48 protein-coding genes, 1 tRNA gene and 1 pseudogene (1 of these 50 cut by a window edge) are annotated in these 56815 nt (G+C 67.9%); 18 read left to right on the forward strand and 32 right to left on the reverse strand.

Annotation, left to right across the window (positions count from 1 at the left end):
- Positions 1 to 80: 80 nt before the first annotated feature.
- The 3 genes from AVJ23_RS22915 to AVJ23_RS19570 all read right to left on the reverse strand — a co-directional run bounded on the left by AVJ23_RS22915 (position 81) and on the right by AVJ23_RS19570 (position 987).
- Positions 81 to 275, reverse strand: a complete 195-nt coding sequence (locus AVJ23_RS22915) for a hypothetical protein (RefSeq protein ID WP_157772723.1) — start codon at positions 273 to 275, stop codon at positions 81 to 83.
- Between the two features lie 21 nt (positions 276 to 296).
- Positions 297 to 545 carry a hypothetical protein gene (locus AVJ23_RS22920; protein ID WP_157772725.1) on the reverse strand — a complete coding sequence of 83 codons (249 nt, stop codon included), beginning with the start codon at positions 543 to 545 and terminating at the stop codon, positions 297 to 299.
- A gap of 357 nt (positions 546 to 902) precedes the next feature.
- Positions 903 to 987: transfer RNA gene (locus tag AVJ23_RS19570), tRNA-Leu, on the reverse strand.
- A 267-nt stretch (positions 988 to 1254) separates the two neighbouring features.
- On the opposite strand from AVJ23_RS19570, the gene AVJ23_RS19575 reads away from it, so the two are divergent.
- On the forward strand, positions 1255 to 1656 hold the full coding sequence (locus AVJ23_RS19575) for a Hint domain-containing protein (protein WP_240484735.1): 402 nt from the start codon (positions 1255 to 1257) through the stop codon (positions 1654 to 1656).
- 3 nt (positions 1657 to 1659) lie between these two features.
- Here AVJ23_RS19575 and AVJ23_RS19580 read toward each other — a convergent pair whose 3' ends face one another.
- Complete coding sequence (locus tag AVJ23_RS19580; RefSeq protein ID WP_058863978.1) at positions 1660 to 3192, reverse strand: bifunctional ADP-dependent NAD(P)H-hydrate dehydratase/NAD(P)H-hydrate epimerase; 1533 nt, start codon at positions 3190 to 3192, stop codon at positions 1660 to 1662.
- A 278-nt stretch (positions 3193 to 3470) separates the two neighbouring features.
- On the opposite strand from AVJ23_RS19580, the gene AVJ23_RS19585 reads away from it, so the two are divergent.
- The 3 genes from AVJ23_RS19585 (at position 3471) to AVJ23_RS19595 (ending at position 6050) form a co-directional block, all read left to right on the forward strand.
- The gene (locus tag AVJ23_RS19585; protein ID WP_058863925.1) at positions 3471 to 3809 is read left to right on the forward strand and encodes a P-II family nitrogen regulator; all 339 of its coding nucleotides are present in this window, start codon (positions 3471 to 3473) and stop codon (positions 3807 to 3809) included.
- Positions 3810 to 3870: 61 nt separating this feature from the next.
- Positions 3871 to 5277 (forward strand): type I glutamate--ammonia ligase, encoded by a 1407-nt coding sequence (gene glnA, locus AVJ23_RS19590; protein WP_058863926.1) that lies wholly within the window; start codon positions 3871 to 3873, stop codon positions 5275 to 5277.
- A gap of 170 nt (positions 5278 to 5447) precedes the next feature.
- Positions 5448 to 6050, forward strand: coding sequence for a hypothetical protein (locus tag AVJ23_RS19595; RefSeq protein ID WP_157772727.1), 603 nt, complete (start codon positions 5448 to 5450; stop codon positions 6048 to 6050).
- A 211-nt stretch (positions 6051 to 6261) separates the two neighbouring features.
- Here AVJ23_RS19595 and AVJ23_RS19600 read toward each other — a convergent pair whose 3' ends face one another.
- The gene (locus tag AVJ23_RS19600) at positions 6262 to 7128 is read right to left on the reverse strand and encodes a hypothetical protein (RefSeq protein WP_157772728.1); all 867 of its coding nucleotides are present in this window, start codon (positions 7126 to 7128) and stop codon (positions 6262 to 6264) included.
- 196 nt (positions 7129 to 7324) lie between these two features.
- Here AVJ23_RS19600 and AVJ23_RS19605 point away from each other — a divergent pair, with 196 nt between their 5' ends.
- The gene (locus AVJ23_RS19605) at positions 7325 to 8125 is read left to right on the forward strand and encodes a lytic murein transglycosylase (RefSeq protein ID WP_058863929.1); all 801 of its coding nucleotides are present in this window, start codon (positions 7325 to 7327) and stop codon (positions 8123 to 8125) included.
- Positions 8126 to 8334: 209 nt separating this feature from the next.
- Positions 8335 to 9108, forward strand: a complete 774-nt coding sequence (locus tag AVJ23_RS19610) for a hypothetical protein (protein WP_058863930.1) — start codon at positions 8335 to 8337, stop codon at positions 9106 to 9108.
- Here the strand turns inward: AVJ23_RS19610 and AVJ23_RS19615 are convergent.
- Complete coding sequence (locus tag AVJ23_RS19615) at positions 9062 to 9832, reverse strand: heme-dependent oxidative N-demethylase family protein (RefSeq protein WP_058863931.1); 771 nt, start codon at positions 9830 to 9832, stop codon at positions 9062 to 9064. The genes AVJ23_RS19610 and AVJ23_RS19615 overlap by 47 nt on opposite strands.
- Before the next feature lie 220 nt (positions 9833 to 10052).
- Between AVJ23_RS19615 and dddP the strand changes: the two genes are divergently transcribed.
- Together dddP and AVJ23_RS19625 are read left to right on the forward strand one after the other, a co-directional pair.
- Positions 10053 to 11393, forward strand: coding sequence for a dimethylsulfonioproprionate lyase DddP (gene dddP / locus AVJ23_RS19620; protein WP_058863979.1), 1341 nt, complete (start codon positions 10053 to 10055; stop codon positions 11391 to 11393).
- A gap of 120 nt (positions 11394 to 11513) precedes the next feature.
- Complete coding sequence (locus tag AVJ23_RS19625; protein WP_058863932.1) at positions 11514 to 12725, forward strand: bifunctional alpha/beta hydrolase/OsmC family protein; 1212 nt, start codon at positions 11514 to 11516, stop codon at positions 12723 to 12725.
- 81 nt (positions 12726 to 12806) lie between these two features.
- Here the strand turns inward: AVJ23_RS19625 and AVJ23_RS19630 are convergent, their stop codons facing one another.
- The 5 genes from AVJ23_RS19630 to AVJ23_RS19650 form a co-directional block, all read right to left on the reverse strand.
- Entirely contained in the window at positions 12807 to 13406 is a 600-nt protein-coding gene (locus AVJ23_RS19630; RefSeq protein WP_058863933.1) for a biotin transporter BioY, read from the reverse strand.
- A gap of 305 nt (positions 13407 to 13711) precedes the next feature.
- Positions 13712 to 15193: an NAD(P)(+) transhydrogenase (Re/Si-specific) subunit beta gene (locus AVJ23_RS19635; protein WP_058863934.1), complete on the reverse strand. Its 1482-nt coding sequence runs from the start codon at positions 15191 to 15193 to the stop codon at positions 13712 to 13714.
- Positions 15194 to 15206: 13 nt separating this feature from the next.
- Entirely contained in the window at positions 15207 to 16778 is a 1572-nt protein-coding gene (locus AVJ23_RS19640; protein WP_058863935.1) for a Re/Si-specific NAD(P)(+) transhydrogenase subunit alpha, read from the reverse strand.
- Between the two features lie 116 nt (positions 16779 to 16894).
- Positions 16895 to 17347, reverse strand: coding sequence for a methyltransferase family protein (locus AVJ23_RS19645; protein ID WP_058863936.1), 453 nt, complete (start codon positions 17345 to 17347; stop codon positions 16895 to 16897).
- A gap of 163 nt (positions 17348 to 17510) precedes the next feature.
- Positions 17511 to 18455, reverse strand: coding sequence for an MBL fold metallo-hydrolase (locus tag AVJ23_RS19650; protein WP_058863937.1), 945 nt, complete (start codon positions 18453 to 18455; stop codon positions 17511 to 17513).
- A gap of 125 nt (positions 18456 to 18580) precedes the next feature.
- Between AVJ23_RS19650 and AVJ23_RS19655 the strand changes: the two genes are divergently transcribed.
- From AVJ23_RS19655 to AVJ23_RS19670, 4 genes are all read left to right on the forward strand, one after another.
- Positions 18581 to 19330, forward strand: a complete 750-nt coding sequence (locus tag AVJ23_RS19655; protein ID WP_367576940.1) for an SDR family NAD(P)-dependent oxidoreductase — start codon at positions 18581 to 18583, stop codon at positions 19328 to 19330.
- Positions 19331 to 19683: 353 nt separating this feature from the next.
- Positions 19684 to 20139, forward strand: a complete 456-nt coding sequence (locus tag AVJ23_RS19660; protein ID WP_058863939.1) for a (2Fe-2S)-binding protein — start codon at positions 19684 to 19686, stop codon at positions 20137 to 20139.
- A 3-nt stretch (positions 20140 to 20142) separates the two neighbouring features.
- On the forward strand, positions 20143 to 22410 hold the full coding sequence (locus AVJ23_RS19665) for a xanthine dehydrogenase family protein molybdopterin-binding subunit (RefSeq protein WP_058863940.1): 2268 nt from the start codon (positions 20143 to 20145) through the stop codon (positions 22408 to 22410).
- Between the two features lie 274 nt (positions 22411 to 22684).
- Positions 22685 to 25633, forward strand: coding sequence for a Hint domain-containing protein (locus AVJ23_RS19670; protein ID WP_058863941.1), 2949 nt, complete (start codon positions 22685 to 22687; stop codon positions 25631 to 25633).
- On the opposite strand, the gene AVJ23_RS19675 is transcribed toward AVJ23_RS19670, so the two are convergent.
- The 5 genes from AVJ23_RS19675 to AVJ23_RS19695 form a co-directional block, all read right to left on the reverse strand.
- Entirely contained in the window at positions 25630 to 26166 is a 537-nt protein-coding gene (locus tag AVJ23_RS19675; RefSeq protein WP_058863942.1) for a flavodoxin domain-containing protein, read from the reverse strand. The genes AVJ23_RS19670 and AVJ23_RS19675 overlap by 4 nt on opposite strands.
- Positions 26167 to 26251: 85 nt before the next feature.
- Positions 26252 to 27028 carry a gamma-glutamyl-gamma-aminobutyrate hydrolase family protein gene (locus AVJ23_RS19680; RefSeq protein ID WP_058863943.1) on the reverse strand — a complete coding sequence of 259 codons (777 nt, stop codon included), beginning with the start codon at positions 27026 to 27028 and terminating at the stop codon, positions 26252 to 26254.
- Between the two features lie 121 nt (positions 27029 to 27149).
- Complete coding sequence (locus AVJ23_RS19685) at positions 27150 to 29303, reverse strand: malate synthase G (RefSeq protein ID WP_058863944.1); 2154 nt, start codon at positions 29301 to 29303, stop codon at positions 27150 to 27152.
- A 116-nt stretch (positions 29304 to 29419) separates the two neighbouring features.
- Entirely contained in the window at positions 29420 to 31237 is a 1818-nt protein-coding gene (locus AVJ23_RS19690) for an ABCB family ABC transporter ATP-binding protein/permease (RefSeq protein WP_058863945.1), read from the reverse strand.
- Positions 31238 to 31331: 94 nt separating this feature from the next.
- Positions 31332 to 33857, reverse strand: a complete 2526-nt coding sequence (locus AVJ23_RS19695) for a LysM peptidoglycan-binding domain-containing protein (protein WP_058863946.1) — start codon at positions 33855 to 33857, stop codon at positions 31332 to 31334.
- 127 nt (positions 33858 to 33984) lie between these two features.
- Between AVJ23_RS19695 and AVJ23_RS19700 the strand changes: the two genes are divergently transcribed.
- Positions 33985 to 34557, forward strand: a complete 573-nt coding sequence (locus AVJ23_RS19700) for an LOG family protein (protein WP_058863947.1) — start codon at positions 33985 to 33987, stop codon at positions 34555 to 34557.
- Here the strand turns inward: AVJ23_RS19700 and rarD are convergent.
- The 6 genes from rarD to AVJ23_RS19730 all read right to left on the reverse strand — a co-directional run bounded on the left by rarD (position 34497) and on the right by AVJ23_RS19730 (position 40723).
- The gene (gene rarD / locus AVJ23_RS19705; protein WP_058863948.1) at positions 34497 to 35393 is read right to left on the reverse strand and encodes an EamA family transporter RarD; all 897 of its coding nucleotides are present in this window, start codon (positions 35391 to 35393) and stop codon (positions 34497 to 34499) included. The two genes, AVJ23_RS19700 and rarD, sit on opposite strands and share 61 nt — an antisense overlap.
- A 153-nt stretch (positions 35394 to 35546) precedes the next feature.
- On the reverse strand, positions 35547 to 36146 hold the full coding sequence (locus AVJ23_RS19710; RefSeq protein WP_058863949.1) for a superoxide dismutase: 600 nt from the start codon (positions 36144 to 36146) through the stop codon (positions 35547 to 35549).
- A gap of 97 nt (positions 36147 to 36243) precedes the next feature.
- On the reverse strand, positions 36244 to 36669 hold the full coding sequence (locus tag AVJ23_RS19715; RefSeq protein ID WP_058863950.1) for a hypothetical protein: 426 nt from the start codon (positions 36667 to 36669) through the stop codon (positions 36244 to 36246).
- A 65-nt stretch (positions 36670 to 36734) separates the two neighbouring features.
- Complete coding sequence (locus tag AVJ23_RS19720) at positions 36735 to 37307, reverse strand: sarcosine oxidase subunit gamma (RefSeq protein ID WP_058863951.1); 573 nt, start codon at positions 37305 to 37307, stop codon at positions 36735 to 36737.
- Positions 37300 to 40320 (reverse strand): sarcosine oxidase subunit alpha family protein, encoded by a 3021-nt coding sequence (locus AVJ23_RS19725; protein ID WP_058863952.1) that lies wholly within the window; start codon positions 40318 to 40320, stop codon positions 37300 to 37302. The genes AVJ23_RS19720 and AVJ23_RS19725 overlap by 8 nt, the downstream gene beginning before the upstream one ends.
- Before the next feature lie 73 nt (positions 40321 to 40393).
- The gene (locus AVJ23_RS19730; RefSeq protein ID WP_058863953.1) at positions 40394 to 40723 is read right to left on the reverse strand and encodes a sarcosine oxidase subunit delta; all 330 of its coding nucleotides are present in this window, start codon (positions 40721 to 40723) and stop codon (positions 40394 to 40396) included.
- Positions 40724 to 40785: 62 nt separating this feature from the next.
- Here AVJ23_RS19730 and AVJ23_RS19735 point away from each other — a divergent pair, with 62 nt between their 5' ends.
- A complete protein-coding gene (locus AVJ23_RS19735; protein ID WP_058863954.1) occupies positions 40786 to 41028 on the forward strand; it encodes a hypothetical protein in 243 nt (80 codons plus the stop codon).
- A gap of 41 nt (positions 41029 to 41069) precedes the next feature.
- Here AVJ23_RS19735 and AVJ23_RS19740 read toward each other — a convergent pair whose 3' ends face one another.
- On the reverse strand, positions 41070 to 41522 hold the full coding sequence (locus AVJ23_RS19740; RefSeq protein WP_058863955.1) for a hypothetical protein: 453 nt from the start codon (positions 41520 to 41522) through the stop codon (positions 41070 to 41072).
- Positions 41519 to 42763, reverse strand: a complete 1245-nt coding sequence (locus tag AVJ23_RS19745; protein ID WP_058863956.1) for a sarcosine oxidase subunit beta family protein — start codon at positions 42761 to 42763, stop codon at positions 41519 to 41521. The genes AVJ23_RS19740 and AVJ23_RS19745 overlap by 4 nt, the downstream gene beginning before the upstream one ends.
- A gap of 179 nt (positions 42764 to 42942) precedes the next feature.
- Here AVJ23_RS19745 and ccmI point away from each other — a divergent pair, with 179 nt between their 5' ends.
- From ccmI to AVJ23_RS19760, 3 genes are read left to right on the forward strand one after another with little or no spacing between them, the layout of a single operon-like run.
- Positions 42943 to 44169 (forward strand): c-type cytochrome biogenesis protein CcmI, encoded by a 1227-nt coding sequence (gene ccmI / locus AVJ23_RS19750; RefSeq protein WP_058863957.1) that lies wholly within the window; start codon positions 42943 to 42945, stop codon positions 44167 to 44169.
- Between the two features lie 5 nt (positions 44170 to 44174).
- Positions 44175 to 44654 carry a Holliday junction resolvase RuvX gene (gene ruvX / locus AVJ23_RS19755; protein ID WP_058863958.1) on the forward strand — a complete coding sequence of 160 codons (480 nt, stop codon included), beginning with the start codon at positions 44175 to 44177 and terminating at the stop codon, positions 44652 to 44654.
- Between the two features lie 6 nt (positions 44655 to 44660).
- Positions 44661 to 44900, forward strand: coding sequence for a DUF1289 domain-containing protein (locus AVJ23_RS19760; RefSeq protein ID WP_058863959.1), 240 nt, complete (start codon positions 44661 to 44663; stop codon positions 44898 to 44900).
- 18 nt (positions 44901 to 44918) lie between these two features.
- On the opposite strand, the gene AVJ23_RS23510 is transcribed toward AVJ23_RS19760, so the two are convergent.
- The 4 genes from AVJ23_RS23510 to dusA all read right to left on the reverse strand — a co-directional run bounded on the left by AVJ23_RS23510 (position 44919) and on the right by dusA (position 49483).
- Positions 44919 to 46754, reverse strand: coding sequence for a calcium-binding protein (locus tag AVJ23_RS23510; RefSeq protein ID WP_058863960.1), 1836 nt, complete (start codon positions 46752 to 46754; stop codon positions 44919 to 44921).
- 110 nt (positions 46755 to 46864) lie between these two features.
- Positions 46865 to 47647: a hypothetical protein gene (locus AVJ23_RS19770; RefSeq protein ID WP_437176759.1), complete on the reverse strand. Its 783-nt coding sequence runs from the start codon at positions 47645 to 47647 to the stop codon at positions 46865 to 46867.
- A complete protein-coding gene (locus tag AVJ23_RS19775; RefSeq protein ID WP_058863961.1) occupies positions 47638 to 48453 on the reverse strand; it encodes a sulfite exporter TauE/SafE family protein in 816 nt (271 codons plus the stop codon). Before AVJ23_RS19775 ends, AVJ23_RS19770 begins: the two co-directional genes overlap by 10 nt.
- A gap of 1 nt (position 48454) precedes the next feature.
- Positions 48455 to 49483: a tRNA dihydrouridine(20/20a) synthase DusA gene (gene dusA, locus AVJ23_RS19780; protein WP_084794790.1), complete on the reverse strand. Its 1029-nt coding sequence runs from the start codon at positions 49481 to 49483 to the stop codon at positions 48455 to 48457.
- A gap of 256 nt (positions 49484 to 49739) precedes the next feature.
- On the opposite strand from dusA, the gene AVJ23_RS19785 reads away from it, so the two are divergent.
- Positions 49740 to 50894, forward strand: coding sequence for a tyrosine-type recombinase/integrase (locus AVJ23_RS19785; protein WP_058863963.1), 1155 nt, complete (start codon positions 49740 to 49742; stop codon positions 50892 to 50894).
- Positions 50895 to 50976: 82 nt separating this feature from the next.
- Here AVJ23_RS19785 and AVJ23_RS19790 read toward each other — a convergent pair whose 3' ends face one another.
- The 4 genes and pseudogenes from AVJ23_RS19790 to AVJ23_RS19805 form a co-directional block, all read right to left on the reverse strand.
- Entirely contained in the window at positions 50977 to 51756 is a 780-nt protein-coding gene (locus AVJ23_RS19790) for a hypothetical protein (protein WP_058863964.1), read from the reverse strand.
- Positions 51757 to 52113: 357 nt separating this feature from the next.
- Positions 52114 to 55206, reverse strand: a pseudogene (locus AVJ23_RS19795) (type I restriction endonuclease subunit R).
- Complete coding sequence (locus AVJ23_RS19800) at positions 55206 to 56357, reverse strand: DUF4268 domain-containing protein (protein WP_058863965.1); 1152 nt, start codon at positions 56355 to 56357, stop codon at positions 55206 to 55208. Before AVJ23_RS19800 ends, AVJ23_RS19795 begins: the two are co-directional and overlap by 1 nt.
- A gap of 24 nt (positions 56358 to 56381) precedes the next feature.
- Positions 56382 to 56815 carry the 3' portion of a DUF3800 domain-containing protein gene (locus AVJ23_RS19805; protein WP_058863966.1) on the reverse strand. It continues 406 nt past the right edge of the window, so the window shows 434 of its 840 coding nt (coding positions 407–840); its start codon lies beyond the right edge, outside the window — the gene reads right to left on this strand; it ends in the stop codon at positions 56382 to 56384.

Genomic DNA, 56815 nt, shown 5'->3' on the forward strand with positions numbered 1-56815 from the left:
CGCCACGAAACTGCAAACGCGTAACATCAACCAGCGGTGAGCCAGAGCCTCCAGTCTGGAAAGCGCTCAAGCGTCCCAAATTATCTGACGACGGACACGTCGATGCTCGGCTCCGAAGCACCATTCAGGTAGGTGCGAATAAGCTCGGTCCCTGCCAGTTCAGCAAGGAAGTAGTCTCGGGCATCTTCTGGAACGCCTTGCTCGGCGAGATGGCGATCCAGACGCACCCGTTGACGTGCCTCTGCAAGGCGCTGTTGGTGATTCAGTTGGGTCATTTTCCTGATCCTTGTTGTTTTTTAGAAGTCGACGTGTGCGGCAGGCCTGGCCGCTTGGAGGATGCGTTGCTCTTGCTCAGGGGACAGGCGTGGCATCACATGCGCCAGCCACTCCACTATCATCTCGACGTCGAAATGAAGCTTCTTGCTGCCGCTGACGCGGCGTTCAGGCACAGGGCAATTCAGCACGCGCCGAATGGCCCGAAAATCCGCAGGGTGCATCCCGGCACCGACTGCGGCGTCGTCGTGCGTCACATATAGTTTTTCCATTTTTTTGCTCGACAGGTTTGTTTTGTTGGAAGATTTGGCAATCCGGCCCCGCCTTCTTACCCTGCTTCAACTTGTACCAAACTATCACGGAAAAGTCAATGTTCGCGGGGCATTTTTCGCTTGCAAATCCAGATACACCATTTTCACCGATGATTCGCGAAGGGCGGGCAGCAGCATCAGCGCGGCCGAAGTAGAGGCTCAACCTTGAACTTGAACCACCCACGGGAATCGATGCCGCTCAAAGGCAACGCCACGGTGCTACAGATCCAACCACACGCGTAGCACAAAAGTAGCAGAAGCACGCACAGAGAAACCGCGCAAGCTTTTGGAGTGGAGGTTTTCTGATTGTTTTCAGACTGGTGCGGGTGGAGGGACTTGAACCCCCACGCCTTGCGGCGCCAGAACCTAAATCTGGTGCGTCTACCAATTTCGCCACACCCGCGGGGACGGGCCAGGTGGCCCGTCGGTCCGGCGAGAGATAGCAAAGGCCCTGCCGCGGTGCGAGCGGAAATTTCACGGAGACGCTCGCCGCAAGAAAAGACAGGACATTAACCTGCTCTTGCCGTAGGCTGTGCAAAAAACCGAGGCAGTACAACATACAGGAAGAACGCCCATGGAACCGAACACGGTCCGGCGTGCAGGACAGCTCCGTTCAGCGGAGCCTGTCACGGCCGAGCTTTGCGGCAACGCCCTGCCAACCGGCACGGCAGTGCTGACGCTTGACGGGGCGCTGCCCGTCGAATTCCTCGAACCCGGCGACCGCGTGATCACGCGCGACCAGGGCGCGTCGACGCTGCGGGCGGTGGCGCGTCGGCAGATCGCCTGTCGCATGATCGAGATCCGCGGCGGCTCGCTGGGGCATACGCGGCCCGGGCGCGACATTCGCGTGCCGGCCGAGCAGAGGGTGCTGATCCGCGACTGGCGGGCCCGGGCGCTGTTTGGCAGACCGCAGGCTCTGGTGCCGGCGGCGCGGCTGGTCGATGGCAGCTTCGTCCGGGACCTGGGCATGCGGCAGGTCGACCTTGTCGCGCTGCGTTTCGATGCGCCGCATATCCTTTACGCGGACGGGCTGGAACTGGCCTCGGCGCCCGGGCTGACGGCCCCGGCCTGAGGCTCAGCGCAGCCCGCGCAAGACCCTGGGCAGCGCCTCGGGCAGGTCCTCGGCGATCAGGCCGGGGCCGAAACTGCGGGCGGCCTCGACATGCAGCCAGCTGGCCGTCCGGGCCGCCTGCATCGGGGCCAGCCCGCGCGCCAATAGGCCAGCGATGAACCCCGCCAGCACGTCCCCCGCGCCGGCCGTGGCCAGCCAGGGGGCCGCGCGGTCATAGGTGGCCGAGTGCACCGCGCAGGCGCCCGAAGGATCGGCGATCACCGTGTCGGCGCCCTTGAAGAGCACGACGCAGCCCGCCCGCCGGGCGGCGGCGCGCGTGGCCGCGACCTTTGAGAGGGCTGGACCCTCGTCCGGGGTCTCTTTCAGCGGTGCGGCGAGATCGGGGAAGAGCCGCGCGAATTCGCCGGCATGCGGGGTCAGCACGCAGCGCGGATGCAGCTGGCCGAACAACGCGGCGGGGTCTTCGGCGAAGGCGGTCAGCGCATCGGCATCGAGCACCACGCCGCGCCCCGGGCCTGCGGCCAAGGCGGCGGGGACAAGCGCCTGCGCGCGCTCCAGCCCCAGACCGGGGCCGAGGCAGAGCGCGTTCAGCCGGTCATCCTCCAGCGCGGCGGACAGCGCCGGGGCATCGTCGATCCGACTCAGCATGAGCGCGGTGATCTGCGCGGCCACCTCCATCTGCGCCGCACCCGGCACGCCCAGCGTCACCAGCCCGGCGCCGATGCGCAACGCACCGCGCGCGGCGAGCCGCGCCGCACCGGTCCGCCCGGCCCCGCCGGTCAGGATCAGCGCGTGACCATGACCGTATTTGTGGGCCGCCCCCTGCTTTGACAGCCCGGCCCACCCCTGCGCACCGGTCACCAGCGACACCTGCGCGGGATCGGGCGCATGGGCCAGACCGATATCCTGCACCGCCACGCTGCCGCAATGCGCCGGCCCATCGGCCAGCCGATGGCCCAGTTTCTCGGCATGGAAGCTGACCGTCAGGTCGGCCCGGCAGGCGATGCCATCGGTGCCCAGCACGCGGCCGCTGTCCATGCAGAGACCCGAGGGCGCATCCACCGCGAGCACGCGATCGGCCCGGGTCATGCCCCGCTGCAGCGGGGCCGCGAGGTCGGGGCCCAGCGGCCGGGTCAGGCCGGTGCCGAAGAGCGCGTCGACCAGCAGGGTGACGGGCGGCCCGTCGGAGGCCACGGCATCCAGCGGCTGCACCGCACCGATCTCACGCCAGCGGTCGCAATTGGTCTGCGCATCGGGCGGCAGGCGCGTCGCGTCGCCAAAAAGATACAGCGTCACCGACCAGCCCCGCTGCCGCAGCAGCCGCGCGATGACGAAGCCGTCGCCACCATTGTTGCCCGGACCGCAGAGCACCAGCGCGCTGTGCCTGCTTTGCGCCAGGTCCGGCCAGGCGCGAAACATGGCCTCGACCGCGCCATGGCCGGCACGCTCCATCAGGGTCAGCCCCGAGACCGCGCCCCGCGCCATGGCCGCCTGTTCGATCTCGCGCATCTGCCCGGCTGTCAGCAATTCGGTCATCTCGGTCACCGCCCCTCTCCCTGCATCGTCGTGGCGCAGCAAAGCGGCCCGGCCGCGCCACATCAAGCCCCGATCCCGCAGCGCCCGCCCTGCCCCCGGAAAACCGCGCATCACGCCGCGATTCACTTTCGCACATATTTTGACCAACTCGCCCAAATCGAAGGCGCCCGCTTTCCGTGCAGCCGTGCGACAGGGCCTTGGCGCGGGGTTCGCATTGTGGCGCCCGGTGGGACATGGTCTGCCCGTGCTGACAGGTTTTGCGAGGAGAGGTCAGGCCGATGAAGAAAATCGAGGCGATCATCAAGCCGTTCAAGCTCGATGAGGTCAAGGAGGCTCTGCAGGATGCCGGGATCCAGGGCCTGTCGGTGGTCGAGGTCAAGGGCTTCGGCCGCCAGAAGGGCCATACCGAGCTGTATCGCGGCGCGGAATACGTGGTCGACTTCCTCCCCAAGGTGAAGATCGAGATCGTTCTGGACGACGACCAGGTCGACGGCGCGATCGAGGCGATCACCGCCGCGGCCAAGACCGACAAGATCGGCGACGGCAAGATCTTCGTGACCGCGGTCGAGCAGGCCATCCGCATTCGCACCGGCGAGACCGGGTCCGACGCGCTCTGAGCGGCGCGGCACCGGTCACGGGCGAGACACTCAAAGTATCTGACAGAAAGGGAAACAGGGAATGAGCAAGGACGCAGTTCTCAAGACGATGAAGGACGAGGACGTCGCCTATGTCGACATCCGGTTCACCGATCCGCGCGGCAAGCTGCAGCACGTGACGGTGATGGCCGACCAGGTGGACGAGGACTTCCTGGAGGAAGGCTTCATGTTCGACGGCTCGTCGATCGCCGGCTGGAAGTCGATCGAGGCCTCGGACATGAAACTGATGCCCGACACCGACAGCGCCTATATCGACCCCTTCTACGCCGAGAAGACCCTGTGCCTGCACTGCTCGGTGGTCGAGCCCGACACCGGCGAGCCCTATGAGCGCGACCCGCGCGGCACCGCCGAGAAGGCCGAGGCCTACCTGAAATCCTCCGGCATCGGCGACATCTCGTACTGGGGTCCCGAGGCCGAGTTCTTCCTGTTCGACGACGTGCGCTACTCGAACACGATCAACAAGGTCTCTTACGAGGTCGACGCGCTGGACGCGTCCTGGAACACCGATACCGAGTACGAGGTCGGCAATACCGGCCACCGCCCGGGCATCAAGGGCGGCTATTTCCCCGTCAACCCGATCGATGACGGCCAGGACATCCGCTCCGAGATGCTGTCCACCATGAAGCGCGTCGGCATGAAGGTCGACAAGCACCACCACGAGGTGGCGTCCTGCCAGCACGAGCTGGGCCTGATCTTCGGCTCGCTCACCAAGCAGGCCGACGAGCTGCAGAAATACAAGTACGTCATCCACAACGTGGCGCAGGCCTACGGCAAGTCGGCCACCTTCATGCCCAAGCCGATCTACGGCGACAACGGCACCGGCATGCATTGCAACATGTCGATCTGGAAGGACGGCAAGCCGCTCTTTGCCGGCGACAAGTATGCCGACCTGAGCCAGGAGGCGCTGTATTTCATCGGCGGCATCCTGAAGCATGCCAAGACGCTGAATGCCTTCACCAACCCGTCGACCAACAGCTACAAGCGCCTGATCCCGGGCTTCGAGGCGCCCGTGCTGCGCGCCTACTCGGCCCGCAACCGCTCGGGCTGCGTGCGGATCCCGTGGACGGAATCGCCCAAGGCCAAGCGCGTCGAGGCCCGCTTCCCCGACCCGTCGGCGAACCCCTACCTGTGCTTCGCGGCGCTGCTGATGGCCGGCCTGGACGGCATCAAGAACAAGATCGACCCGGGCGAGGCGATGGACAAGAACCTCTACGACCTGCCGGCCGAAGAGCTGGAAGGCATCCCGACGGTCTGCGGCAGCCTGCGCGAGGCGATCGACGCTCTGAAGGCCGATCACGCCTTCCTGCTGGCCGGTGACGTGTTCACCAAGGACCAGATCGACGGCTATATCGACCTCAAGATGGAAGAGGTCGAGATGTTCGAGCACACGCCGCACCCGGTCGAGTTCGGCATGTACTACAGCTGCTGATCTCCCGCACGGCGGAGTTTCGACGGGCGCCTTCGGGCGCCCGTTTTCTTTGGCAAGATCCATTTTCCCCGACAATTCCATGATTGCGCCACGGAACCGCTCTGGCCACGTGGGACGGTCCTGCCATCGGGCGCGCATGACGCCGCGCGGCAGAACGGGAACCGAGGGTCATGGGAACGAGCTTCGAAGAGCGCCTCGCGCGTCTGAATGAACAGCAAGGCGGCAGCGGCCAGGGCAACCCGCCACCACGCCCGCCGACCGAACCTCCGCGTGGCGGCGGCGGCGGCGGACGCGGCGGGTTGGGCGTGGCCTTGGTTCTGGCCACAGGCTTCCTGATGGTATCGGCGGGCGCGGTCGTGGTGTTGACGTTCCTGTCCCCGGATCGCCAGATGCGCGCGATGGCCAAGGCCAGCGAGGCCGAGATCGACGGCAGGGACAATCTCTTGACGCGACTAGTGACCGGCGGCGGCGGCGCGGACGTGGCGGTGAACATGGCGGTGAAGCAGGCGCAGGCGCGGCTCGACAGTGGCGAGCTGTCCGCCGACGAGGCGCGCAAGACACGCGCCTTCATTGCGCAGCGCGAGGGCAAGAGCGCCGCCGACATCGTTCGCGACAACATGCGGCCGGCGCTTTTGTTAAAGGCGCAGGCGGCCGGGCTTCCGCATCTGGGGCAAGAGGCCGCGCGCAAGCTCGACGCCTGTACGTCGACCACCTGCCTTGGCTATGTGGAGGCCGAGTTCGAGGCTGCCCTGCACGACGCCGGCAACCGGTAGACGACGCGGGGCTGTTCGACCGGCGACTGCGGCGGGACGGCCACCGCGCGGCATGGCGTGCCAAACCGTGTCGACGCGACCAGCAGCACGCCGTAGTAGACCGCGGCACGCTGCGGATATGTCCTTCCGGCCTGATCTGGGGCGTCGCGGGCGGTATGCGGGCTAGGCGGTTCCAGGCCTGACCGCGGCGCAAGGCGGCCCCTTTCGAGTCTCAGCCGGGCCAATACCGCCGAATCGTTGCGGCCAGCGTCGTGGCCGGGGCGCTGATCGCGCCGCCGGGCGTAGCATGCAGGAAGGCGATGAAGCGCAGCGGCGTGTCCGGACGGATCGCATGGGCAGCGATGGCGTCGGGCACCACCGTCTCGCGGCCATAGCCCGACTGGCGCGGCAGCTCGAGAAAGGGCATCGCCACGTCCAGAAGCTCGGCGCAGTAGAGGCAGTCCGGCGTGCCCGAATCGAGATGGCTGTCAAAGGGCACACGGTGGCGTGCCAGCAGCGCACGCAGCGCGTCTTCCGCCTGCCCCGGTGCCAGATCGGGGCGCAGGATGGCGGCGCTGTCCACGTCCAGCACCTTGGCCGGGTCGGCGAAATCCACCCGCGGCGGGCGCGATTCGTAGAACACATGCCCCTCGCGGATCGCTGCGTGATGCGCCCGCAGGGCCGGCAGGTGCCAGAGCCCGGCGGCGCGCAGCTGTGCCTCGGTGCCGAGATAGACCAGCGAATGGCTGAAATAGCCCGGCACCAGCCGCCCGGTCAGCAGGCCCTTGTCGGCCGTCACCAGCAGGTCGAGCGGACGCAGCCGCGCCATCAGATAGGCCACCGCCTCGGGCTTGTCCGACAGGTAGGCCGGGCGCAGCCGGTGCGGGGTGCGGATGGCGGGCTTGCGGTCGGCCTTGGGCTCGACCAGCGTGACCAGAAACCCGGGGTATTTCTCGACCGCGTCGCAGCAGGTGGACAGCAGCGCCACCGGATCGGCCCCGTTCGGTGCATCTTGCACCGGCGAGACGGCGCAGGACGCCACGGAAAGCAGCCCCGCCGCCAGCAGCGCCGCGCGCCACATGTGCCGCCATCCAGCCATCCGTGATCCCCCGCAACCCGTTGCGCCACCAAGGATTCGCGAGGATCCGCGCCAAAGCAAGCCTTGTCCCGCAGGCGCGTTCAATCTGCCGCAGTCGCCGGGCCACCCGCCGCGCGGCCCGATTTCGCGCTTGGAGGGGCCGGTCCTCTGGATATACGCTTTGCGAAACAACCTGTTTCCGAACCGGAGTGCCCCGATGCGCCGCATTTTGTCCGTTGCCCTTTTCTCGCTGCTGGCCGCCACGCCCGCCCTCGCCGCCACCTGCGGCAACACCGCCTCCGGCTTCAACGCCTGGAAATCCGAGTTTGCCGCCGATGCGCGCGCCGCCGGCGTCGGCCAGCGCGGCATCGACGCGCTGATGAATGCCAGCTACTCGCAGCGCACCATCAATGCCGACCGCAACCAGAAAGGCGTCAAGTACAGCTTCGACCGGTTCGTGCAGATCCGGCTGGGCTCGCTCAACGGCTTTGCTGCGCAGGCGAAAAAGCGCATCGACCGCAACCGCGCCTTCTTCAACGCGCTGGAGAGCCGTTACGGCGTCAGCCCGGGGATCCTGACCTCGATCCACGGGATGGAGACCGGGTTCGGCCGCAACATGGGCTCGGAGCCGGTGGTCAACTCGATCCTCACCGTGGCCTATGACTGCCGCCGCCCCGAGCTGTTCCGCCCGCATGCCATCGCGGCGCTGCAGATGGTGGATCGCGGCATGCTGGCATCCAACCAGCGCGGCGCCTTCCATGGCGAGCTGGGCCACACCCAGTTCCTGCCCGGCAACGCGATGCGCTATGGCGTGGACGGCAATGGCGACGGGCGCGTGGACTTCTACAACGAGGCCGACGCGCTGGCCTCGACCGCGAACTACCTGCGCCAGAAAGGCTGGAAGGCGGGGCAGCCCTACGGCCCCGGCACGCATAATTTCCGCGTCCTGAACGAGTGGAACGCGGCCACCGTCTACCAGCAGGCCATCGCCGCCGCCGCCGCGGTGATCGACGGCTGATGCGGGGGGGGGCGCGGGGTGTTCGGCCTTCGTTAACCCATTGTTAACGAAGCCAAACCAAGGCCATTCATCCCCTGTTCATCATTAAGGAAAGAATGCGCGCGGTTTTCCCGGGGTTCACCCAAAATTGCGCGTTTTTGCCCGAAAGCGACCAAGATCATTTGGCAGAAAGGCTCCAGCACAGCGGACGCTGTTCAAAGGAGCGCGACATGTCCCGTCTTGAGGCCCCCTATGCCGGATTGATCCTTCCCGATGCGGAAGGGCTGGACCCGGCCCCCTATCTTGCCGCGGCCGAGGCCGTTCTGGCCCGGCTCGACCGGTCGCCGGACGGCCCGCCCCAGCGCTTCCCCGAAAGCGGCACCGTCTATGGCGGCCGCTACGGGATCAGCGTCACCCCCGAACCCGACAGCGATTACGGCCCCCGCGTGGTGATGGAGGTGATCGCCCTGCAGGGCGCCATGGGCGATGACGAGACCGCGGCGCGGCTGCTCTCCGACGCGGTGCTGGCCGCGCTCGATCATTCGCCGGCCGACATCCTGGAATGGTACTCGCCGGACGTGCTGATCGACCGCGAGGATTTCATCCGCCTGCGCAGCTATGTCTCGCCCCGCCGCCTGCCGCAGACCTCCGCCCCCCTGCCGCAGGACGACACGGAGGCTGCGGTGGACCAGATCTGCGCCCATCTCTTCGAGGCCGACGGCACCCCGCGCCCCACCGGCCGCACCACCGACCGGCTGGCGCAATATGTGCGCGCGCGCAACGCCGCTGCGCCCGAGCAACGCCGCATGGGCGCGGCCGGCTGGGCGATGACGGCGACCCTGTCCTTCGTCTGCTTCCCCGTGGCGATCTTCATGTCGATCATCGGGCTGGTGCGCGGCATGGATTTCCGGCTGGTCACGCAGGCCACGGCAGTGACCATGCTGTTCCTCGTGCTGGTCAATACCGACCGTCTGCAGGCACTGGTCCGGCAGGTGGTGCACTGAGCCCTGCCCGGCGGTCCAGCACATAGGTGTGGATCGAAAAGACGACCGCGCCGCTGCGCTCCAGCCGCCAGAGGCATTGCCGCTCCGAGCGCAGGTATCGCGCCGCACCCCGGTCGTGGGCCGCGTGGGGCGCGGCTTCGCGGCGCGGCTGGAACAGGGCCGGGTCGTCATAGCCCAAAGCGTTGAAGCGCCAGAGCGGCCGGCCCGGCCGGATCCCGTCAAAGAGCCGCTGCACCCGGCGGGCGAGATCCGCGTCGTAATTCTCCACCGGCGCGTGGATGCGCGTCAGCGGGTGGCCCAGCTTTTCGGAAAGGGTCCAGCTGGCGGGAAAGCAGAGCACGGCGCCGGTCAGCACGTGCTGTTCGCCGCGCCGTTCCATCAGGCAGAAATCCTCCTGCAAGATCCGGCCAAGCGTGCCCAGCGGATCCGACCTCTCGACCGGCACGCGGGCCCCGTCGGGGCAGCGCACGACACCGTCCCGCAGGTCGACCCCCTCGGGCAGCTGCGCCAGCACCGTCTCCAGCAGTTCGGCCGCCGCGGGTTCGGCCCCGGGCTCCACCGCCAGAACCTCGGCGCGCCGGGTCTCCAGCAAGTGCCGGCGTAGTGCCACTTGCGGACCATAGGCCTCGTCCAACAGCAGCCAGTCCCCCGGCGCCAACGGCGCGATCCCCGGCAGGCGCGGCGGGTCATCGGGGTCATATGGCAGGGTGGTCTGAAGGATCATGCCCCGACCGTGGAGGACGGGGCATGAAAGGTCCAGCGGTGCCAGGCCCTTCTCGATCTTCCGCCTCTGCCCTTGCGCGCCATGACCCTTCAGCAGTCAGGATCGCCGCCAAACGCCGCTCAAGACTCCTGCGATACGGTCCGATCGCGGCAGCCCGTTGTCGGAAACGGCGCAGATCGGCCGGGGCGCGCGGCGGAAGCTGGCCGCGAGGGAGGCGCCCATGAACATCCACCATCGTGACCGCCGCAAGATCGACCCGTCGCGCGGCGCACTGCTCGGGGACAACACCCCCAATGATGCCGACCGGGTCGAGATCGGCCCCACCCGACTGGCGCTGGCCGAATGGCAGGCGGCGGGGCTGGTCCTGCCCGACCTGCCCCGGATGCGGCACTATCGCTGGCAGCGGCTGGTCGATCACGTGGTGGCGCGCGATTGCGCCGGCCTGCTGGTCTTCGACCCGCTCAACATCCGCTACGCCACCGACAGCACCAACATGCAGCTGTGGAACGCGCATAACCCGTTCCGTGCCGTGCTGGTCTGCGCCGATGGCCACATGGTGATCTGGGACTATCGCAACGCGCCCTTCCTGTCGGGCTTCAACCCGCTGGTGCGCGAGGTGCGCGCCGGGGCCGACCTGTTCTATTTCGACCGCGGCGACGGGCTGGAGGTTGCCGCCCGCCGCTTTGCCGCCGAAGTGGTGGATCTGCTGGCCGCACATGCGCCGGGCAACCGCCGGCTGGCGGTGGACAAGCCCATGCTGCACGGGCTGCGCGCGCTCGAGGCGGCGGGGCTGACCGTGCTTCCCGGCGAGGAGCTGACCGAGAAGGCCCGCTCGGTCAAGGGCCCCGACGAGATCCGCGCCATGCGCTGCGCCGTGCACGCCTGCGAGGCCGCCATGGCCGAGATGGAGCATTTCGCCCGCAGCGAGGTGCCGCGCGGCGAGGTCTCCGAGAACGACATCTGGGCCGAGCTGCATGCCGGCAATATCCGCCGCGGCGGCGAATGGATCGAGACGCGGCTGCTGACCTCGGGGCCGCGCACCAACCCGTGGTTCCAGGAATGCGGGCCGCGCATCGTGTCCGAGGGCGAGATCCTTGCCTTCGACACCGATCTCGTGGGCGCCTACGGGATCTGCGTCGACATCTCGCGCACCTGGTGGATCGGCGAGATGCCCGCCCGGCCCGACATGATCGACGCGATGCGCCATGCGCATGAGCACATCATGACCAACATGCAGATGCTGCGCCCCGGGGTTTCGATCGAGGACCTGTCGCGCAACACCCACGTGCTGCGCCCCGAGTTCCAGTCGCTGAAATACGGCTGCCTGATGCATGGCGTGGGCCTGTGCGACGAGTGGCCGCTGGTCGCCTACCCCGACCACATGGTGCCGGGCGCCTTCGACTATCCGCTGGAGGCCGGCATGGTGCTCTGCGTCGAGGCGCTGGTCTCGCCCGAGGGCGGCGATTTCTCGATCAAGCTGGAAGACCAGGTGCTGATCACAGAGGACGGGTTCGAGAACCTGACCCCCTACCCGTTCGATCCACGCCTTATGGGGGGCTGAGCGGCCCCGCTCACGCCCGCGCCGGCGGTGTCACCTTGCCGTGACGCGTGTGACACGCGGCTTGCCCGGGCGGGGGCGCGTGCACATTCTCGCCTCACCCGTCCCGTCCAGGAGTCCTCCATGCCGACCGATCGCATCACCTTTCCCGGCCATGCCGGCGACACGCTCGCCGCGCGGCTCGACCTGCCCGAGGGGCCGCGCCTGGCCACCGCGCTCTTTGCCCATTGCTTCACCTGCGGCAAGGACATCACCGCGGCCCGGCGCATCGCGGCGCGGCTGGCGGCGATGGGGATCGCAGTGCTGCGCTTCGATTTCACCGGGCTGGGCCATTCCGGCGGCGAGTTCGCCAACACCACCTTCCGCAGCAACGTGGCCGATCTCGAGGCCGCGGCGCGCTATCTGGATGAACGGGGCATGGCGCCCGCCCTGCTGATCGGGCACAGCCTGGGCGGCGCGGCGGTGCTGCGCGCGGCCGAGCGCATCGACTCGGTGCGGGCGGTGGCGACGATCGGCGCCCCCTTCGACCCGGCCCATGTGACGCATAACTTCGCCGACAGCCTTGACCGGATCGAGGCCGAGGGCGCGGCGCAGGTCGATCTGGGCGGGCGGCCCTTCACCATCGGGCGCGACTTCGTCGAGGATGTCCGGGCCGAGGCGCTGGCCCCGGTGATCGGCCGGCTGCGCAAGGCGCTGCTGGTGATGCACGCGCCGCGCGACGCGGTGGTCGACATCTCGAACGCCACCCAGATCTTCGTCGCGGCGAAGCATCCGAAAAGCTTCGTGACGCTGGACGATGCCGACCACCTGGTGACCCGCGCGCGCGATGCCGAATATGCCGCCGAGGTGATCGCCGCCTGGGCCGACCGCTACCTGGATCTCGCGCCGCCGGCCCCGCCCATCGGCGCGCCCGAGGGCGTCGTGCGCGTCTCAGAGGCCGATCCGGCCGGCTTCCTTCAGGACGTACAGAACGGCCCGCATCACCACGCCCTGGCCGACGAGCCACAGGCCTATGGCGGCACCAACCGCGGCATGTCGCCCTACGGCTTCCTCGCGGCCGGGCTGGGCGCCTGCACCTCGATGACGCTGCGCATGTATGCGCGGCGCAAGGGCTGGCCGCTGACCCATGTCTCGGTCGACGTGACCCATGACAAGGTGCACGCGCAGGATGCCGAGACCAGCCACGAGACGCGCATCGACAGCTTCACCCGGCGCATCACGCTGACCGGCGATCTGACCGAGGCGCAGCGCAAGCGGCTGCTGGAGATCGCCGACAAGTGCCCGGTGCACAAGACGCTGGAGCATGGCGCGCAGATCTCGACCGAGCTGGCCTGAGCCGCAAGCGCCCTGCCCCGGGCATGAAAAAACGGCGCCGGGGGATCCCGACGCCGTTCTGAATTGTCACGCGACGGGCGCTCAGCCGCGGGCGCGGCCCACCAGCTTCCAGGCCGCCGGCAGGATCAGCGCGGCGAGTGCCAGCTTGATCGCGTCGCCCACGAGGAAGGGCGTCAGGCCCCATTCGAGGATCGGCTTGTCCCAGCCGTAGAGCATGCCCAGCCACACGAGGCCCGGCGCATAGATCAGCACGTTGCCCAGCAGCATGGCGGCGGCCATCTTGCCGACCGAGCGGTCCCAGCCGGCCCGGGCCAGCATGCCCAGCGCGGCGACGGCCGCGACATAGCCCACGAGGTAGCCGCCGGTGCCGCCCATCATGTAGCTCAGCCCCGCGGCCTCGGCCGAGGAGCCGGCGAAGACGTCGAAACCCAGCGCGCCGACCAGCATGTAGCCGAGGATGGTGACCAGGCCCAGCCGCGGCCCGTAGGCGGCGCCCACGGTCAGCACGGCGAAGGTGCCCATGGTGATCGGCACGGGCCACATCGGCACGCGGATCTTGGCGGCCACGGCCAGCGCCGCGATGCCCAGCACCACCAGCAGGGCCTGCTTGACGCGCAGGGCGGTGCCCTCGTTGGCGCCGAAGGCCTCGGCCAGCACGTTGCGGTTCATCGTGAGGTTCATGGGCTCCCCCGTCATTGTGGCGAAAATCTTCCCAAGGTTCTGCCGCAAGAGCCGCATGGCCGCAAGCCCGCAGCCCCTCTCGGGCCCGGAAAATATGCAAACCCGGGCTTTGCAGATGAAAAGTCGCGCAAGGTCTGCCGGCCAGTGAAGGGCCGCGGCGTGAGGGTCCGGAAACGGCGGCGCAGCGACCCGCGCGCCGCTCGAACCCCGTCAGCGCGGCGCGAGCCCAAAGAAAAGGCCCCGCCCGGGATGCCGGGCGGGGCCTCGTGATGTCGAACAGGGGGCGGCGCTGACCGCCCCGCGCCTCAGCTGATGCGGTTGAGCAGCTCGCCCACAGACTGCTTGGCATCGCCGTAATACATCCGCGTGTTGTCCTTGTAGAACAGCGGGTTCTCGATGCCCGAATAGCCGGTGCCCTGCCCGCGCTTGGAGACGAAGACCTGCTTGGCCTTCCAGACTTCCAGCACCGGCATGCCGGCGATGGGGCTGTTGGGATCGTCCTGCGCGGCGGGGTTCACGATGTCGTTCGAGCCGATCACGATGACCACATCCGTGTCGGGGAAGTCGTCGTTGATCTCCTCCATCTCGAGCACGATGTCATAGGGCACCTTGGCCTCGGCCAGCAGCACGTTCATGTGCCCCGGCAGACGCCCGGCGACGGGGTGGATGGCGAACCGCACCTCCTTGCCCTTGGCGCGCAGCTTGCGGGTCAGCTCGGCCACGTTGTTCTGCGCCTGCGCCACCGCCATGCCGTAGCCCGGCACGATGATCACGCTGTCGGCCTCGTCCAGCGCGGTGGCCACGCCGTCGGCATCGATCGAGACCTGCTCGCCCTCGACCTCCATCGCCGGGCCGGCCGAGCCGCCGAAACCGCCGAGGATCACGCTGACGAAGGAGCGGTTCATCGCCTTGCACATGATGTAGGACAGGATCGCACCCGAAGAGCCGACCAGCGCGCCGACCACGATCAGGAGGTCATTGCCCAGGCTGAAGCCGATGGCCGCCGCCGCCCAGCCGGAATAGCTGTTCAGCATCGAGACCACGACCGGCATGTCGGCGCCGCCGATCCCCATGATCAGGTGGTAGCCGATGAAGAGCGCCGCCAGCGTCATCAGCAGCAGCGGCAGGAACCCGCCCGAGCCGAGATACCAGAACAGGCAGATCACCGAGAGCGCCGCGGCGCCCGCGTTCAGCAGGTGCCCGCCGGGCAGCTTGGTCGCCGCCGAGGTGACCTTGCCGGCCAGCTTGCCGAAGGCGATGACCGACCCGGTGAAGGTGATCGCGCCGATGAAGACGCCCAGGAACAGCTCGACCCGCAGGATGTTGATTTCCACGTTGGTCTTGTGCGCCACCACTTCGGCAAAGCCGCGGAAGCGGTCGGCCAGCACCTCGGGCGTATGCCCGCCCAGCGCCAGCGGGAAGGGCTCGCCGACCTCGGCATAGGCCGCGGCCACGCGTCCGATCTCGAAATGGGCGTTGAAGCCCACGAAGACCGCCGCGAGACCGACCAGCGAGTGCATCGCCGCAACCAGCTGCGGCATCTCGGTCATCTCGACCTTCTTGGCGACATACCAGCCGATGGCGCCGCCGCAGACGATCAGCACCAGCGACAGGACCCACAGGCCCGAGCCGGGCCCGATCAGCGTGGCGAAGACCGCCAGCGCCATGCCGACGATGCCGTACCAGACCGCGCGTTTCGCGCTTTCCTGGTTGGACAGGCCGCCCAGCGACAGGATGAAGAGCACCCCCGCGACCACGTAGGCCGCAATCGTAAATCCGAAATCCATCTGTCCTGCCCCCTTACGACTTCTGGAACATTGCCAGCATCCGGCGCGTCACGAGGAAGCCGCCGAATATGTTGATCCCGGCCATGAAGACGGACACCGCCGCCAGCAGGATGACAAGGAAGGACCCCGAGCCGATCTGCATCAGCGCGCCCAGAATGATGATCGACGAGATCGCGTTGGTCACCGCCATCAGCGGCGTGTGCAGGCTGTGCGCCACGTTCCAGATCACCTGGAAGCCGACGAAGACGGCCAGCACGAAGACGATGAAATGCTGCATGAAGCTGGCCGGCGTGACCAGCCCCATCAGCAGCAACACCGAACCGCCCGCGGCCAGCAGGCCGACCTGGTTGCGGGTCTGCTTGCGGAAGGCGGCGATCTCCTGCTCGCGCTTCTCCTCGGGCGTCAGCTCCTTGGGCTTCTCGCGCTTCTGCGCCGCGATCGCCTGCACCTTGGGCGGCGGCGGCGGGAAGGTGATCTCGCCCTGGTAGGTGACGGTCGCGCCGCGGATCACGTCGTCATCCATGTCGTGGTTGACCTTGCCGTCCTTCTCGGGCGTCAGGTCGGTCATCATGTGACGGATGTTGGTGGCGTAGAGCGTCGAGGACTGGGTGGCCATGCGCGACGGGAAATCGGTGTAGCCCACGATGGTCACGCCGTTCTCGGTCACGACCTTCTCGTCCTTGACGGTACCCTCGACATTGCCGCCGCGCTCGGCGGCGAGGTCGATGATGACCGAGCCGGGCTTCATTGCCTTGACCATGTCGTCAAGCCACAGCTTGGGCGCCTCGCGGTTGGGGATCAGCGCCGTGGTGATGACGATGTCCACCTCGGGGGCCAGTTCGCGGAACTTGGCCAGCTGCGCCTCGCGGAACTCGGGGCTCGAGACCGAGGCATAGCCGCCCGAGGCGCTGCCATCCTGCTGCTCTTCCTCGAAATCGAGATAGACGAACTCGGCGCCCATGCTCTCGACCTGCTCGGCCACCTCGGGGCGCACGTCGAAGGCATAGGTGATCGCGCCAAGGCTGGTCGAGGTGCCGATCGCGGCCAGCCCGGCCACGCCGGCGCCCACAACCAGCACCTTGGCCGGCGGCACCTTGCCCGCCGCCGTCACCTGCCCGGTGAAGAAGCGGCCGAAATTGTTGCCCGCCTCGATCACCGCGCGGTAGCCGGCAATGTTGGCCATCGAGGACAGCGCGTCCATCTTCTGCGCGCGGCTGATCCGCGGCACCGCCTCCATGGCGATGACATTGGCGCCCTTGGCCTTGGCCTTGTCCAGCCCGTCCTGGTTGCCGCCGGGATTGAAGAAGGTGATCAGCGTCTTGTCGGCGCTCAGATGGTCCAGCTCGTCCGGGGTCGGGATACGGACCTTGGCGATGATGTCGGCCCCGGACCAGAGCGCATCGGCGCTGTCCACCACCTCGACACCGGCCGCGGCGTAATCGGCATCGGCAAAGCCGGCGCGGGTGCCGGCACCGGTTTCGATCAGGCAGTCATGACCCAGCTTCTGCAGCTGGCGGGCCGAGTCCGGTGTCATCGCGACCCGGTTCTCCCCGGCCTCGATCTCTTTCGGAGTCCCTATCTTCACGGTTGTCCCCCTCTTCAAGGATGCTGCGCGCGCAGGCGCACGTCTTCGGGATCGGTCTATACTGCTGACCTAGAGGCAGCAAGGCAGTGCCTGCGCCCCCGGATCGGCACGGATTGTCAGAGCCACCTTCTCGTTTCTTGCGCGTACCGTGTAAAGCCCGCAACAAACTTTCTTCGCAATCGCGCCTCTTCCGGCTCGATGAAGCGCTTCTCGAGGATCCAGACAAGGATCGGCACGAGCGGCAGGGCCAGCACGGCGTCCCAGTAGAGGATCATCCCCGTCAGGATCAGCGAATCGCCAAGGTAGATCGGGTTGCGGCTGCGCTTGAAGATGCCGCTGGTCACCAGCCGGTCGGCCTCCTGGTGGGGGATGACCGTGGTGCGGTGGCGGCGCATCTCGAACAGCGCCAGCGCGATCAGCAGCAGGCCGCCGCCGACCAGCATCCCGCCCAGCAGGTCGGCCCAGACCGGCCCGAAGGACAGGCCCATCCCAAGCGCCGTGCTCTGCCACCAGGCCAGCGCCAGTGCCCCGGCCAGCCAGACCGGCGGCATGTCGATCCATTTCAGCATTCCGGCCCTCTCGACATCATGCCAGCGCCGCCCCGCGGGGGCGGCGCGCTGCAACCTATCCCCGCGCTGCCGGGGGCGCAAAGAGGTACTCCGGCCCCGCGGCGCTTGGGCGCGGCTGGGCGTCCGCGGGGCCGGGCTGTCGGGACCGCGCGCGGCGCGGGGTCTATTCCCACTCCATCTCCTCGTAGACGCGCCCGGCATTCTTGGTGGCCAGTTCCTCGAACGTGTCCAGCATCTGCCAGCGCGACTGGTCGACGTAATAGGCCTCGGCCAGATCGCCGCCCGCGTCGAGATGCGCGCGGATCTTGGCCCGCAGGTCCTTGAGATAGTCCGAGGTATAGCGGGTGACCTGCGCCATGTTGGTCGGGTGCCCGTGCCCGGGGATGACATAGGTCGCGCCCAGCGCGGTGAAGGGGCCGTCGAAGGTCTCGATCCAGCAGGAGGTGCAGGTGTCGCCGAAGATCGGCGGCATGCGCTCGTGGAAGGCGATGTCGCCGGCGATCACGATCTGCCAGTCGGGGATCCAGACCTGCGTGTCGCCCGGCCCGTGCGCGGGGCCGAGATGCAGCACCTCGAGCGTGACTTCCCCCATCTCGACCACGTGCCGATCGCTGAAGGAGAGATTGGGCACGGCCACCCGCGTGCCCTCGGCGCGGTCCCGGTTGTAGCCCTGCATGCCCTGCAGGATGAAATCGCCGTTCTCCTCGATCTCGTGAATGGCGTCCTCGTGGGCGAGGATGTCCACGCCCAGATCCGCCCAGTAGGCATTGCCCAGCATGGCATGGCCCTGTCCGTTCTCGTTGATCACCAGCCGCACCGGCTGGTCGGTGACGGCGCGGATCTCGTCATGCAGCGCCGCGGCCAGCCGCACGCTGGCGCCGCCATTGATCACCACGATCCCGTCGCCGGTGACCACGAAGCTGAGATTGTTGTTGTGCCCGGCATTCTCGTAGGTGGGCGGCGCGGTGGCGCCGATCGCGCTCCAGACATGCGGGATCACCTCCACCGGCTTGTCGTAGAGCTCGGATTGCGGGTACTTGTCGGCGATATCCTCGCTCGCCATGGCCGCGCCCCCGGCGCAGACCAGTGCCAGCATCCATCGTGTCATCATGTGCTCCTCCCTCGTTTCGAATACATATTCGCATGCGTGAATGACAAAGCCAAGACCCGGCACGCCGCCCCTTGCCCAATCGCGGCAGACGGGTACGCTGACCGCAAAAGGGAGGGAGCATGATGCTGGAGGGCAGACACGCGCTGGTGACCGGCGGCGGCAGCGGGATCGGGCTGGCCATCGCCCGGCGGCTGGCGGCCGAGGGGGCGGAGGTCACGATCACCGGGCGCGACCTTGCCCGGCTTCAGGCCGCGTCGGGCGGGCGCATCCACGCGCGGCAGATGGATGTCACCGACGAGACCTCGGTCCGCGACGGGATCGCCGACGCGGTGGCGGCGCGCGGGCCGGTCCGGATCTGCGTCGCCAATGCCGGCATCGCCGAGGGCCGGTCCCTGCTCAAGACCGAGATGGGGTTCTGGCGCCAGACCATGGCCACCAATCTCGACGGCGCCTTCCTGACGATCCGCGAATCGCTGCGCAGCATGGCCGAGACGGATTGGGGCCGGGTGATCGCCGTAGCCTCGATCGCGGGGGTGAAGGGGCTGAAAGGCGCGCCGGCCTATACCGCCTCCAAACACGCGATGGTCGGGCTGATCCGCGGGCTCGCGGCCGACTACGCGACCCGCCCGCTCACCTTCAACGCGCTCTGCCCGGCCTACGTCGATACCGAGATCGTGGAGCGCAACGTGGCCTCGATCATGGCGCGCACCGGCAAATCCGAGGAAGAGAGCCGCGCGCTGATGGTCGGGGTCAACCCGCATGGCCGCCTGATCGCGCCCGAGGAGGTGGCCGCGGCGGCGCTCTTCCTCTGCGGGCCGCATTCGGGCAGCGTCAATGGCGAGGCGCTGCGGATCGCCGGCGGCGAGATCTGAGACGGGCGGACGCCTCCGGCGGGAGTATTTGAGGAAAGATGAAAGCACGTCTCACATGCCCGCACGGCTGCACGGGGCGTCACGGTGCCATTTGCGGTTGCGGCAGAGGCCGGAGGCCGGCGCCGCGATGAACCTGCGCGCGCCGGCAGGCGCGCTCCGCGTGACAGCGTTTCGCGAGGCGCGGGGTCGGGGCGCGACATTTCCGGTGCGTCGGCTATAACGTCTCGCAGGCGACGCGGCGGTGGTCACCGATCGGTGATGGCCGGCCGCGGGACAAGCACGTATAAGACCGGGCAGGACCTGTTCGGCACAGCCAGGGCGACCTGCCCGACCACGAGAAGGAGACGCATGTCATGGCCACGAGTCTCACCGTCAACGGCGCGGCGCAGGAGGTCGACCTGCCCGATGACGTTCCGCTGCTCTGGGTGCTGCGCGACGCGCTGAACCTGACCGGCACGAAATTCGGCTGCGGCGTCGCGGCCTGCGGCGCCTGCACGGTGCATATCGACGGGCAGGCGGTGCGCGCCTGCCAGGTCGCGCTCGGCGATGTCTGGGGCGAGGTGACCACGATCGAGGGGCTGGGCACGCCCGAGACGCTGCACCGGTTGCAGCAGGCCTGGATCGATCACCAGGTCGCGCAATGCGGCTATTGCCAGTCGGGCCAGATCATGCAGGCCGCGGCCCTTCTGGCCGAGACCCCGGCGCCCAGCGATGACGAGATCGACGCCGCCATGGCCGGCAATCTCTGCCGCTGCGGCACCTATCCCCGGATCCGCGCCGCCATCCGCGCGGCCGCACAGGAGGCGTAACCCATGGCCAGCATCGGCAAGATCGCCCGCCGCACCTTCCTGTTCGGCGCCGTCGCCATCGCCGGCGGCGCGGCCTTCGGCGCGTGGTACGTCTCGCGCCCGGCGCCGAACCCGCTGCAGCCGGGCGCAGACGAGGCCGCGCTGAACCCCTTCGTGCTGGTCACGCCCGAGGGCGTCACCCTGATCGCGCCCCGGGCCGAGATGGGCCAGGGCACGCAGACCACCTGGGCCGCGCTGATCGCCGAGGAGCTGGACGTGGCGCTGGCGGATGTACAGGTGATGCACGGCCCGCCCGCACAGGCCTATTACAACAGCGCCATGATGGGCGAGGGCCTGTCGCACAAGGGCTATGACGCGTCGAGCTTCCAGCATTCGCTGGGCGAGGCGATGGGCGTGATGGGCAAGGTCTTCTCGATGCAGGTGACCGGCGGGTCCACCGCGATGAAGGACGGGTTCGAGCGGATGCGCGTGGCCGGTGCCGGGGCGCGCGAGATGCTCAAGGCCGCCGCAGCCGAACGGCTGGGTGTCGACCGGGCCTCGCTGACGACCCGCGACGGCGCGGTGATCGCGCCGGACGGCACCACCCTGCCCTATGGCGAGCTGGCCGCCGCCGCGGCCGAGCTCGAGACGCCTCGCATCCGCCTGCGCGACCCGCGCGACTGGACCATCCTTAGCCAGCCGCAGCCGCGCATCGACGTGCCGGGCAAGTCCACCGGCACCGCCACCTTCGGCATCGACGTGCGCCCGCCGGGGCTGCGCTTTGCGGCGCTGCGCATGGCGCCCAAGGGGGGCCGGATGGCCGGGTTCGACGCGTTCGGGATCGACCGCATGGCCGGGGTCGAGAAGGTGGTCGACATGGGCGACGGCGTCGCGGTGATCGCCACCAACACCTGGCTGGCGCAGCAGGCCGTGGACGCGATCCCCGTCGAGTGGGAGATGCCGGACCATGCCGCCACCACCGACGAGATGATGCAGGCCGTCGCCGCGGGTTTCGCGACCGAGCCGGACTCGCGCTTTCGCGATGATGGCGACGTGACCGACCTGCCCGAGGGCGCGCGCGAGGTCACGGCCGAATACCGCGTGCCCTTCCTGGCCCATGCGACGATGGAGCCGATGAACGCGACCGCCTGGATCGACGGCGACACGCTGCGCATCTGGTGCGGCAACCAGGCGCCGACCTTTCTGCAGGCCGCCTGTGCCGACGAGGCCGGCATCCCGGCCGAGCGGGTCGAGGTGAATGTCACGCTGATGGGCGGCGGCTTCGGCCGGCGGGGCGAGTTCGACTATGCCGTGCTGGCCACCCGCGTCGCCAAGGCCATGCCCGGCACGCCGGTCCAGCTGACATGGTCGCGCGAAGAGGACATGACCCACGACTTCTACCGCCCCGCCGCCATGGCCCGGATGACCGGCGCGGTGGCCGACGGGCGCGCGGTGGTCTTCGACGCCGCGGTCTCGGCCCCCTCGGTGACGGCGCAGGCGCTGGATCGCTGGATGGGGTTCGCCCCGGGCGGGCCGGACAAGAGCATCGTCGACGGCATCTACAACCAGCCCTACGGCATTCCCAACTACCGGGTCACCGGGCACAAGGCCGATGTCGGGGCACCCATGGGGTTCTGGCGCTCGGTCGGGGCAAGCTTCAACGGCTTCTTCCATGAAAGCTTCATGGACGAGCTGGCCCATGCCGCCGGGGCCGATCCGTTGGCCTTCCGCATGGCGCTGACGCGGGACGAGTGGCTGCCGGCCTATTACGTGCTGGAGGCGGTGCGCGACATGTCGGGCTGGACCGGCGAGACGCCCGAGGGCACCGGCCGGGGCGTCGCCATGGTCTACAGTTTCGGCACGCCCACGGCGATGGTGATCGAGGTGCAGCGCGACAGCGAGACCGCCGAGGATGGCACGGTGTCGCACGGGCCCATCCGGCTGACCCATGCCTGGATCGCCGCCGATCCGGGCATCGCGCTGGATCCACGCATCATCGAGGCGCAGCTCTCGGGCGGCATGGTCTACGGGCTGTCCGCCGCCATGGGCGAAGAGATCACCTTTGCCGGCGGCCGGGTCGAGCAGCAGAATTTCCCCGATTACGAACCGCTGCGCATGTCCCAGATGCCGCAGGTCGACGTGCAGATCCTCGAGACCCAGGAGCGTCTGAACGGCATTGGCGAGGTCGGCACCCCGCCCGCCGCGCCGGCGCTGGCCAATGCATTGTTCGACCTGACCGGACAACGCGTCCGCGAATTGCCCCTGCGCAAGCAGTTCGACTTCTACATCTGAGCGCCCTGAACTGGCGCCTGCCTGACAGCCCGGCCCCTGTGGCCGGGCTTTTTCGTGGCAGCTGCCGCGAATTTACCCTGCATTTGACCCGATTGCACCGCATCGCTGCCACCGCGCGACTGTAGCCATATTGGAAACGGCCCTCTTCCCTCGGGCCGTTCGAAGGCAAGCAGAACGGGCGACCGACCCTCGCAAGGCACGGCGAGGGTCGGCGCGCCCCCTGTCCGGGCAGGCCCCGGCCGTGGGCGCAGCAGGCAAAGAAGGCAGGGGCGGCATGCCGGTCTACACGGTCGATTTCTACGATTTCAATCCGCAGGGGACGATCCCCACCTTCGGCAGCTTCGTCTGGACCGGGCCCGGCACCTATGGCGGCAGCGCGACGATCACCGACAACGAGGCCGGCACCGGCGGGCTGACGCTGGACGATGACAGCGCCGGCGGCGAACGCGCCTTTGGCGACGCCACCACCGCCGCGGGCAGCTCCTTCGGCGTGAACATGGATGCCGAGCTGGCCTGGACCGTGCTGGACAGCGTGACCGGCGAGAGCTTCCAGGTGGTGCAGCTGCAGGTCGAGGGCGGCGGGGCGAGCGGGTTCTACACCCTGTCCGAGCAGCCGCTGGTGCCGGGCCGCAGCTACCAGGTGCAGAGCTACGATTCGAACCCCAATGCCTCGGGCGGGGACATCGCCTTCACCTATGCCGATTTCCAGCCCACGGGCGGCGACGGGGTGATCGACGGCACCGGCCGGGCCGACGTGATCGACCCCGACTACCTCGATGCCGAGGGCGAGGGCGTGGACCTGTCGCCGCTGGGCCCCGATGACAGCATCGCCGCCGGCGCGGGCGATGACACGGTGACCGCCGGACAGGGCAGCGACACGGTGGATGCGGGCGACGGCGCGGATCTCGTCTATGGCGATTACGGCAGCTACAGCGCCGCGCCGGCGACCGGCGAGCTGAACTGGACGCAGCAAGGCGGCAACGGCACCGACCTGTCGGCCGGTTTCACGCAGGACACGGGCGAGATCGACGTCACGCTGGCCTTCGTAAATGACGGCAACAACGCGCCACTCTTCGAGGTCGACACGCAAGGCCAATACGTGGCCCCGGGCGAGGACTATTCCTCGAACTCGGCGCTCTACATGTTCGGCAATGGCGACGGAGCGACCTCGACCACGGTCATGTCCTTTGCCGCCTCCTCGGGCGCCTCGGTCGAGGACGAGGTGCAGAACGTCTCGTTCCGGGTCAACGACGTGGACTGGGGCAGCGGCAACCACACCGACATCTTCACGGTCAACGCCTATGACGCCGATGGCAACCCGGTCGCGGTCAGCCTGACCCCGGGCGGCGGCGACACGGTCTCGGGCAACACCGTCACGGCCGAGACACTGGCCGAAGCGCCCACCAGCGCCGGCGGCTCGGTCCTGGTCGAGGTGGCCGGCCCGGTGGCCGAGATCGAGGTGGTCTATGCCAACCTGCAGGGCGGCACGCAGGCGATCTGGCTGACCGACGTGCAGTTCGAGGCGGTGCGCGTGGCCAACGGCGATGACAGCCTGCTGGGCGGCGCGGGCGATGACACGCTGTTCGGACAGGAGGGCGCCGACACGCTGGATGGCGGCGCCGACAATGACAGCCTCGACGGGGGTGCGGGCGCCGACAGCCTGCTGGGCGCGGGCGGCGCCGACACGCTGACGGGCGGCGACGGCGCCGATGTGCTGGAGGGCGGCGACGGGGCCGACACGCTGAGCGGCGATGCTGGCGCCGACATCTTGTTCGGCGGCACGGGCGATGACACCCTGGAGGGTGGCGCCGGGGCGGACAGCCTCTCGGGCGGGGCCGGGATGGACTATGCCTCCTATGCGGGGTCGGATGCGGGCGTCACGATCGACCTCGAGACCAACAGCTTTTCCGGCGGGCATGCCACGGGCGACGTGGACAGCGGCGGGATCGACGGGCTGATCGGCTCGGATTTCGCCGACAGCCTGACCGGCTATGATGCCGAGGGGCCCGGCTGGACCAACATCTTCTATGGCGGGCTGGGCGCCGACACGCTGGACGGGCGCGCCGGCGATGACCAGCTTTTTGGCGAAGAGGGCGCGGATTCACTGATCGGCGGGGATGGTGACGATCTGCTGGATGGCGGCACGGGCGCCGACACGCTGGAGGGCGGCACAGGCAATGACGAGCTGACCGGCGGCGCGGGCACTGACCTGCTGACCGGCGGCAGCGGCAGCGACGCGATCAGCGGCGGCGGCGGCGATGACCGGATCGATGGCGGCGCGGAGGCCGACAAGGTGGATGGCGGCGCGGGCGACGACGTGATCCGTGGCGGGACCGGCGCGGATGCGCTGTCAGGCGGCGCCGGCAATGACACGATCTATGCCGCGCAGGGCGACACGATCAATGGCGGCGCGGGCGATGACGTGATCACGCTGGTCGACCTGGCCGAGGCCGGCAGCGGCGCGATCTTCATCGAGGGGCTGACCACCGGGCAGTCCGGCGGCGACCGGCTGGACCTGAACGGGCTGGCCGACCGCACCACGCTCAACATCACCTCGAACGCGGGGGGAGAGCTGACCGGCACGGTGCAGATGCTGGACGGCACGCTGGTCAATTTCTCGAATATCGACAGCGTGATCTGCTTCACCCCGGGCACGCGCATCCTGACCGAGGCAGATTACCGCCCGATCGAGACGCTGCGCCCCGGCGACAGGCTGGTGACCCGCGATGACGGGCTGCAACCGCTGCGCTGGATCGGCCGCAGCACCGTGCCCGCGCGCGGCAGCCTCGCGCCGATCCGCATCGCGCCGCAGGTCCTGCCGGGGGCCATGGCGCCGCTGCTCGTTTCGCCCCAGCACCGGCTGCTGATCGAGGGCTATCGCCCGCAGCTGCTGCTGGGCGAGAGCGAGGTCTTCGCCGCCGCCAGCCACATGGTGGACGGGTGCGACATCACCCGCGAGCCGCATGCGAAGATGGGCTATATCCACCTGCTGCTGGACCGCCACCAGGTGATCTTTGCCGAGGGTGTCGCGACCGAGAGTTTCTTCGTGGGCGACCACGCGCTGCACGCCATGGCGACCGACGCGCGGGAGGACCTGTTCCGCCACATGCCCGGGCTGCGCGCCGACCCGTCGCGCTATGGCGAGACCGCGCGCACCTGCCTGGCCCGGCACGAGGTGCAGGCCCTGATGGCCCCGCCCACCCCCGTCGCGGCCGCGGCCTAGCCGGTGGCCCCGCCGGCCCACTCATCGGCCAGCGCCTCCAGCGCAGCCCAATCCGTGAACTCGGTCGTGCCCTTCGGATCGAAGGGCATGTCGTGGTCGCGCGCGATGCGGCGCATCACCCAGGCCTTGAGGAAATCATAGGCGTCGAAGCGCAGCGCGCCGGCCACATGCGCGGTCCGGCCCGGCGTCCAACCCGATTTCTCGACCATCTCGGCGGCGATCTTGTCAAGATCGGCGCGTTCCTCGGGATCATTGCCCACCGCGCCCAGCGAGACTTGCAGGTACAGCGTCCGCAGCCCGGCCAGCGCCGTCGCGTTGGCCTTGGCGAAGGCGATGAAGGCGGGCTGCACGTGCCAAGCGTGGACCGAGGCGGCGAGGATCGCGGCGTCGAACCGCGCCGCATCCAGCGGCCCGGCATCCTCGACATGCAGCAACTCGACGCTGTGGCCGGCATCCACCAGTCGGTCCGACAGGAAACGGCAGATCTTGCGGGTCTGCCCCTCGGTCGTGGCATAGGCGATCAGAATGCGCATGGGTCTCTCCCGGTCGGTTGCGCGCACAGTCTGCGTGACGCGACCGGCGCGCGCCTTGATCGGGCGCAAGGCGCGGCGGGACGACTCAGGCGCTGCGGCGCAGCTCGCTGCCCTGCCCGGCCGCCCAGTCATGCACCGCGCGGCCGAACGCCTCGAAGAGCGGGCGCGAGACCGGGTCGTTGGCCGCATCCCATTCCGGGTGCCACTGCACCGACAGGGTAAAGCCCGGCGCGTCCTTGACATGGATCGCCTCGGGCGTGCCGTCGGGCGCATGCCCCTCGATCACGATGCGCGCGCCCGGCCGCTTGATGCCCTGCCCGTGCAGCGTGTTGGTCATCACCTCGGTCGATCCGAACAGCCGGTGGAAGACGCCGCCCTCGGACAGGGTCACGATGTGGCGCAGGGCGAATTTCTCTTCCAGCGTGCCGTCGGGCGGCATCCGGTGGTTCATCCGCCCCGGCAGGTCGCGGATCTCGGGGTAGAGCGTGCCGCCCATGGCGACATTGACCTCCTGGAAGCCGCGGCAGATCCCGAAGAAGGGCTGGCCGCGCTCGACGCAGGCACGCACCAGGGGCAGCACGATGGCATCGCGCGCGCGGTCGTAATTGCCATGCGCCTCGGTCCATTCCTCGCCATATTCCTCGGGATGGACATTGGGCCGGCCGCCGGTCAGCAGGAAGCCGTCGCAGGTCTCGAGCAGCTCTTCGACCGACAGGAAGCGCGGATCGGCGGGCACCAGCAGCGGCAGGCAATGTGACACCGCCGACACGGCCTCGGAGTTCATCGAGCCGCCGGCATGGGCCGGGTACTGGTCGTTGATCAGGTGCTGGTTGCCGATGATGCCGACGATGGGCCGTGCCATGCTTGCGCTCCGCTTGTTTGGACCGTTTGTAAAGCATGGGGGCTGCGAGGAAAAGATGAACCCGCGCAGGCCCGCCCTGCGCAAGGGCAGGTCTGCCCGCAGGGCGGGCAGACCGGGGGGCTCAGCCGTCGGCGGCGGCTTTCAGCTCCAGCCGGCGGGCATGAAGCACCGGCTCGGTATAGCCCGAGGGCTGGGCGCGGCCCTCGAAGACCAGCTCGCAGGCGGCGCGGAAGGCGATCCCGTCGAAGCCCGGCGCCATCGGCCGGTAGAGCGGATCGTCGGCGTTCTGGCGATCGACCACCTCGGCCATGCGCTGCATGATTTCCATCACCGCCTCGCGCGAGATCACGCCGTGATGCAGCCAGTTCGCGATATGCTGCGAGCTGATCCGGCAGGTGGCGCGGTCCTCCATCAGACCCACATCGTTGATGTCGGGCACCTTGGAACAGCCCACGCCCTGGTCGACCCAGCGCACCACGTAGCCCAGGATGCCCTGGGCGTTGTTCTCGACCTCGCGGATGATCTGGTCCTCGCTCCACTTGCGGTAGGTGGCGAGGGGTATGTCCAGCACCGTGTCCACATGCGCCCGGCGCCCGGCCTTGCGCAGCCGGTCCTGCACCGCGAAGACATCGACCTTGTGGTAATGCAGCGCGTGCAGCGTGGCGGCGGTGGGCGACGGCACCCAGGCGCAATTGGCGCCGGACTTGGGATGCTCGATCTTGGCCTCCAGCATGGCGGCCATGCGGTCGGGCATGGCCCACATGCCCTTGCCGATCTGGGCGCGGCCCGACAGGCCGCATTCCAGACCGATATCCACGTTCAGATCCTCGTAGCCGCCGATCCACGCCTTGCGCTTGATGAAGTCCTTGCGGCTGAAGGGCCCGGCCTCCATCGAGGTGTGGATCTCGTCGCCGGTGCGGTCGAGGAAGCCGGTATTGATGAAGGCCACCCGGTGGCGTGCGGCGCGGATGCATTCCTTGAGGTTGACCGAGGTGCGGCGCTCCTCGTCCATGATGCCCAGCTTGACAGTGTATTGCGGCAGGCCCAGCGCCTGTTCGACAAAGGTGAAGATTTCGTCGGCAAAGGCGACCTCGTCGGGGCCGTGCATCTTGGGCTTGACCACGTAGACGCTGCCGGCATGGCTGTTGCGCGGCCCGTCACTCTTGGCCAGGTCGTGTTTCGCGATCAGCGTGGTGACCATGGCATCCATCAGCCCCTCGTGGATCTCGGCGCCGTCGCGCAGCAGGATCGCGGGGTTGGTCATCAGGTGGCCGACATTGCGCACAAGCATCAGCGCCCGGCCCTTCACCGTCACCGTGCCACCATCGGGGGCGGTATAGCGGTGATCGGGGGCGAGCGCGCGGGTGATGCGCTTGCCGCCCTTCTCGAGTTCTTCGGTCAGGTCGCCCTTCATCAGGCCCAGCCAGTTGCCATAGGCCAGCGCCTTGTCCTCGGCATCGACGCAGGCGACGGAATCCTCGCAATCCATGATCGCCGAGACCGCCGCCTCGAGCCGCACATCCGCCAGCCCCGCCTGGTCGCGCGCACCGATCGGGTGGGTGCGGTCGATGACCAGTTCCACATGCAGCCCGTTGTTGCGCAAGAGCACCCGGTCGGGCGCCATGGCATGGCCGGAATAGCCCACGAATTTGGACGGGTCGATCAGCGGCTTGTCATCGCACATCAGCGCGCCGTGGCGCACGTGGTAGCGGCGCACGTCGCAATGGCTGGTGCCCTCGACCGGGAAGGCCTCGTCCAGGAAGACCCGCGCCCGGCCCACCACGCGCGCGCCGCGTCCGCGCTCGAACCCGCCGGCGGGCGGCAGGCTGCCCATGGCATCGGTACCATAGAGCGCGTCGTACAGGCTGCCCCAGCGCGCGTTCGCCGCGTTCAGCGCGTAGCGCGCATTGGTGATCGGCACGACCAGCTGCGGGCCCGGCACATGCGCGATCTCGGGATCGACATTGGCGGTATCGATCTCGAAATCCCCGCCCTCGGGGCGCAGGTAGCCGATCTCTTCGAGGAAGGCCTTGTAGGCGGCGTGGTCATGCGGCTGGTTGGCATGCGCCTTGTGCCAGTCGTCGATCCGGCGCTGAATCTCGGCCCGCGTTTCCAGCAGGGCGGCATTGCGCGGGCCGAACTCATGCGCCAGCCGCGACAGCGCCGACCAGAACGCCTCGGCCGTCACGCCGCTGCCCGGCAGGGCCTTCTCCTCGATGAAGCTTGCCAGGATGCGATCGACCTGAAGCCCGTCGCGGTCCACCCGTGCCGTCATGTGCTGTCCTTTCCGTTGGAACCCGCTCCTGTCTAGGAAACAAGTTTCCGATAGGCAACAAACGGATCGTTCGGGAAAACCAGCAAGTGTTTCAAACGGGCCGCACCGCCCGCGGATCAGGCGGCGTCCTCGTCCTCCTCGGCCTGCTGACGTGCCCAGAGCGCGGCATAGCGCCCACCCTGCGCCAGCAGCGCGTCATGGGTGCCCTGCTCGACCACCTCGCCCTCCTGCAGGACCACGATCCGGTCGGCATCGGCGATGGTGGACAGGCGGTGCGCGATGGTGATGACCGTGCGCCCCTCGCCCGCGCGGCGCAGCGCCTCCTGGATCGAGGCCTCGGTCTCGGTGTCCAGCGCGCTGGTCGCCTCGTCCAGCAGCAGGATCGGCGGATCCTTGAGCAGGGTGCGCGCGATGCCCACACGCTGCTTCTCGCCGCCCGACAGCTTCAGCCCGCGCTCACCCACCGCGGTGTCGTAGCCCTCGGGCAGGCCCTGGATGAAGTCGTGGATCTGCGCCGCGCGCGCCGCGGCCTCGATCTCGTCCTGGGTGGCGCCGTCGCGGCCATAGGCAATGTTGTAGCGGATCGTGTCGTTGAACAGCACCGTGTCCTGCGGCACCACGCCGATCGCCGCGTGCAGGCTGTCCTGCGTGACATCGCGCAGGTCCTGCCCATCGATGGTCACGGCCCCGCCCTGCACGTCGTAGAAGCGGAAGAGCAGCCGGCCGATCGTGGACTTGCCCGAGCCCGAGGGCCCGACCAGCGCCACGTTCTCGCCCGCGCCGACGGTGACATCGATGCCCTTCAGGATGGGCCGCGCCGGGTCATAGCCGAAACGCACATCGTCAAAGCGCACGACCCCGCCCGAGACACGCAATTCCGGCGCGCCCGGCTTGTCGGCCACCTCGCGCGGCTGCTCCAGCAGGTCGAACATCTCGCCCATGTCGACCAGCGCCTGCCGGATCTCGCGGTAAACCGTGCCGAGGAAGTTCAGCGGCATGGTGATCTGGATCATGTAGGTATTGACCATGACGAAATCGCCCACGGTCAGCGCGCCGTTCTGCACGCCCACCGCCGCCATGACCATCACGCCCACCAGCCCCGAGGTGATGATGAAGGACTGGCCCACGTTCAGCATGGCCAGCGAGGTCGAGGTCTTGATCGCCGCGGCCTCGTAGGCGCGCATGGCGCTGTCGTAGCGGTCGGCCTCGCGCTGCTCGGCGCCGAAATACTTGACCGTCTCGAAGTTCAGCAGGCTGTCGATCGCCTTCTGGTTGGCATCGGTGTCCTGCTTGTTCATCTCGCGCCGTAGTTTCACGCGCCACTCGGTCACCTTGAAGGTGAACCAGACATAGAGCGCGATCACCCCGGCCACCACCGCCAGGTACCAGGCGTCGAACATGAACAGCAGAACCAGCGCGATCAGCAGAAGCTCCAGCATCAGCGGCCCGATCGAGAACAGCAGGAAGCGCAGCAGGAACTCCACCCCCTTCACGCCGCGCTCGATGATGCGGGACAGCCCGCCGGTCTTGCGCGTGATGTGATAGCGCATGGAAAGACGATGGATATGGGTGAAGGTCTCCAGCGCCAGCCGCCGCAGAGCGCGCTGGCCGACGCGGGCAAAGACCGCGTCGCGCAATTGTTGGAAGCCCACGGTCATCAGCCGCGCCATGCCGTAGGCGACGGTCAGCCCCACCGCGCCCAGCGCGAGGTCCGGTACCTCGCCCGAAAGCGAATCCACAGCGCGCTTGTAGAGCACGGGCGTGCCCACGGCGATCAGCTTGGACAGCAGCAGAAAGCCCATGGCGATCACCACGCGGCGCTTCACCCAGGTCTGCCCTTCGGGCCAGAGATAGGGAAAGACCCGCTTGATGGTGCGCCAGCCCGAGCGGCGCTCGGCGGCTGCCAGCTCGGCGGCAGAGATATCTGTGGGCATGGGTGGTCTCCTTCCCCGACCGGCTATCCCAGTTCGCCTGCGGCGGAAAGGGCGTGGCGTGCACGGGGGCTCTGCGCTGGGGGCCGGCCCGGGCTCACTCGCCCGGGGGCGGCACGCTGTCGGGCATGTCGAAGATCTGGCCGGGATAGATCAGGTCGGGGTCGCGGATGCGGTTCCGGTTGGCCTCGTAGACATGCACGTAGGAGATGCCGCGCCCGTAGCGTTCGCGCGAGATGCCCCAGAGCGTGTTGCCCGGCTGCACGGTGATCGACTGTACCGGCCCGCCCTCGCCCAGCGCGGCCGCCGCGGCCAGCACCTCGGCGCTTTCGCGCAGGAAGGGGCTCTCGACCCGGGCCGTGACCTCGCCGGCTTCGTTCAGCTGGTCGACGCGCAGCGTGTACGTGCCGGTATCGACCTGCGGCAGCTCCACCCGCCAGCGACCGTCCTCGCGGATGCGCGACGTCGTGACCGGCGCATTGTCCAGGTAGACGCGCACGAAGGTCGCGTCCGAGCCGCGCCCCGACAACAGCACCTCGCCCGCGTCGTCATAGCTGATCGAATCGAGCGCCACCTGCCCCTGGTTGAGCGGCGCGGTCTGCAGCACCTCGACCCCGCGCGGGCTGGACAGCAGCACGGCGGGCGGGCGCGGCGCATCGCTGCTCTCGGGGCGCGGCTGGGCGCCGGGGGTGCGGCGCGCGGTGATGCTGGGATCGGCCATCTCGGCCCGGGCCGTCGGCCCGTCCCCGGCGGCCGGAGCCTGCAGCCCGGCGGGCGCGGACGCATCGCTGCGCGGCAGTTCGGACCCGCCCGGCCGCACCGGCGCATCCGGCGCGCTTTCGCGGCCCGGCCCGGGGGCCAGCACCGCCAGCGCCTCCTGTGTCGGCGCGGGTTCCGTGCCGGGGGCGGCGCCGGGCTGCGGCGCGGTGCCCGTGACGGTGGCCTGCGCGCCGATCGGGTCGGGCGCACCGCCCGGATCGGGGCGCGGTGCGGCGCGGGCCGCCGGGTCGGGCGCGGCGCCGGGCTGGCGCGTGGGCGTGCTGTCGGGCGCAGTGATCTCGGGGCCCGCGGCGACGCGGGGCAGCCCCTCGGGGCCAGTTCCGGTCTCGGGGCTGGGCTCCAGCGCCGGGGCCACGCGGTCGCCGACCACGGGCCCGGCATTGAGCGAGTCGCCCTCCGGCTCGGCGCTTCGGGTGGCCGGGTCGGTCCTTGTGCGGACCACACGCTCGCCCGCAGAGGGCTCGGAGCCCTGCTCCTGCGCGACATCCTCGGCCCGCTCCGGCGCGGCCTGCCCGGGCTCGGCCCGGTCGGCCGGCGCGGCCAGCGGGTCTTCGCCCCCTTCGGCCTGCTCGGGTGTCAGGCCCGCGACCTCCTCGCCAGTTTCAGAGGCGGCGGGAGTGCTGCCCCCGGCCTCGCCGCCTTGTGGTTCGGGCCGTGGCGTGCCGGCTTCGGGCGTTTCGGCCTGCGCGGTCTCTGTGGCGGCGGGGGGGCTGCCTCCGGCCTCGTTGCCCTGCGGTTCGGGCCGGGGCGTGCCGGCTTCGGGCGTTTCGGCCTGCGCGGTCTCTGTGGGAGCGGTCCGGGTCGCGGCGCCGGGTTCAGTCCCTTCTTCCGCGGGAACACCGGTTCCGACCTCTTGCGCAACGCTGGCCGGATCCTCTGCGCCTGTCTCGGCAGCCTCGGCCGTGCGGGGCAACGGCGCCGGGGTGCCGGCGGCGGGCGCGTCGGGGCTCTGCCCCGGCAGCGGAAGCGCACGGCCGGGCGAAGCGAGGCGCGGCGCCGGGGTCAGCCCGCCGGGCATGGTGCCCAGCGGGGTCTGCGCCGGATCGCCATCGGTGGCCGCCAGTACGGGCGCGCCGGGTTGCGGCAGTTCGGTCGTATCGACGGAGGGCTGGCCGGGATCGCGCGCGGCATCAGAGAGCGTCGCCGGCTCCCCGTCACGCAGCCCGGCCACGGGATCATCCTGCGCCGGTGCGGTGCCCGGCGCGGGATCCTCGGAGGGACCCTCCTGCGGCACCTCGGCCTGTTCCAGCAGCAAAGTCGCCACCTCGTCGCCCAGCACCGGGGCGGGCGCGGGCTCGGACGCCGCCAGACGCGGCGCGACGATCACCTCGTCCTGCGCCGTAACCGTCTGATCCCCGATGGTCTGGCGCAGCGCGATCACGCTGCCGCTGCCATCCATCTTCAGATCGAGGAAGGTGGTGAAGCTGCCATCCGGACCGACCTCGAGCTCGGCCGCGGGCACACCGTTCACCAGCACCTCGAGCGTGGCGCCGGGCGTGCCGCGACCGGCCAGCAGTGTGCTGCCATCGGCCTCGGTGCGCACCACGTCGAAACTGGGCGCCGCGGGTGTCGCGGGCTCGGCCATGGTGGGGTCGTCCGCGCCAGGCTCGGCACGCCCTGCCACGGGGTCCGCCGGGGCCGTGTCCTCGGTCGCATCCACCTGCGCGTCATCCGGCGTGGCGCCGGGTTGCGGCGCACTCGTCTCGGGCGCCACGGCGGCATCACTCTGCGGCACGGGTCCCTCGTCCCCGGGCAGGGTGACAAGCCCCGTCGCGACGGCCACGGCGATCACGCCGACCGTCCCGGCCCCGGCCATCGCGGCATAGAGTGCGAATTTGCTCATGGCAGCCTCTTTTCCGGTCGCGCGCCTGCCCTGCCCCCCAGCCTGACGGATCCGCGATTGAGAGTGTATATCAGCCGCGTTATCAGGGGTCAAAACCCCAATTTTCAACCATTTCGGAGCCCCCCTGATGCCTGCCTTCTCGATCTGTGTCTATTGCGGCGCACGTGCCGGCACCGACCCGGCCTTCACCCGCGAGGCCGAGGCGCTGGGACAGGCCATCGCCGGGGCCGGCTGGCGGCTGGTCTACGGGGCGGGCGATGTCGGGCTGATGGGCAGCGTGGCACGCGCGGCGCAATCGGCGGGCGGCGAGACCTTCGGCGTGATCCCCCAGCACCTTGTGCAGATGGAAGTCGGCAAGACCGACCTGACGCGCTTCGTCGTCACCGAGACGATGCATGAGCGCAAGAAGGTCATGCTGATGAATGCCGACGCGGTGGTGGTGATGCCCGGCGGCGCCGGCACGCTGGACGAGTTCTTCGAGGTTCTGACATGGCGCCAGCTGGGCCTGCATGCCAAGACCATCGTGCTGATGGACGTGGCCGGCTACTGGGGGGCGCTCAAGGGCCTGCTGGACCACGTGGTCGCGACCGGCTTCGCCGGGGCCTCGCTTCTGGAGTTCGTCGAGGCCGGCCGCAACGCTCAGGAGGTCATGGCCCGCCTGCGCCGCGCCCTTTCCTGCGACAGCGAGGTCGCCGAGTAGAGCGCCAGCGCCACCCAGATCAGCCCGAAGGCGATCATGTGCCAGGGCGTGATCAACTCGCCGAAGATGACCACGGCGCAGAAGAACTGCAGCGTGGGGTTGAGATATTGCAGCAGCCCGACCGTCGCCATGTTCACCCGCTGCGCCGCGAAGGAGAATAGGATCAGGGGCAGCGCGGTCAGCAGGCCCGACAGGACGAGCAGCCCGGTGGTCGCGGCATCGCCGCCAAAGACCCCCTGCCCGTCCGAATGCAGCAGCGCCAGCCAGCCCAGCGCCAGCGGCGAGAGCAGCAGCACCTCGGCGGTGACCGAGACCACGGCGCCGACCTGCAGCCGCTTCTTGACCAGCCCGTACATGCCGAAGGTCATCGCGATGCAGAGCGAGATCCACGGTGCCGCGCCCAGCCCCCAGGCCAGCTGCGCCACGCCAAGCGCGGCCAGCCCCACGGCCAGCCATTGCAGCGGCGCCAGGCGCTCGCCCAGTACGATCACGCCCAGGACGACGGCAACCAGCGGGAACATGTAGTAGCCCAGCGAGGTCTCGGTCACATGGTCGATCTGGACCGAGTAGATGAACAGGAACCAGTTGGCCGAGATCATCAGCGCCGCGAACCCCACGATCCCCGCGGCCCGGACCGAGGACAGCGCCGCGCGCAGCCGTCCCAGCCGGCCCTGGAGGGTCAGCAGCCCGGCAAAGACGACCAGCGACCAGAAGGTGCGATGCGCCAGCAGCTCCAGCGGCGGGACATGGGCGAGAAGCTTGTAGTAGATCGGAGACAGCCCCCAGATCGTGCAGGCGCCGACCATCGCGAGGATGCCTTGAAGCTGGGGGGTCATGGGGGCTCCGGTTCAGTGACCGCCACTGCCTAGCGCGCGGCGCAGCGGGCTGCAATCCACCGGGCGGACCGGCCCGCACGGCATGGCCCCCGGAAAAGCAGGAAGGGCGACCCGAGGGCCGCCCTTCGAGAAAACCGGTCTGGCGACAGCGCCTTACAGGCGCGAGGCCACGTTTTCCCAGTTCACCAGGTTGTCGAGGAAGTTGGCCAGGTAGGCCGGACGCTTGTTGCGGAAGTCGATGTAGTAGGAATGCTCCCACACGTCACAGCCCAGCAGCGCAGTCTGGTTGAAGCAGAGCGGGTTCACGCCGTTCTCGGTCTTGGTGACCTTCAGCGTGCCGTCGGTGTCGACGACCAGCCAAGCCCAGCCCGAGCCGAACTGGCCCGCGCCCGCGGCCGAGAATTCTTCCTTGAACTTGTCGACCGTGCCGAAGGCATCCTTGATGCGGCTTTCCAGCTCGCTCGGCATCTCGTTGGTGCCCGGGCCCATCATTTCCCAGAACTGGGTGTGGTTCCAGTGCTGCGAGGCATTGTTGAAGATGCCCGACTGCGCCACGGCGCCGGCCTGGTAGGTGCCCTTGACGATCTCCTCGACCGACTTGCCTTCCCACTCGGTGCCGGCGATCAGCTTGTTGCCGTTGTCGACATAGGCCTTGTGGTGAATGTCGTGGTGGTATTCCAGCGTCTCCTGGCTCATGCCCTTGGACGCCAGCGCGTCGTGGGCATACGGAAGATCGGGAAGTTCGAAAGCCATGGTCTCACCCCTTTCGTGATGTGGCGTATAGTCACGCTCTTACGTGTCTCTGTCAGGCGGCAAGGTCAAGCCTTGCGTCACAGGACAAACGCGCGGATCACTCGGATAGTTTCTTCACGACACAACGTCCGCCCCGGGAAAAGATGTTGGAATAGCCCTTGGGCTGGGCCACGACGTTGAACGCGTGCGAGCCCTTCACCACCGTGGCGCGGTAACGCATGGTCACGGTGCGCGACCCGATGCGCATGTCGACCTCCCAGGCCACGGTGACGCGGGCATCGTTCTCGACCACCAGCCGCCCCTCGACGGGCTGGCCCGCGTTGAAGCCCAGGATCGCCGCGTCCGAGACGACGACGCGGTCGTCGTCATCGTCATGGGCGATGAAGATCAGCGGCTGGATCACCTCGCGCGCATCGGTGTGCCGCACGTGGCATTCATAGGTCATGATGGTCGCGGCGGCCGGCGGCGCGGCCAGCGCGGCAGCGGCCCCGATCAGGACATGGCTCAGGGCAAGGCGGGGCACGGGCGCTCCATCGCTGGGGTAAGGCGCCACTATCGGCGCGGCGCCCGCCCCGTGCAAGGCGGCAATCAGGCGCGGTGGTGGAACACCTCGCTGCCCTCGGACGCGGCCGCGCTCAGCAGGTCGAACATGTAGCCCGCCACCGAGCGGAAACAGAAGACCTGCGCCGTCAGCGGGTCGCGCAGCCACAGCCCCGCGGCGACCTGTGCCAGCCGCGTGCGGCGCAGCGTGCCCGGGGCCAGCGCCTCGCGGCGCATGTCGGCCGGGGTCAGCTTGGCCAGCACGTCGCGCAGATGCGCGCCCTCGACCGTGAAATGCGCCCGCGCATCCGAGACATCGGCCACAAGCGCGTGGCGGTCGCCCAGTGCCCGGCCCAGCTCGGCCACGGTGCGCGCGGCATCGGCATAGGGCACCAGCACCATCAGCTCGTCCGGCGACATCCACAGCAGCCCGCGCGGCCCGGTCACATGCGCGCCCAGTGGGGCGGGCATGGCAGCGCCCGAGGCCTGCTCGACCGCGGCGGCCAGCCCGGGATCCGAGAGGTCGCCGCGCAGCTGGATCATGCCCTGCGGGCCGGTCTCGCGGATGGTGACGATGCCCTCGAAGGCGGCGCCGCCCAGCGGCAGAAGCGCGTCAGACATTCTGTTTCTCCCCGTCCGGATCGAAGAAGACCGGGCTGACGATCCGCGCCCGCATCATCGTCTCGCCATCCTCCATGGCAAAGGCGATCTCTTCGCCCATGCGCTCGGGGCCCTTATGGACCAGACCCATGGCGATGCCCCGGCCCAGCGTGGGCGAATGATAGGACGAGGTCACGCGGCCTTGCGTGTTGCGCTGGCCGTTGGCGTTACGGCCCGGCGCCACGGCATAGGCGCCGTCGGGCAGCACGCCGCCCTCCAGCGTCTCGAGCCCGACCAGCTGCCAGCGGTCGGGATCGGTCATGTGGCTGCGCGCCTGGGCCCGCTTGCCTAGGTAGTCGTCCTTCTTCTTCGAGATCGCCCAGTGCAGGCCCAGGTCCTGCGGGATCACGGTGCCGTCGGTCTCGTCGCCGATCATGATGAAGCCCTTCTCGGCCCGCATGATGTGCAGCGCCTCGGTGCCGTAGGGCGTGGCGCCGAACTCGGCCCCCGCCTCGTGCAGCCTCTCCCACAGCGCGCGGCCGCGATGGGCCGGCACCGCGACCTCGAAGCTCAGCTCGCCCGAGAAGGAGATGCGGAAGACCCGCGCCGGCAGCCCTCCCAGCGTGCCCTCGGCCCAGCCCATGAAGGGCAGCGCCTCGGCCGACAGGTCCATCCCGCCCAGCTTGTCCAGCACGGCGCGGGCCTTGGGGCCGACCACGGCGATCTGGGCATATTGCTCGGTCAGGTTGGCGGTGTAGACCTGCCAGTCCCACCACTCCGTCTGCAACCATTCCTCCATATGGGCATGGATCCGGTCGGCGCCGCCGGTCGTGGTGTGGCAGAGGAAGGTCTGGTCGTCGATCCGCGCCACCACGCCGTCGTCGATCAGGAAACCGTTCTCGGAACACATCAGCCCGTAGCGGCAGCGCCCCGGTTTCAGCGTGGACATCATGTTGGTGTACATCATGTCCATGAAACGGCCCGCATCCGGCCCTTTGACGAGGATCTTGCCCAGCGTCGAGGCATCGAGCAGGCCCAGCCCGGTACGCGTGGCGGTCACCTCGCGCATCACCGCGTCATGCACGCTCTCGCCCGGCTGCGGATAGGCATAGGGGCGGCGCCACTGGCCGACCGGCTCCCAATGGGCGCCGTGCGCCTCGTGCCAGTCATGCAGCGGCGTCTTGCGGATCGGCTGGAACAGCTTGCCCTTGGCCTCGCCCGCGATGGCGCCCATCGAGATCGGCGTGTAGGGCGGGCGGAACGTAGTGGTGCCGACCTGCGGGATCTCTTCGCCCAGCGCGCGAGACAGCGTCGCCAACCCGTTGATATTGCTCAGCTTGCCCTGGTCGGTGGCCATGCCCAGCGTGGTATAGCGCTTGGTGTGCTCGACGCTCTCGAAGCCCTCCTGCGCGGCCAGCTGCACGTCCGAGACCTTGACGTCGTTCTGGTAGTCCAGCCAGGCCTTCTTGCGCAGATCGTCCCGCGCGCCCTGCGGCATCAGCCAGACCGGGGCGAGCGGCGCCTCCTCGGTGGCCTCGGCCGCGGGGGCGGCCCCTGCCCCGGGCGTGAAGCCCAGCGCCGCCGCGGCCTCCCGGCCCTGCGCCTCGGCATCGCGCAGCGTGTCGCCCAGCCGCAGGAACCCGTTCGCTGCCCCGGCCACGCGCAGCATGGGCGCACCGTCGGCGCCGGTGGGGGCGCGGTCGGGATCGGGGCGGAACATGGCCTGCGCATCGTCCCAGAGCAGCTTGCCGCCGCAATGCGACCACAGATGTACCACCGGCGACCAGCCGCCCGACATGGCCACTGCGTCGCAGGGGATCTCTTCCAGCAACCCGCCGGCACCGGCCTGCGCGCAGATCGCCACGCCGGTGACGCGCTTGCCGCCCTGCACCTTAGCAATGGCGCGGCCCTGCTCGACCCGGATGCCCAGGGCGCGCGCCTCGGCGGCCAGCGCGCCGCCGCCATACTCGCGTGCATCGAGGATGGCCGGCACGTCCAGCCCGGCCTGCTTCAGGATGATCGCGGTGCGGTAGGCATCGTCATTGTTGGTCACGACCACGGTGCGATCACCCGCCGCGACGCCGTAATTGACCAGGTAATCGCGCATGGCCGAGGCCAGCATGACCCCCGGCACGTCATTGCCGGCAAAGCTGAGCGGCCGCTCGATGGCGCCGGTCGCGGTGACGACCTGCCCGGCCCGGATGCGCCACAGCCGGTGGCGCGGCCCGGCCAGCCAGGGCGCGTGATCGTTCAGCCGCTCGTAGCCCAGCACGTAGCCGTGATCGTAGATCCCCGCGCCCATGGTGCGGGTGCGGATGTCGACATTGTCCATCGCCTTCAGCGCGGCAACGGTGGCCTCGACCCAGGCCTCGGGATCCTGCCCGTCGATCGTGCCGCCATCCACCGGGGCGCGGCCGCCAAGATGCGGGCTCTGTTCCAGCAGCAGGACCTGCGCCCCGGCCGCGCCCGCGGCATGCGCCGCCTGCAGCCCGGCCACGCCGCCGCCCAGCACCAGCACGTCCACATGGGCGTGGACATGCTCGTAGGTGTCGGGATCGCGCGCTTCCGGATCGGGCGCCCGGCCCAGCCCCGCGGACTGGCGGATGAAGGGCTCGTAGATATGCTTCCAGAACGGGCGGGGATGGATGAACATCTTGTAGTAGAACCCGGCCGTCAGCACCGGCGCGACCAGCCCGTTCAGCGCCCCGATATCATGTTCGAGCGAGGGCCAGTGGTTCTGGCTGGTGGCGCTCAGCCCGTGGAACAGCTCGGTCGTGGTGGCGCGCTGGTTGGGCTCCACCCGGTCGCCGGTGCCCAGATTGACCAGCGCGTTGGGCTCTTCGGCGCCCGAGGCGACCACACCGCGCGGGCGGTGGTACTTGAAGCTGCGCCCGACCAGCATCTGGTCATTGGCCAGCAGCGCCGAGGCCAGCGTGTCGCCGGCAAAGCCGGTCAGGCGCTTGCCGTTGAAGGTAAACTCGAGGCGGTCCGAGCGGTCGGTCAGGCGGCCGCCCGTGGCAAGACGCGTGCTCATGATCGCGGAGCCTTTGCTTGTGGACGGGGCGGGAGCCTCCGGCGGGAGTATTTCGGGAAAGATGAAAGTCGCATCAGGCCAGATCCCTCCAGCGCCAGCCGGGGCGTTTTTCCGAGATGGTGTCGAGCAGGTCCTGCGGCGGGCGCGTGGTCTGCGCGGAATAGGTGCCGAAGACCTCGAGCGTCTGCGTGCAGCGCGCCGCGTGGAACCACTTGCCGCAGCCATGGGCGTGGCGCCAGCGTTCGAAATGCACGCCGCGGGGGTTCTCGCGCATGAAGAGGTAGGCTTCGAACTCCGTGTCATCGGAGCCGGGGCCGTGCCGGGTCAGGTGGGCCTCGCCGCCGGGGGAGAGCTCGGTCTCGTCGGCCATGACCCCGCAATAGGGGCATTTCAGGATCAGCATGTCAGAACCTCCGGGCGAGCAATGGCCTTGAACGGTCGGTTACCGTGAGACAATATCTGGGCATGGAATGGATCCTCTACGGCGTTGCGACCTCGATCATCGTCGGCGGGGCGTTTGCGCTCTACAAACGGCGCCGAAAGACCACGCTTCTGAAGCACGATCTGTCGCTGGGGCGGACGCGACAGACTGAGAGCACGCGGGACGGGATACGCGCCGAACAGGTTTTCACCGATGCGCACAGAGGCGCCGGGTCGATGCCGGATGACAGCGGTCCACAATTGTGGGTCACTTCGGCAAGGATCTGAAGTGTTGACAGCCGCTGTGCGTCGGAAATTGATGAGACGGGTCAACATGTTCTCCAGCCTTGTCCATTGACCCAGCAGGTGAAGAGATCGCCGTAGCCCCACTGCAACGTTCCGATCACGACGAGTGCAAGATTGCAGCGGAAAGCGATCCTTTCGAAAGCAGACACGGTGTTGGCCTCGACCAGACCGTCTCTGCGTGTCGCCTCAAGCGTTTCCAGAGCGTCGGTATCCGACCGCGCGATGGCCTCTTCGACCAGTTCGATATGAGAATACCGGGCAAGATCCGTGACCAGCTGCCGCAATTTGGGCAGGACCCAGAGAAGGCTCCCGAAGGAGATCGCAGAGAAGGCGACAACCAAGGAGCCGAGTCGCTGAAATTGCGACGCATTGCCAGACAGCAGAAACTTCAGGGAGAACGCCGCGAGCAGGACCAGGCATGCGAGCAAGCATATGGCCAACAGCCAGCCGAGCAGTCTGTGGTAAACCTTCGTCAATGCGCCACCCCCGCCGCGACGCTTTCGTCGATGAAGCGGCCCTCGCCGAAGCGGTTCAGGGAGAAGGGGTCCGTCAGCGGGGACGTGCCCTTGGCCATCAGCTCGGCAAAGCCCCAGCCCGAGCCGGGGATCGCCTTGAAGCCGCCGGTGCCCCAGCCGCAATTGATGAAGACCCCTTCGATGGGCGTCTTGGACAGGATGGGCGAGCGGTCGCCGGTCATGTCCACGATGCCGCCCCATTGGCGCAGCATCTTGAGCCGCGAGATCATCGGGAAGGTCTCGACCAGCGCGCGCACGGTCTCCTCGATATGGTGGAAGGAGCCGCGCTGGGTGTAGTTGTTGAACCCGTCCGCACCGCCGCCGATCACCATCTCGCCCTTGTCGGACTGGCTCATGTAGCCATGCACCGTGTTGGCCATGACGACCACGTCCATGCAGGGCTTGATCGGTTCCGAGACAAGCGCCTGCAGGGCCACCGATTCCACCGGCAGGCGAAAGCCCGCCATCTCGGCCAGCACGCCGGAATGGCCCGCCACGACGATGCCCAGCCGGTCGCAGGCGATGTCGCCCTTGGTGGTCTGCACGCCGGTCACGCGGCCGCCCTCGCGGGTGATGCCGGTGACCTCGCATTTCTGGATGATGTCCATGCCCATGTCCGAGCAGGCGCGCGCATAGCCCCAGGCCACCGCATCGTGGCGTGCGGTGCCGGCGCGGTCCTGCCAGAGCGCGCCCAGCACCGGGTAGCGCGGGCCGTTCAGCTCGATGATCGGGACCAGCTCCTTGACGCGGCGGGGCGAGATGAACTCGGTCGACACCCCCTGCAGCGCGTTGGCATGGGCGGTCCGGCGGTAGCCGCGCACCTCGTGCTCGGTCTGGGCCAGCATCATCACGCCGCGGGGGCTGAACATGATATTGTAGTTCAGCTCCTGGCTGAGCGTCTCGTACAAGGCGCGCGACTTCTCGTAGATCGCGGCCGAGGGATCCTGCAGGTAGTTCGAGCGGATGATCGTGGTGTTGCGCCCGGTATTGCCGCCGCCCAGCCAGCCCTTTTCAAGGATCGCGACATTGGTGATGCCGAAATTCTTGCCCAGGTAATAGGCGGTGGCCAGCCCGTGGCCGCCCGCGCCAATGATGATCGCGTCGTAATGCGCCTTGGGCTGGGCGTTGCGCCAGGCGCGCTCCCAGCCCTTGTGGCCGTTCAGGGCTTCGCGGACGAGGGCAAAGGCGGAATAGCGTTTCATCGGGGCTCGAATCCGGGCTGGGGTCAGTGACGTCTTGATGGACACAATCACGCGCGCGGCGCCGCCTGCAACCGTCACATTCGTCGCGACTTGCGACATGGGGTGGCGGTGGCGGCATTTGCCCTTTTTTCCGTATCCCCCCGGTAATAGATGGAAGGACAAAGGGTGACGGAGGCGAGATGATGTTCTGGATCGTGACGGGGGCGGTGGCGCTGGTCTCGGCAGGCGCGCTGGTGGTGGCGCTCTTGCGCGGGCGGCGGGCAACCGGCCCGGCCGAGGCCTTCGACCTGAAGATCTACCGCGACCAGCTGTCCGAGATCGAGGCCGATGCCAGCCGGGGCAAGATCGCCCCCGACGAGGCCGAGCGGCTGAAGACCGAGATCTCGCGCCGGATCCTGGCCGCCGATGCGCGGGTGCGCGCGGGCGGCGATGGCAGTGGCCAGCCGCGGCTGGCCGGGCCGGTCGCGGCGCTGGTCGTGGCGCTGATCCTCGTGGGCGGGGGCTTCGGGCTCTACCTGCAGATCGGCGCGCCGGGCTTCCCCGACGTACCGCGCTCGGCCCGGATCGCCGCGGCGCAAAACATGCTGGTCGACCGCCCCGCGCAGGAGGTGGTCGAGGGCCGTGTGCCGGCCAGCGCCCCGGTCGAGGTCTCGGAGCGCTATGCCGAGCTGATCGCCAAGCTGCGCGAGGCGGTGGCCGAACGCCCCGATGACCTGCGTGGCCACATCCTTCTGGCGCAATCCGAGGCCAACATGGCCAATTTCAAGGCCGCCCATGCCGCGCAGGCCCGGGTGATCGAGATCAAGGGCGACGACGCCACGGCACAGGATTACGCCGATCTCGGCGATTTCATGGTGCTGGCCGCCGGCGGCTATGTCTCGCCCGAGGCGCAGGCCGCCTTCGAGACGGCGCTTGAGATGGATCCGCAGAACGGCGTCGCGCGGTTCTATGGCGGGCTCTTGATGGCGCAGACCGGCCGGCCGGATATCGGCTTCCGCATCTGGGATCGGCTGTTGCGCGAAAGCCGGCCCGAGGCGCCCTGGGTGCCGCAGATCCGCAGCCAGATCGAGGAGCTGGCCTTCCGCGCCGGCGAGCGCGACTACCAGCTGCCCGAGGCCCCTGCCCCGCGCGGCCCCAGCGCCGCCGATATCGCGGCGGCCGAGGACATGTCGCCCGAGGACCGGCAACAGATGATCCGCGGCATGGTCGGCCAGCTTTCCGACCGGCTGGCAACCGAGGGCGGCCCGCCCGAGGACTGGGCGCGGCTGATCTCGTCGCTGGGCGTGCTGGGCGATACCGAGCAGGCCAGCGCGATCTGGACCGAGGCGCAATCCGTCTTTGCCGAGAGCGAAGCCGCGCTGGAGGTGCTGGCGCGCGCCGCGCGGCAGGCCGGGCTGACCGAGTGAGCGGCATGATCCACGACGACATGGAAGGCTTCGCCGCGGCGCTGCCGCCGATGACCGCCCTTGCCGGGCTGGACCTTGGCACCAAGACGATCGGCGTGGCCGTGTCGGACGGGCTGCGCAGCGTGGCCACCCCGCTCGAGACGATCAAGCGGCGCAAGTTCACCCAGGACGCGGCGCGGCTGGTCGAGATCCTGACCGAGCGGCGCATCGCCGGGCTGGTGCTGGGCCTGCCGCGCAACATGGATGGCAGCGAGGGGCCGCGCTGCCAGTCGACCCGGGCCTTCGCGCGCAACCTGTCGGCGCTCTGGGACGGGCCGGTGACCTTCTGGGACGAGCGCCTGTCCACCGTGGCGGCGGAACGCGCCCTGCTTGAGGCGGATACGACACGCAAGCGTCGCGCCGAGGTGATCGACCACGTCGCCGCCTCGTATATCCTGCAAGGAGCGCTGGACCGGCTCCGGCACTTGTCCGACACGACGACCTGAGAGACCATGACCGACGAGATCTGGAAACGCGACGAGATCGAAAGCCCTTGCATCAAGGTCTGCGTGGTGCATCCCGAGGCGCGGATCTGCACCGGCTGTCTGCGCAGCCTCGACGAGATCGCGGGCTGGTCGCGGATGAGCCCCGAGGCGCGCCGCGCGGTGATGCAGGACCTGCCCGGGCGGCAGGACCTGCTTCGGCAGCGCCGCGGCGGGCGCGCGGCGCGGCTGGCCAAGCGGACCGGCTGAGCCGCCGGCCCGGCCGGGTCAGGCCGTCTCTTCGAGCGTGACCGCCACGTCACTCAGGCTGAAGCCCGAGTTCTGACCATCCGTAATGCGGGCAAGGTAGACGATGTCGGTCCCGTCGGGCAGCGCCAGCAGCGCATCGGTGCCACCCTCGGGGTCGGGCATGACCATCAGCGTGTCGGGATCGACCCCGGCGGCCAGACGGACCGACAGCACGTCGCGATCCACGCCGTCCGAGTCGAAATCGTCGATAACCGGCACGTTGTCCGCATCCGCCTGCGGCAGCACGGCATCCAACTGGAACAGGTCGCCATCCGCCCCGCCCGAGACCGAAACTCCGAGATCGGTGGTGGCAAAGTCGATCGTGTCCTGCCCGGCCCCGCCATCGGCCGAGAACTCGACCTCGATATAGTCGTTGCCCGCGCCGCCGCTGGCCGCGAAGACCCCGGTCAGGATATCGTCGCCGGCGCCGCCATCGGCCTCGAAGGCGTTCTCGATGATGTCGTCGCCATCGCCGCCGCGCGCCTCGCCGGCATTGCCGGTGATGATGTCATCGCCCGTGCCGCCGTCGAGAATGTCCTCGGAATCGCCGCCGGTCAGTGTGTCGTCACCCTCGCCGCCCTGCAGCAGGGCCTCGGTCCCGGTGGAGCTCAGCACGTCATTGCCCACGCCGCCAATCAACTGGGCAAAGGCCCCGCTGGCGTCCAGCGTGTCGGCCCCGGTGCCACCATCGAGCAGCGCACCGTCGCCCAGCGCCTGCAGGCTGTCATCGCCCGCCTCGCCGTAGAGTTCGTCGCCATCGCCCTCGCCGAGGATCGTGTCGTCGCCATCGCCGCCGCGCATCTGGTTGCTGCCGGCCTCGCCGGCCATCACGTCATCGCCCGCGCCGCCCGACATCTCGTCATCGCCCGCGCCGCCGGCCAGCGTGTCATTGCCCGCCTGCCCGTTCAGCGTGTCGTCATCCTCGTCGCCTTCGAGGAGGTCATTGCCCAGACCGCCGTCCAGCACGTCCTCGCCGATCCCGCCATAAAGCGAGTCGTCGCCATTGTCGCCTGACAGGATGTCGGCCCCCTCGTCGCCAAACAGGATGTCATCGCCGCTGTTGCCCGACATCTCGTCATCGCCAAGCCCGCCCATCAGGTCGTCATCGCCCAGCCCGCCCGACATCGTGTCATCGTCCAGCCCGCCGTCGAGGAAGTTGAACGAACTGCTGCCACCGGAATAGGTGTTGATGCGCATCAGGTCGTTGCCATCGCCACCCGACAGGCTGTTGGAGCCCTCGTCGGCGTTCAGCGTGTCATCGCCGGGACCGCCGTCTAGCTCGTTGTCGCCGCCTTCACCATCGAGGCTGTCATTGCCGAGACCGCCGAACATCGTGTCGTCGCCATCCCCGGCCTCGAGCGTATCGTCGCCACCATCGCCATAGAACAGGTTGTCGCCCAGCGCGTCGCGCAGCAGGTCATTGCCCGCGCCGCCGCCCAGCACATCGTCCCCGGCCTCGCCAAGGACCTTGTCGTCACCATCCTCGCCTTCCAGCACGTCATCGCCCGGGCCGCCGACCAGCTTGTCGAGCCCGGAGCCGCCGAAGGCGAGGTCATCCCCCTCCTCGCCGCGCAGCGTGTCGTTGCCGGCATCGCCGAAGACCTCGTCATCGCCGTCCCCGGCATAGACCAGATCGTTGCCGGCCAGCGCCGAGAGGAAGTCGTTGCCGTCGCCCAGGTCCAGCACGTCATCGCCCTCGCCGGGCTCGGGCGGCTGCGCACGGTCGCGATCATCATCGTCGTCATCGTCGCCCCCGCCGAAATCCACGAGCAGGCCGACCAGCAGCAACGGCAGCAGTAGCAGAAGTGAAAACATTGGAATCCCCCGTAAAAATCGATGGCCGAGGATATGTCCGGACCAGAGGATCGCCTAATGAATTCGTTAACTGTTCGTCTTCGGGAAACAATCCAGCGGATCAAGGGCCATTACATGCGATCCGACAGCCAGTCGCGCAGGCCGCTCGACAACTCTGGGCGGAAATAGGCGATCATCCTTCCCTCGGGCCCGGCCCGCGCGCCCTCGGCCCAGGGCGCGACGCCATGCAGGACCAGCCTGTGCAGCAGCAGCGCCTCGCCCGGCCGGGCGGGCAGTTCCACGCGGCGGCAGGTCTCGAAGCATTGGCGGCGGGCGGCCAAGTAGGCCTCGGTCACGTCGACCTGATCGGGCGGCAAGTCGGGCCGTGCGGCCAGCGCCGCGAGCAGCGCCTTGGCCATGACGTGGTGGCTGCCCTCCCAGACGACCAGCGGGCTGGCACCGGGATCGGCCGCGTTCAGCGGCAGGCCCAGGATGAAGGCATGCGGCTCGCGCAGGAAGCGCCGGCGCTCCGGCCCCTCGGCCCGGATCCCGTCCACATGCGCCGCGTCGCGCCGCAGCCGGTAGCCGAAACCCGCCGCGCCCTCGCCCTCGCGCGGGCGCGGGTAGCCGGGGAAGGTCACCGACAGCTGCGCCCGGTGCAGCGGCGGCAGGGGCGCCAGCGCGTCGATCGCGGGCCCGGCGAGCGGGACGCCCGACAGCGCGCCGTCGGGCCCGTTGGGCAGCGCATCGACCCCCACGAACCACGTGCCCTCGCAGACCAGCCAGCGTGCGCGCAGCGCGGGATCGGCCAGCGCCGCCTGCCCGGCCACCCGCGCGGCGCGCGCCCAGGCCAGCGTGCGCGGATCGGCGGGGAACCGGCGCCAGCCGGGTCCACCCGCGGCGCTCAGGTCCAAAGCGCCTCGCGCAGCATGTTGGCGGCCACGATCAGGATGAAGACGGCAAAGATGCGCCGCAGGGTCAGCGCCGGCAGCGCATGGGCCAGCCGGGCGCCCAGCGGCGTGGTCAGCAGCGTCATGGAGACTGCGATCACCAGCGCCGGCAAGTTGACGGCGCCCACGGTCAGCGGCGGCGCCTCGGCGATCGAGACCATGAGAAAGCCCAGCACCGAGGGCACGGCGATCAACAGCCCGAACCCGGCCGCCGTGGCCACGGCCCGGTGCATCGGCACGCTGTAGAGCGTCATCAGCGGCACGCCGAAACTGCCCCCGCCGATCCCCATCAGCACCGACAGGAAGCCCACGGCAGGCGACAGCACGGCCCGCGTCACGCCGCCCGGCATCTCGGTGCCCAGCCGCCAATGCGGCCGGCCCAGCGCAAGGTAGAGCCCCACCAGCGTCGCCAGCACGCCGAAGATCACCGCCAGCGCCGCGGTGCGCAGCCCGGCCGCCACCAGCACGCCCAGCACAGCGCCCGCCGCGATGCCCGGCGCCCAGCGTTTCAGGATCTCCCAATCCACCGCGCCGCGCTTGTTGTGGGCATGGACCGAGCGGATCGAGGTCACGATGATCGAGGCCAGCGAAGTGGCGAGGCAGACCTGCATGATCTGCGGCCCGTCAAAGCCCAGCCCCTGGAAGACGAAGAAGAAGACCGGCACGAGGATGATGCCGCCCCCCACCCCGAAAAGCCCGGCCAGCACCCCGGCAAAGGCCGAGGCCAGCATCAGCAGCCCCAGAAGCGGCAGCAGGATGGACAGGTCCATGTCAGATCACCTCTTGCGGGGTCACGGCGGCCAGCGCCGCTTCGACCAGTTCTGGCCCGGCCTTCGGGTCCGAGGCCCCCTCGGACAGGATCTGCCGCCAGCGCCGCGCGCCGGGCTGGCCGGCGAACAGGCCCAGCATGTGCCGCGTCACCTGCCCCAGCTTGCCGCCCGTGGCAAGGTGGCGCTCGATATAGGGCAGCATGGCGCGCGCCGCCGCGGCCCGATCCGTGATGCCCGAGGCCGGCCGGTCCGGCCAGAGCCGCGCATCGGCCCCGGCCAGGCACTCCCACGGCTTGTGATAGGCCGCCCGGCCGATCATCACCCCGTCGAAGCCGTCCTCCAGCAGCGCCTGCGCCTGTTCGAGGTTCTCCACCCCGCCATTGATCGACAGGTGCAGCCCCGGGAACTGCGCCCGCATGCGCCGCACCAGATCGTAATCGAGCGGCGGGATCTCGCGGTTTTCCTTGGGGCTGAGCCCCTTCAGCCACGCCTTGCGCGCATGCACGATGATCCGCTTGCAGCCCGCCTGCGCCAGCTGGCCGAGGAATTCCGGCAGCACCTCCTCGGGATCCTGGTCGTCAACGCCGATGCGGCATTTGACCGTGACCTCGGCGCCGGTGGCATCCATCATCGCCTTGACGCAGTCCACCACGGTGGCGGGATGCTTCATCAGCACCGCCCCGAACGTGCCCGACTGCACCCGGTCCGAGGGGCAGCCGCAGTTGAGGTTGATCTCGTCGTAGCCGGCCTCGCGCCCCAGCCGGGCCGCCTGCGCCAGCTCGCCCGGGTCCGAGCCCCCCAGCTGCAGCGCCACCGGATGTTCGACCGGATCATGGTCCAGCAGATGCAAGGCGCCCCCCCGCACCAACGCCGGCGCAGTGACCATCTCGGTGTAAAGCAAAGCCTGCCGCGAGATCCCCCGATGAAACACCCGGCAATGCCGATCGGTCCAGTCCATCATCGGTGCAACGCTTAAGCGCGCGGCCCTTCGGATGTCCGAAACCCCTTGTTTTACTGGCTCTGCGCTCATGGTCACCTGACCGATCTTCCTCGATTTGTGGGCCTTTTGCCCCCGTTTTTCGGGGTGGTGCAACAGAATGTTGCACCGGACCCGAATTGTTGCACCGCTCTCCGCCTCCTCCGGAGCCTCGCCTCGTCGCTGCGAAGGCGAGGTCTCCGCCGGGTGGATCGACGAGATATCGAACCCTGGACAAAGTTCCGGCCGCCGCGCGCCGCCCGGTTCGATTTCCCGACCATCGGCAACGATTTCCCGAAAGGAGACCCGGATGGGTACCATCATGGCGCGCCAGAAGAAAGACGGCGCGAAGAGCTTCACTGCGGTGATCCGCAAGAAAAAAGGCGGCAAGATCGTCCTCACTCTCAGCGATACGTTCTCGAGCCGCCAGGCGGCGGAACGGTGGATGAAGAAAACAGAGCGGGATCTGAAAGACAAAGGCGCACTCGACCGGGCCGTCGCGGCTCGGCACCGCAAGACTTGGTCTGGCGTCATCCAGGAATACAGCGACGCCTCGCCGGATGCGTTCGGCAAGACAAAGACCGCAAATCTCGCGTATCTCCAGCGACTCGATTTCGGTAAGATGATTGTCGAGGAGACCGGGGAACACGACTTCTTCCGCCTGGCTCAGGATCTTCTGCGGGGCGTGCAAGCCCCGCCGGCGAACCCTGCGGCGGACTGTCCAGAGCATTACGCCCTGAAGCCTCGCATGCCCCAAACCGTCAACAGCTACATGGCGACGCTGCGCACGGTGGTGTCCTACGGAGGTCCGATCAGCAAGGTCCAGATGCCGATCGGCGACTTCGAGAGTGCCATGCGCACGTTGAAGCACCAGCGGATGGTCGCTCGGTCGGCGGTTCGGAATCGTCGGCCTACGCTGGATGAGCTCGACAGGCTTTTGACCCACTTCCACAATCGCTACCTGGCCAATCGCCGAAGCGTTCCGATGCACAAGGTGATCGGCGGCGCGATCACCCTCGCCCATCGTCAGGAAGCACTGTGCTCCATTCCCTGGAGGGACCTCGATGAAGAGAAGGCCCGCCTTATTATCCGAAACATGAAACACCCGCGCCAGACCCAGGGCAACGACATCGAAACGTGGGTCACGGCAGAGGGCATGAGAATCGTTTTGTCGATGCCTCGCAAGAAGGACCGGGTCTTTCCTTATAGCCCGGACACCATCAGTCGCCTCTTCACGGAAGCATGCCAGATCCTCGGCATCGAGGACCTCCACTTCCACGATTTACGCCACGAGGCGATCTCGAGGTTTTTCGAGATCGGACTCGGCGGTGGAAGCCGTGACGTCGTCATGAAGTATACTGGGCACTCTCCGGATGGCAGCCTGTCCCGCTATATTCATGTGGAACAGATCGGAGACAAATATGCGGACTGGCGCTGGTGGCCGATCCTGTTTGCCCGACTCTAAGAACCTCCAAGGGGGCATCCAGAGATTCTGGATGCCCCCTTGGTCATTGGAGGACAATGAACAGCCACCTTACCAAGCAAGCCTACGGCCGATCCGCCTTGCACCAGTTTCGCCGCGTGCGCAGTTCAGCGCGAGACAGCGTGTCGCTCTTGCCATTGACCACAACGACCACGCCCTGCCCATCGCGGGGAAAGAGCTTTCCTTGAGACCAACGCGATACCTTCGGCACCAGTTTGACCTGCACCCGGTCAATCTCGTCAGTCTCCACGCTGATCCGCGGGATTATGACAAAATCCAGCCCCAGCCTTTCCCCGACTCGCCGCGCGGCCAACAGCCATGACTTCTTCGCTTGGAGCCAAGGCCCATCCCTGTCCTCTCTCCATGAAAGCGCGAACATCGGAAAATCGCTCCTCAGGACCATAGTGGCACGCATATAGCACTCGATTTGCTCCCGTGTCCTAAGGGTTCGCACCTGATCAACATCCACGAACGCGAATTTGTCGCCCTTTTTCCTGACGGCATCATCCGCATACCTCTTTGCGAAGTGGAAAGTTAGCTTCCTTCCGTTCTCATGGAGGTGAAGGTGACTGAAGATCTTGCCGCCCTGAAGGAACTCGACCCCTTCCTTAATCATGTCGAAGTCGTTGGCGTTGGGCGTCCCGGTCGCCTCCAGCAAGGTCTGGCAGCGCACGGTGTAGTGTCTGTCCGGGTGCAGGGCCATATTCTGCATCGAAAGGCCCGGTGTCTGATCGACGAAGTAATGGCACGCGTGGACAAGACGCAGCCCATATAGCGGAAGATGGGCGTCTTCGATATGCTGGATGCACCGCTCGGTGCAGAGGAATTCGCTGGGTTTGGACATCGATCTCTCCTATTTTTGGTGGAGAGGAGATGGTTCCGATCCAGGGCCGCGAAAAATGCAGAACCCACCGCAAAACTGGCCGCAACTCACATAAAATCGTCCGGCATCGCCACGAAGATTATCCTGCCTCAGGAAATCCCATCTCCGATATCCGGACAACTGTCCTGCCGGGCCACGATGTGAGCCGAAACGGCCAGAAAATTCCTGTCTGACGCCACAATGAAAGACGGTGATGGGCTGCAACCCTCTGGCCCATATTGATATTCTCTCCCGAGAACCGGGAGAACCGGAGAAGCTGACGTAAAACCCCCAATAACCGGAAATCGGCCTCTGCTCGCCAGACGGCGATCTCGAGGTCTACATGCTGCGTGCCATGGCCTCAGCCTGCTTGATGACCAGCTTCACCGCCTCGGCCTGCAAGTCCGGGGGATACCCATAGCGCCGAAGGATCCGCTTCACGGCAACGCGCATCTTCGCGCGCACGTCATCGCGCTGCCACCAGTCCACGCCGGAATTTTCCCGGACGGATGTCACGAGTTCGGCCGCAATGACCTTCAGTTGGTCATTGTCCATCACCTCGACAGCGCTCTCGTTCTGGGCCAAGGCGTCGTAGAAGCTCCGCTCCGTCTCCGACATGTCGTCCTCGGGCTCGGCTCTCAGGTCCTTCGCCATGCCAATGAGTTCCTGAATGACCTACAGGGCATCGACGCTGCGGTTGTGGTATCGTGCGATCGCGTTTGTGAGGCGCTCGGAGAACTTCTGGTTTTGCACCACGTTGCCCCGAGTCCGCGCCTTGATCTCCCCGTTCAGAAGCTTCTTCAGGGCTTCTACGGCGAGATTCTTGTGCTGCATGTGCTGGATCTCGAGGAGGAACTCCTCGGACAGAACGCTGATGTCGGGGCGATCGAACCCGCACGCCTCAAGGATGTCCACGACCTCGGTCGAGGCTACCGCCCGGTTCAGTAACTGCTCGATCGCGAAGTCAGGTGAGGAGTTCCGCCCCCCGCCTCCCTTCACATCAAGCTTCTGCAGGGCGGACCTCACCGCCAGGAAGAAGGCCACCTCTTCGGCGCGCTCCTTGGCTTCCGGCGACCCGGCCGCCAGCTTGAAGGCCTTGGCGAGCGCTGCAACGGCATCCAGAAACCGCTTGCCGAAGTCCTTGTGATCTTCCTGCCCATCGGCACGCGCCTGATAAAGAACATGGTTTGCCGCCGCTGGCAGGATCTCGATACGATCCGCCGCCGTGCCACCGAGGACGCGGGAGTAATCGAAACCATGGAACAATCCACGCGCGACATCCAGCGCGCTCATGAAGGCTGCGACTGCCTCGCGCTCGTCGACGCCCGTCTGGGCCTGGTCTCCTTGGGAATAGTGCGCGAGGGCCTTCTTCAGATCAGCCGCAAGGCCGATGTAGTCGACGACAAGTCCGGCGGGCTTCCCGGCAAAAACCCGGTTCACCCGGGCAATCGCCTGCATCAATCCGTGCCCCTTCATGGGCTTGTCGACGTAGAGGGTGTGCATGCAGGGCGCGTCGAAGCCGGTTAGCCACATGTCACGGACGATCACCAGCTTCAGCGGGTCGCCCGTATCCTTGTATCTTTTCCTGAGGCCTTCCAGCTTCGCCTTGCTGCGAACGTGGGGCTGGAAATTCTGCGGATCGGTGGCGCTTCCGGTCATGACGACCTTCACCGCGCCGGTCTCGTCGGTTTCCGAATGCCAATCCGGTCGGGCAGCGACAATGCGCTCGTAGACCGCGACGCAGATCCGGCGGCTCATGCAGACGATCATCGCCTTGCCGTCGATGGCCTCGAGACGAGCATCGAAATGCTCCAGGATGTCGGCGACGACTGCATCCAGACGCGGGCCCGCGCCGACCAGTTTCTCGACCTGAGACCATTTCTTGGCGGCGGCCCCTGCTTCATCCTCAGCCAGTGCCTCGGTCGCCTCGTCGAATTCCTCGTCGAGGCTGTCGCGCAGATCCTCAGCAATCTCTACGCGGGCCACACGCCCTTCATAGTAGATGGGCACGGTCGCGCCGTCCTCGACCGCCTGAGCGATGTCGTAGACGTCGATGTAGTCGCCGAACACCGACCGCGTGTTCGCGCCGACCAGTTCGATCGGTGTGCCGGTCAAAGCGACATAGACCGCATTCGGCAAGGCCGTGCGCAGGTGATGGGCCAGACCATGGCGAACCTCGCCGGTCTTCTGGTCCATCCTGGCGTCGAACCCGTATTGTGTCCGATGGGCCTCGTCGACCATGACGATGACGTTGGAGCGGTTGGTGAGCTCCGGGAAGTCTTGGCCGCGCTCAGCGCGGAATTTCTGGATCGTCGAAAATACGATGCCGCCTACCTGCCGGTTCAGCAGCGTCTTCAGCTCTTCAATGCTATCCGCCTGAACCGGCGTCTCGCCCAGCAGATCCTTGCATCGACCGAACGTGGCGAACAGCTGGTTATCGAGGTCGTTGCGATCGGTGAGCACCAGAACCGTCGGATTCTCCAGCTCCGGCAGGTGCATCGCTCGCCCGGCGAGAAAGGTCATCAACAGAGACTTCCCAGAGCCCTGCGTATGCCAGATTACTCCGCCCTTACCGTCGTCACCGCGCGCCCCGAGGATCGACTCCATGGCCTTACGGACCGCGTGGTATTGGTGATAGCCGGCCGCCTTCTTGATCGGCCCCTTGCCCTCGTCCTCGAAGACCGTGAACCAGCGCAGCATGTCGAGCAGAACAGACCGGTTCAGCAGACCCTCCGTCAGCGTGTTCAGCGCGAGGCCCTCACGCTCCGACAGGATGGTCTCGCCATCGATGGTCCGCCACCGCATGAACCGGTCGAGGCCGGCCGAGAGCGTGCCGTATCGTGCGTTCAGCCCGTCGGAGATCACCGAGAAAACCGAGGTCCTGAACAGGTTCGGGATGTCGGCCTTGTAGGTTTCGATCTGGTTGAAGGCCGCTTCGATGTCGGCTCCCTCAGTGCCCTTCAACTCTACCACGACCAAAGGCAGGCCATTCAGATAGATCACGATATCCGGGATTCGTGGGTTCCGCCCGACCATGTCGACTTGGTTAAAGGCCTGCCAAGCGTTGTCCTGATCGCCCCAGTCGATAAGGCGCGCCCGCTCGTGGCGCTCCTCTCCCTGGCTGAAGTAGGTGATCGGGACGCCGCCCGTCATCAGGCCATGCAGGCGGCGGTTTTCGGCCATCATGTCGCCAACAAAGACCTCGTCAGTGACGCGGGCCATCACTTCCTGCACCGCACCGTCGGGCAGCCCGGGGTTGAGGCGCCGGACGGCCTTCTCGAAGACTTTCCGCAGGATGGCCTCGTGAAAGCTGCGGCGCTCCGGGTCACGTTTCTCGGGCGAGATCTCGGCGCCAGAGTTGGCGGCATAGCCCAGTCCGGCCAGCTTCCCCATCATCCAGTCTTCGAGGTCGGATTCCGAGTTCCAGGCCATCAGGAGCCTCCACCCGGCTTCATTCGCGCCGCCAGGCCCCGCACGGGCTCGGAGAAGGCCTCGTCCATCATCCGGTAGTGGTCCACCAGCCAGGCGATCATCTCTGGCCAGTTCTCCTTGCTGTAGCCCTGAACAGAGGTCTTGCAGACAACCATGCTGACCTTCTTGTCGTCGATCCGGCGCCACTCGAGTTCCTCGCCGACGGCCTGCTCATATGCGTCCCTGTTCTCGGCAAGCTGGTCGAAGAGCCACTTGTTCTCGTCCCGGTCGGACCGGTTCAGCTGGAATTCAACCCGCACCTCATGCCGCAGGAAGATCAGGGTCAGCGTGACGCCCGAGACGCTGATGCTGGAGTTCAACCAGTGATCGCGCGAAGGGGTGATGTTTTGCCATCGCTCCAGGCCGGCGGCACGGAGCGCCTCCAGGGCCTGCTCCCAGAATTCGAGCCGCATCTGGTGGCTCCACTTCTGGGCGCCCTTGGCCGACTTCTCCTCGCTGTCCTTCTCAGCCATGCGGATCATGTAGTCGGCGGCCTCCGGCGTCGGGATCACCTGCTGGAGGTCGACGAAGATCTCCTCGCCGAACCGGTAAGGCACGACCTTGACGCAGCGCGCGTCGATCTGGTGCTCGCGCAGCCAGAGCACCGTCGCCGTGACCTCGCGTCGGAAATTCGCCGCGATGAAGACGACGCGCTGGTTGGTGCCGTCGTTCAGCACGACCTCATCCAGCGTGTCCTCTCCCAGGAACTCGCAGATTAGCCCGGCCGCATCGCCGCCGCCCTGGCGGTCGAGATACTGCTGGTAGATGCCCACGATCTCGACCTTCTTCAGGCTCGAGCAATAGGCTGCATATTTCAGGGCCTGCCAGACGACATCCCGGCCGGAATCGTCCAGCTTGTTCTCGATGACGACAAGCTGCCCGTTCCGGTCGAGCGCCAGCAGGTCGAGCCGCTCGCGGGTGCCGTCGAACCCGTCGAACTCCTTCTGGATGATCAGCAGACCGTCCTCGCCTTCGCTCATGGCCTCGCAGAGCGCGTCGGGCATAGAGGCCAGCCATTCCTGGAGATGCTCCCGTTCCCGGAACCCGACCTCGGAGAAGCTGGTGCGCTCAAGCTTGCTGAGGCGGTTGGCGGTGCGGTCTATGCGGAACATTGAAATCTTTCGAAAATTTCTGACCTAAATTGGCCAGTTTGGATGCACTGCGGCCTTGTAAAAAGCTACGCACGGCACGGCTGGGGTTTGGCCGAGCTTTTCTCGCTGTGGTTCAAGAATACCCACGAGCATCTCATAATATTCGCGCTCGCCTGGATACTTCTCGGGCAGCGCCTTAAGTTCAAGGTGCCGACGATAGACGTAAGAAATGACATCGGCGACTTGCACCAACGAGGAATGGTCGGACTTGATCGCGAAAGCGGTGTTGATGATCTGATCAAAGCGGTCCCCAGCTTTTCGAGCACCCCAAGTCGATTTACCGCGAACCTTCTTTCGTTCCTGGAAAAGGCCATCATACCATTCATCTGCCATGTAGAGCCCGTCGGAGAGTCCAGGCATCTCCATCTTGTGGTCATCCATGATCATGACCGTCAGGCCCTTGCCTCCCTTAACACCCT

Origin of the sequence: Pseudoponticoccus marisrubri, assembly GCF_001482405.1 — a bacterium.
GTDB lineage: Bacteria > Pseudomonadota > Alphaproteobacteria > Rhodobacterales > Rhodobacteraceae > Pseudoponticoccus > Pseudoponticoccus marisrubri.

Bases quoted from the DNA above. Each gene is read 5' to 3' on its own strand.
- dddP (WP_058863979.1), top strand. From the start codon at position 10,053: ATGAACATCCACCATCGTGACCGCCGCAAGATCGACCCGTCGCGCGGC.
- AVJ23_RS19695 (WP_058863946.1), bottom strand. From the start codon at position 33,857: ATGAGCAAATTCGCACTCTATGCCGCGATGGCCGGGGCCGGGACGGTC.
- ccmI (WP_058863957.1), top strand. From the start codon at position 42,943: ATGATGTTCTGGATCGTGACGGGGGCGGTGGCGCTGGTCTCGGCAGGC.
- AVJ23_RS19730 (WP_058863953.1), bottom strand. From the start codon at position 40,723: ATGCTGATCCTGAAATGCCCCTATTGCGGGGTCATGGCCGACGAGACC.
- AVJ23_RS19720 (WP_058863951.1), bottom strand. From the start codon at position 37,307: ATGTCTGACGCGCTTCTGCCGCTGGGCGGCGCCGCCTTCGAGGGCATC.
- AVJ23_RS19665 (WP_058863940.1), top strand. From the start codon at position 20,143: ATGGCCAGCATCGGCAAGATCGCCCGCCGCACCTTCCTGTTCGGCGCC.
- AVJ23_RS19650 (WP_058863937.1), bottom strand. From the start codon at position 18,455: ATGACACGATGGATGCTGGCACTGGTCTGCGCCGGGGGCGCGGCCATG.
- AVJ23_RS19580 (WP_058863978.1), bottom strand. From the start codon at position 3,192: ATGACCGAATTGCTGACAGCCGGGCAGATGCGCGAGATCGAACAGGCG.
- AVJ23_RS19800 (WP_058863965.1), bottom strand. From the start codon at position 56,357: ATGTTCCGCATAGACCGCACCGCCAACCGCCTCAGCAAGCTTGAGCGC.
- AVJ23_RS19610 (WP_058863930.1), top strand. From the start codon at position 8,335: ATGTCCCGTCTTGAGGCCCCCTATGCCGGATTGATCCTTCCCGATGCG.
- AVJ23_RS19635 (WP_058863934.1), bottom strand. From the start codon at position 15,193: ATGGATTTCGGATTTACGATTGCGGCCTACGTGGTCGCGGGGGTGCTC.
- AVJ23_RS19655 (WP_367576940.1), top strand. From the start codon at position 18,581: ATGCTGGAGGGCAGACACGCGCTGGTGACCGGCGGCGGCAGCGGGATC.
- AVJ23_RS19735 (WP_058863954.1), top strand. From the start codon at position 40,786: ATGGAATGGATCCTCTACGGCGTTGCGACCTCGATCATCGTCGGCGGG.
- AVJ23_RS19585 (WP_058863925.1), top strand. From the start codon at position 3,471: ATGAAGAAAATCGAGGCGATCATCAAGCCGTTCAAGCTCGATGAGGTC.
- rarD (WP_058863948.1), bottom strand. From the start codon at position 35,393: ATGACCCCCCAGCTTCAAGGCATCCTCGCGATGGTCGGCGCCTGCACG.
- AVJ23_RS19645 (WP_058863936.1), bottom strand. From the start codon at position 17,347: ATGCTGAAATGGATCGACATGCCGCCGGTCTGGCTGGCCGGGGCACTG.
- AVJ23_RS19625 (WP_058863932.1), top strand. From the start codon at position 11,514: ATGCCGACCGATCGCATCACCTTTCCCGGCCATGCCGGCGACACGCTC.
- AVJ23_RS19690 (WP_058863945.1), bottom strand. From the start codon at position 31,237: ATGCCCACAGATATCTCTGCCGCCGAGCTGGCAGCCGCCGAGCGCCGC.
- AVJ23_RS19745 (WP_058863956.1), bottom strand. From the start codon at position 42,763: ATGAAACGCTATTCCGCCTTTGCCCTCGTCCGCGAAGCCCTGAACGGC.
- AVJ23_RS19595 (WP_157772727.1), top strand. From the start codon at position 5,448: ATGGGAACGAGCTTCGAAGAGCGCCTCGCGCGTCTGAATGAACAGCAA.
- AVJ23_RS19790 (WP_058863964.1), bottom strand. From the start codon at position 51,756: ATGTCCAAACCCAGCGAATTCCTCTGCACCGAGCGGTGCATCCAGCAT.
- AVJ23_RS19660 (WP_058863939.1), top strand. From the start codon at position 19,684: ATGGCCACGAGTCTCACCGTCAACGGCGCGGCGCAGGAGGTCGACCTG.
- glnA (WP_058863926.1), top strand. From the start codon at position 3,871: ATGAGCAAGGACGCAGTTCTCAAGACGATGAAGGACGAGGACGTCGCC.
- AVJ23_RS19675 (WP_058863942.1), bottom strand. From the start codon at position 26,166: ATGCGCATTCTGATCGCCTATGCCACGACCGAGGGGCAGACCCGCAAG.
- AVJ23_RS22915 (WP_157772723.1), bottom strand. From the start codon at position 275: ATGACCCAACTGAATCACCAACAGCGCCTTGCAGAGGCACGTCAACGG.
- AVJ23_RS19685 (WP_058863944.1), bottom strand. From the start codon at position 29,303: ATGACGGCACGGGTGGACCGCGACGGGCTTCAGGTCGATCGCATCCTG.
- ruvX (WP_058863958.1), top strand. From the start codon at position 44,175: ATGATCCACGACGACATGGAAGGCTTCGCCGCGGCGCTGCCGCCGATG.
- AVJ23_RS19760 (WP_058863959.1), top strand. From the start codon at position 44,661: ATGACCGACGAGATCTGGAAACGCGACGAGATCGAAAGCCCTTGCATC.
- AVJ23_RS19775 (WP_058863961.1), bottom strand. From the start codon at position 48,453: ATGGACCTGTCCATCCTGCTGCCGCTTCTGGGGCTGCTGATGCTGGCC.
- dusA (WP_084794790.1), bottom strand. From the start codon at position 49,483: ATGAGCGCAGAGCCAGTAAAACAAGGGGTTTCGGACATCCGAAGGGCC.
- AVJ23_RS19615 (WP_058863931.1), bottom strand. From the start codon at position 9,832: ATGATCCTTCAGACCACCCTGCCATATGACCCCGATGACCCGCCGCGC.
- AVJ23_RS22920 (WP_157772725.1), bottom strand. From the start codon at position 545: ATGGAAAAACTATATGTGACGCACGACGACGCCGCAGTCGGTGCCGGG.
- AVJ23_RS19670 (WP_058863941.1), top strand. From the start codon at position 22,685: ATGCCGGTCTACACGGTCGATTTCTACGATTTCAATCCGCAGGGGACG.
- AVJ23_RS19630 (WP_058863933.1), bottom strand. From the start codon at position 13,406: ATGAACCTCACGATGAACCGCAACGTGCTGGCCGAGGCCTTCGGCGCC.
- AVJ23_RS19605 (WP_058863929.1), top strand. From the start codon at position 7,325: ATGCGCCGCATTTTGTCCGTTGCCCTTTTCTCGCTGCTGGCCGCCACG.
- AVJ23_RS23510 (WP_058863960.1), bottom strand. From the start codon at position 46,754: ATGTTTTCACTTCTGCTACTGCTGCCGTTGCTGCTGGTCGGCCTGCTC.
- AVJ23_RS19680 (WP_058863943.1), bottom strand. From the start codon at position 27,028: ATGGCACGGCCCATCGTCGGCATCATCGGCAACCAGCACCTGATCAAC.
- AVJ23_RS19600 (WP_157772728.1), bottom strand. From the start codon at position 7,128: ATGGCTGGATGGCGGCACATGTGGCGCGCGGCGCTGCTGGCGGCGGGG.
- AVJ23_RS19710 (WP_058863949.1), bottom strand. From the start codon at position 36,146: ATGGCTTTCGAACTTCCCGATCTTCCGTATGCCCACGACGCGCTGGCG.
- AVJ23_RS19700 (WP_058863947.1), top strand. From the start codon at position 33,985: ATGCCTGCCTTCTCGATCTGTGTCTATTGCGGCGCACGTGCCGGCACC.
- AVJ23_RS19785 (WP_058863963.1), top strand. From the start codon at position 49,740: ATGGGTACCATCATGGCGCGCCAGAAGAAAGACGGCGCGAAGAGCTTC.
- AVJ23_RS19725 (WP_058863952.1), bottom strand. From the start codon at position 40,320: ATGAGCACGCGTCTTGCCACGGGCGGCCGCCTGACCGACCGCTCGGAC.